The sequence below is a fragment of the Algoriphagus chordae genome (assembly GCF_003254055.1).
In the GTDB taxonomy this organism is placed as follows: domain Bacteria; phylum Bacteroidota; class Bacteroidia; order Cytophagales; family Cyclobacteriaceae; genus Algoriphagus; species Algoriphagus chordae.
In genome coordinates, this window is sequence record NZ_QKZT01000015.1 from 57,672 (window position 1) to 115,342 (window position 57,671).

Sequence of the window (57,671 nt, forward strand, 5' to 3'; positions counted from 1 at the left end):
GGGGAACTTCTCCAGTAATCGACGATGAGGGAAAAGTGCATCTTTTTGTAGCCCGATGGCCAGGTGATAAAGTGGATCCGGGTTGGCGATCCCATAGTGAAATCGCCCATTACGTGGGAGATACACCGGAGGGTCCATTTACATTTTCTGATGTGGCACTAGCTGGCACAGGGCTAGACACTTGGGACCGCTATGGGGCGCACAATCCTGCCATCTCCAGGATTAATGGAAAATATGTGTTGCTCTATATCGCAAATGACAACCCTGAACGTCCAGTGCATCCATCCAATCAAAAAATAGGTATGGCGACGGCAGATTCTCCTTATGGTCCTTGGGAAAAAGTAAATGGGAACGGATTGCTTTTGGAGACACCAAAGAATCCAGATTATTGGAATTACAAAGCTAGTAACGGGGTAAATAACCCAGCGTTATTACCCCATCCTGACGGAGGTTATTTCTTGTATTTCAAATCAGAAAAAGCCCGAATGGGATTGGCAATCGCCGAAAATCTAGAAGGCCCCTATGTGCAAATGCCATTCCCAGTCACTTCCAATGACCAAAATATAGAAGATGGATATGCATTTATGTACAAGGGGAAATTTGCCTTACTCACCACAGATAATCATGGGATCATTGAACCGGGAGGCGGACTATTATGGAAATCTGATGATGGAATCACCTTCGATGACTATGAAAAAGGATTCCATAGGATCAATGAGTATGTAGATTTTGATCAAGAGAAAGTAGCGATTCACTATGGCTCACAGAATGCAACCTATTCCAAATTTGAACGACCTCAGCTGCTAATTATAGATGGGGAAATCAAATATCTCTATGTGCCTTCTGGTCATCATGTATTTGGTGGAGACTATACCGCTAGCTATATCTTGAAGTTTAAAAACCCATAATTCAATAATCTTCCCCAGTCGAGCTACTCTCTACTGACTCATTCCAATTCTTCCAATAGCTCACCATCTCTTGAAGCTTACCCTGCTCCTCCTTGGCCAAATTCCGGGTCTCCCCTGGATCTACAGAAATATTATAAAGCTCAAATTCTGAGCTAGGGTTTTCTCTATAGATCTTATAATCTTCAGAAATCAATGCAGATTGTAACTGATAATCAAACGCTAAAGGTTGCTCTCTCTGAGTTTTCTCCCCTGATATAAAAGGAAATAAATCCACTCCATCATACGGACGATTTTTTGTTTTCAAATCAATCCCCAATAGCTTAGCTATCGTCGGGAAATAATCCGAAGTAAAGCTAGGTGCAGTTATTTTTGTGCCTGGAGTTATTTTCCCCTTCCACTCGACGATTCCTGGCACGCGAACTCCGCCTTCGTATAGACTTCTCTTTCTCCCTCTAAGTCCTTTCGTTAGACCTTGAGTACGACCTGTTACAGATTTGCCCTCTGGACCATTGTCGCTCGTGTAGAACAAAACTGTATTTTCTGCTACCCCTAGATCTTCCAACTTATCTCTCAACCTACCTACTTGCAGATCCAAAGCGGTCATTACTCCATAATAGTTTTGCTGATCCTCAGACAACTCTGCATAAGGCTTCTTGTATTCTTCGCCAGTTAAGACAGGTAAATGCGGCGTATGAAACCAGATGATCGTTAAAAATGGCTTTTTCTGATTGACTGAATTTTCAATAAAAGGAATCGCCCAATCCATAATGACACGAGAATCATCTCCCTCCAAATTATCAGTAACTATTTCACCTGGACCGGTCCAATAAAAAGTCTGAAACGACTCTCCCTCTACTAATTTATCACTCACGTCTTCCGCTGATTTGGGGGGAGTGATCATCGGGTTCCAAGTAGGCACTTTCGACTCAGTCACAAAACTTACATCAAAACCGTTGTCCCATGGTGGCGCATAATCACCGTCAAATTTTGCTTGGCCTCCTCTGTTCGCATCTAAAGTATCTCGTGTCAAAGTACCTATATGCCACTTTCCAAAATGTCCTGTGGCGTATCCTCTTTCCTTCACCAACTCTGCGAGCGTGATTTCTTCTTGTTTAATATGCCCACAGTTGGCATGGCATATTCCATAACGAAGAGGATGCCTTCCAGTCATGACAGTTCCTCGAGTAGGAGAACAAACCGGTGCGGCAGCATAGAAACGCTCGAAGACAGCTCCATTAGCGGCCATTTTATCCAAATTGGGCGTTAGCAAATCTGGATGACCATTATATCCAGTATCTCCCCACCCTTGATCATCAGCCATCAACAGGATAATATTCGGTGGCATTTCCTCTTCTTCCTGTAGTCCTAGAGTTTCTGACTTGGTGGCATTCTCACAACTTCCCAACAACACAGCAGCTACTAAAACTAGTAATCCTGTGGTAGTTTTTATCCCTATAAATTTTCTAAGCACGTTCATTTTCATTTGAAAAATCTAAAGACCCAAATTTGCACAGCAATTCATAATTCTTGGAGGAAAATGATCTCAAATAACATCCAGAAATCAAATTTCTACCATTTGGATCAAAGAATTATAACACCCAAAGACAAACCCCTGAATAAATTAACTCATCCTAGATAGGCTATTATGCTTCTATTTTGAGGAATAAGGCTTTTTTTCAAACACCAAATCTCTAATGCATTTACAGCGCCCCAAGTGAACCAATTAAATTATTTTCAAAAAAAGCAACAAATCATTGATGAAATTTAAGCAATAGTGCTTGACTATTATAGAAGCGTTATATAAGTTTGTGGCTTATATGGCAAAATATTTAGTTAGATTCTTATTATCGCTGAGTATTCTCATATCAAGTGGGTATAGTGCAATCTATGCCAATGTCGATAATGACAATACCTTTGATAGTTATGGTAGCTCTTTTGAGAACACCGTTGGAGTCAACAATACTAAGCAACATCCCCTATCTTATTCTGAATCCAAGCTTCATGACAGTGGCATTTTCACAGTCAACAATTCAAAAATTGAAGAAGAGGATGATGATTATGTTAATAGCCCTAACTTTTTAGACAGCAATTACTTTAATGCGCTGTATTTCACACGGATTTTCGGTTTTCTTTTTCAGGACTTACCGCAGGACTTGCATTTCAGCAAGTTTATTCCAGATACTCGATCACTTCGATTACATGTAGTCATTCAAGTATTTAGAATATAATACCTTTTTTTCAAGGCAGAATCTCTTTTGCCTAGCCCCTCTTTTATTCATTTTAATGCCCTAAAACCATAAGCATCAAGCTTTAAGGGCTTTCGTGTATTTTCTTTACACAAAGGTAAAATCATCCGAAAATTAGTATCGTTTTAACAAACCAACCTATGAAAAATCGAATTTTCATGCTCTTGAGCCTGTGCGGATCACTTTGGATCACAAGCTGTACTTCACATAGCGAAGAGCATACAGAAAGGGAAACCACTTTTCTGGTCACGAGTCCACTCACAATGGATACATTAATCACCAAGGAGTATGTATCCCAAGTACATTCTATACAACATATCGAGCTTCGTGCTCAAGAACGAGGTTACCTACAGAAGATTTATGTAGACGAAGGTCAATTGGTGAAAAAAGGCCAACTAATGTTCAAAATCATGCCTAAACTATATGAAGCTGAACAGCAAAGCGCTCAAGCAGAGGTAGATTTTGCTGAGATCGAATATCAAAACACCAAGACACTTGCAGACAGAAATATCGTAGCTCCAAACGAATTGGCGATGGCTAAAGCAAAACTAGCTAAGGCAAAAGCGGAGCTATCCTTAGCAGAAGTTCACTTGCAATTCACCGAGATCAGAGCGCCATTTGATGGAATCATTGGCCGATTCAGAGTACGAGAAGGTAGTTTATTGGATGAAGGAGAATTACTTTCTGAGTTTTCAGACAATAGCAAAATGTGGGTTTACTACAACGTCCCAGAAGCAGAATACCTAGAATATAAGCAAGAAGTAAAGACTGATGAGGACGTCATCGTCAAGCTTTTGATGGCAAATAATAAGTATTTCAGCTATTCAGGTGTGGTAGAAACTATTGAAGCCGATTTCAATAACGAGACAGGTAACATTGCTTTCAGAGCTACCTTCCCAAACCCTGACGGTCTACTAAGACATGGGGAAACAGGTAATATAGAAATGAGTATTCCTCTACAAGAGGCCTTATTGATTCCACAAAAAACAACCTTTGAAGTACTTGATAAAAAGTATGTTTTTGTAGTAGATGAAGAAAACAAGATTCGCTCTAGAGAAGTGACTATAGCAGCTGAAATACCTCATATCTATGTGATAGCAGCTGGTTTGGAAAAGACAGACAAGATCTTATTAGACGGTCTGCGCCTGGTAAGAGAGAATGACGAGATCCATTATGATTTCGTACAGCCGCACACAGCATTGTCTCAGTTAGACTTATATGCAGAGTAGTCCATTCTCTCTCAAAAACCAGAAGCAATAATGTTTACTACATTTATAAAAAGACCAGTCCTTGCGATTGTGATTTCGATCATTATCGTATTTATAGGCTCGCTCGCGATTAAGCAACTACCTATTTCTCAGTTCCCTCCGATTGCTCCTACCACGGTAAGTATTTTCATAGCTTACCCAGGATCAAGTGCAGATGTGCTAGTAAAGTCCACTTTGATCACCTTGGAGAACTCCATCAATGGTGTGCAAGGCATGAGATACATGGCTACAGATGCTACTTCAGCAGGTGAAGCCACGATTAACATCATCTTCGAACCGGGTACAGACCCCAACCAGGCAGTAATACGAGTCAAAACAAGGGTGGATCAAGTAATGCCTCTTCTACCAGAACTTGTACAAAGAGAAGGGGTGATCATTACCCCTATCCAGCCGAGTATGTTGATGTATGTCAACTTGTATTCTAAGAGCGAAAACATGGATGAAAAATTCCTGTACAACTACGCTAACGTGAATATGATCCCTGAAATAAACCGGGTCAAAGGTATTGCTAGATCTCAAATTTTAGGTAGCCGTACTTATGCCATGCGTGTGTGGTTAAATCCAGACCGTATGCGTGCTTACAATATCTCTGTGGATGAGGTAATGGAAGCTATGCAAGAGCAAAGCATAGTAGGACGACCTGGTAGAATAGGTCAAAGTTCGGGTATTGCAGCACAATCCCTAGAATATGTACTGACTTATAAGGGGCGATTTAATAAGCCCGAAGAATATGACAATATCATCATCCGGGCAAATTCTGAAGGTGAAAGTATTCACTTAAAGGACATAGCCAAAACTGAATTAGGAAGTGAATTCTTTGATATTTACTCCAACCTAGATGGACATCCCTCTGCTGCGATTGTACTGAAGCAAAACTATGGTAGTAATGCCAGTGATGTAATCGCAGAAGTAAAGGCCAAACTGGAGATCATGAAACAATCTTTTCCTCCGGGGATGGATTACAGCATCAGTTATGATGTTTCGCGATTCTTGGATGCTTCTACCGAACAGGTCATCCATACCCTACGAGATGCCTTTATTCTGGTAGCCTTGGTTGTATTTATCTTTCTGGGTGATTGGCGATCGACCTTGATCCCGATCATTGCAGTACCTGTATCATTGATTGGAGCATTTTTCGTCCTCCAGATGTTCGGCCTCTCGATCAATATTATTACGCTATTTGCCTTGGTACTCGCTATTGGTATTGTGGTCGATGATGCGATCGTGGTAGTGGAAGCCGTCCACGCCAAGATGGAGGAAATGCCTCACTTATCTCCTTATCAAGCTGTAAAAAGGGTACTTGGTGAAATCTCCGGTGCGATCATCGCGATCACAGCCGTCATGGTATCAGTATTCTTGCCTATCTCATTTATGAGTGGGCCAGTGGGTACATTCTATCGTCAGTTCTCCATTACTATGGCTAGCTCCATTGTGATTTCAGCAGTCATTGCCTTGACACTGACTCCTGTGTTATGTGCCATGTTATTGAAAAACAATCACGGTAAGCAGAAAAAAGGAAACATCCTGACCAAGGCATTAGATGGCTTCAACAGCGGTTTTGAAAAGTTGACAGGTAAGTATATAGCCTTACTCAAATCAATGGTAAGTCGCAAGTGGCTCACCTTTGGAATTCTATTGCTCTTCGGTGCGGGTATTGTCTTTGAAAACGAAATACTACCTGCAGGATTTATCCCTAGTGAAGATCAGGGAACAATCTACGCGATTATCCAAACACCTCCAGGCTCCACGCTTGAGAGAACTAACCAAGTTTCCCAAAAACTGCAGAAAATATGCGAAGAGATCGATGGTGTAGAATCTGTTTCTTCCCTAGCAGGATATGAGATAATGACTGAAGGACGTGGGTCTAACGCCGGTACTTGCTTGATCAACCTGAAAGCGTGGGGAGATCGTAAACACACGGTGAAAGAAATCATGGAAGAGCTAGAAGAAGAGTCGAAAGATCTAGGTGCTGTGGTAGAATTCTTCGAACCACCAGCTATCCCAGGTTTCGGATCTTCAGGAGGTTTCTCATTGCGATTGTTAGATCAAACCACTACAACTGATTACCAAGAGTTTGACGTGATCAACAAGCAGTTCATGGATGACCTAAGTGCTCGCAAAGAGATTACTGGTTTGTTCACCTTCTTTGCTGCGAACTATCCTCAATTCGAATTGGAGATCGACAATGCTAAGGCTATGCAGAAAGGTGTATCTATCGGCAAAGCCATGGAAAACCTCGACATACTTATAGGTAGTACATACGAGCAGGGTTTCATTCGATTTGGAAGATTCTTCAAAGTATATGTGCAATCAGATCCTGAGTTCAGAAAATTCCCATCTGATGTCATGAATCTATTTGTGAAAAATGATGTAGGAGAAATGGTGCCTTACTCAGCATTCATGACGATGAAGAAAACGCAAGGGCCTAATGAAGTTACTCGTTTCAACATGTATAATTCAGCATCTATTCGCGGCCTTCCCGCTCCAGGCTATACTACAGCTGATGCGATTCAGGCGATCAGAGAAGTATCCGCCCAAACCTTACCTAGAGGCTATGACATTGCCTGGGAAGGCCTTTCCTACGACGAGTCTAATAGAGGAAATGAAGCACTTTATGTATTTATGATCGTATTGATCTTTGTTTACTTCGTGCTAGCAGCTCAATATGAAAGCTTTACTATCCCACTTGCTGTAGTGTTCTCACTTCCGGCTGGGGTATTCGGTTCGTTCTTCCTGCTGAAAATGATGGGACTTGACAATGATATTTACGCACAGATTGGTCTGATTATGCTGGTCGGTCTATTGGGAAAAAATGCTGTACTGATCGTAGAATTTGCGGTACAGAAACGTCAGGAAGGATTATCTATTCTAGATGCTGCCATAGAAGGAGCTAGAGTACGTTTTCGTCCAATCCTTATGACATCCTTTGCCTTTATCGCGGGATTGATTCCGTTGATTATCGCCTCAGGTGCAGGCGCAATAGGCAACCACACTATTGGTGCATCAGCGCTTGGAGGTATGCTATTCGGAACCGTCTTCGGGGTGATTATTGTCCCTGGTTTATACTACATATTCGGTAGTATGGCCGATGGCCGTCACTTGATTAAGAACGAAGATGAAACTCCACTATCCGAACAAAAACAACACTCACATGCTTAAGAGAATCATATATATATGCTTAGGAGCGACGGCTATCTCACTAGCAGTGAGTGGTTGCAAAACTCCTGAGCTGATACAGAAAGACGTAAATGACGCAGTACCTGAGAGCTATGCAAATGGTTCCCAGGACACCACCAATACTGCAGCAGAAGTAGTATGGCAGGAATATTTCACCGATCCATACTTACAGGCTTTGGTTGACACTGCCTTGAACAACAACCAGGAGCTGAATATCACCTTGCAGGAAATTCAGGTAGCACAGAATGAAGTAAGAGTTCGCAAAGGCGAGATTCTGCCTTCGGTTGGTCTCGGTGCCGCCGCTGGAGTAGACAAAGTAGGTAGATATACTAGCCAAGGAGCAAATGATGCCAATACTGACATCAAGCCTGGCAAAGAAATGCCTGATCCATTACAGGATTACATGCTAGGAGCCTATGCCACCTGGGAAATAGATATTTGGCACAAACTGAGAAATGCCAAAAAATCTGCAATGACCAGATATTTAGGGAGCATTGAAGGCAAAAACTTCATGGTGACCAACTTGATTTCTGAGATCGCAAACTCCTATTACGAATTGCTAGCCTTGGACAACCAGCTTGCCATCGTAAAGCAAAACATAGAGATTCAGACCAATGCATTTGAAATTGTAAAATATCAAAAACAAGCTGCACGAGTAACTGAATTGGCTGTACGAAGATTTGAAGCACAGGTACTCAATACACAAAGTCTGCAGTTTGGTATTCAGCAGGATATCATAGAAATCGAGAACAGAATCAACTTCCTTGTAGGTAGATTTCCTCAGAAAGTAGAGCGAGATTCTAATGCATTTGGAGATTTGATCCCAAAGACTATCCATGCGGGTATTCCATCTCAACTATTGGCCAATCGACCTGATATCAGACAAGCAGAACTAGAATTAGCAGCTTCGAAGATTGATATCAAAGTAGCCAAAGCCGACTTCTATCCTTCCTTGGAAATCACAGCGGGCATAGGCTTCAACGCCTTCAATCCTAGCTATCTATTTAATACTCCTCAGTCATTAATTTATTCATTGGCTGGCGAACTTGTCGCTCCACTTATAAATAGAAATGCGATCAAGGCGAGGTATTTAACGGCTAACTCTAAGCAGATCCAAGCTATCTACAACTACGAGCAAACCATCTTGAATGCTTACATAGAGGTAGCTAATCAGCTTTCCAATATAGATAATCTGGAAAAGACTTATGACTTGAAGGATAAAGAGGTACAAGCACTGACTCAGTCTGTTGATATTTCCAACGAACTTTTCAAATCAGCAAGAGCAGATTATATGGAAGTGTTATTGACACAAAGAGATGCCCTTGAATCAAAATTTGACTTGATCGAAACTAAGATGAAACAAATGAATGCCAAGGTCAATATTTACCAAGCCCTTGGTGGCGGATGGAAATAATTTGGTTGATTAAAGGTTGAACGTCTATCCATTTATGGTGTGGATAGCAATTTCGAAAGTCCTTCCAAACGTTTGGAGGGACTTTTTTTTATCTCTCAAAGACATGTTCACCAAATGGACATATTAATTAACTACTCAGCCTGTAAAATAAGCATCCAGCTCAGCGAGCATCGCCGATCTATCTCTTAGATCATTGATGATCTTGCCTTTCTCGAGTAGCACGATACGATCACAGATATCCGTCACATGATTCAAATCATGGCTGGATATCAAAAAAGTTACCTGAGAAGTTTCCTTTTCCTGAAGGATCAATTTCTTCAATCGTATCTGAGAACTAGGATCCAAATTCTCAAAAGGCTCATCGAGAAACACCACTTCAGGAGAGCCCATCAAAGCAGCTGCAATACCCACCTTCTTCAGGTTACCCTTTGATAGATCACGGATGTATTTCTTTTTCCCAACAATCTCCTCATTAAAAAACTCTGTAAACTTGGCCAGATGAAGCTGCAAGTCAGCTTCTGAAAGCCCATAAATTTTGCGAAGCGTCTGAAAATACTCATCGGCCGTCAGGTAAGAAAGCAGCATATTCTCATCCAAATAGGCTCCTGTTGTTCGCTTCCATTCATCAGATTTGCTGACGTCTTTTGCGTCTATCTCTACCTTGCCTTCGGTAGCCCGAACGAGATCCAGCATAATTCTAAACAAGGTGGTTTTACCTGCCCCATTATTTCCCACCAAGCCAAAACACTCTGATTTTGGGATATCCAACTGATCCACATTAAGGACAACTGCTTCTTTATATTGCTTCTTTAGATTAGTAACTTGAATCATAACTCTTGACGGAATGAAGATGAAATTTCGTAACGGTTTTTCAAAACCCGATTAACATTAATAGTTGATAGCTTATTGAAGGATAAAATCCCAATTACGCCGACTGTACCTAGTGCAGCTAGGCCTGCATACATATTGAAAAACAGTGCAAATGGCAAATAGATAAGGTAGGGCGCAATTAACATAGGGATGATCATCAGAAACTGAGCAGCCCCTACCCCTTCGTAATTAAACATTGCTCCTTTATTCAGATCCATAGGTTTTGGCTTCCAAAGAGCTAAGTAGGTGATCAAATGGATCATTATTCCAGCATTGAATAAGAAGGTCGCGAAGTGAATAAGAAGGAATTTCCATCCAAAATATACGTAAGGAATGGACAACAGAAAGCATAGAAAGGAGATGGAAAGTAACAACAAGTACTTACCCTTGATTAGATTCTCAACTCCACCTTTGAGATTCAGAAAGAAGTCAAAATAACCTGAGTTCCAGCTTAGGAATAACTGCCCATAATTAATCATAAAAATCCCTGTAATAAAAGATCCTACGAAAATAAACATGTGCTGCATCGGGCCAGATTGATAGGCGGAGTTGTCATAGAAAATCGTCCCATATAACAAGAAAAATGCACTCAGCATCAAGAAGGTTCTACTCTTTTTGTGTCGGATAATCAGCTTCCATTCCAAATTTGCCAACTCCCCAGCCATCCCAAATCGAGAGAAAAAACCTACATTCTGGTTTACAAAACGAACCTCTTCCTCTGCGGACAAATCCTCCAAATAAGCATTATTCAGATAATAGTTAAAAGCTAGGTAATAGCTTATTATGCAAAGAACCAGCATTCCAATCATTGGAAGAAAACTACTCATCGCGATAGTGAAAAATGGAGCTACGAGTTCTCCCAAATTAAACCATCCCATATAAGTAGAACCCCCACCCAAAAGGAGGATAATAAACACAATCACCACTCCTATTAGGCTATCCTCAAACCTTTGCTTAAACCACAACATAAACCAATGAAGTGTCCAGCTGATTAGCACAACGGCAGATAACCAGGAAAAAGCTCCTGAAGCCCCATATTGACTGGCAATCTCAGTGAAGGCAAAAGGTGTGAAAAGGATTAAAGCAATAATACTCAGAGGAGAGAAAAAGGATCTTCCTAGGAGCATATGCATAATTTTCTTTTTAGGAATTGGCAGGTGCAAAAGGCTTTCCAGCTCGATGACAGGGAGCTTTTGAAGAAAATATCGATACATGAATTCCACTAAAAAGAAGAAAATCAATCCTGAATTCAAGACAACAATACTATCCTGCCCTTCGGCCAGAGCTTGTAAAATTCTATTTAGAAATATACCCGCCATTAGCAGGTAACCCAAAAGCATAATAGCTAGAAAACCAAGGAAAATGGCTACCATCAAGCTCTTGGCAAATGACGTGGATCGGAAACTTTTTAAGAATTCCAACCGAATCAGTTCAAATAACATATAATTTCAAAAGTAAGTGGGTTCTGATTTCAGCTCAAAATATAGGGAAAAGATACTTCAATCATACCCAATTGTGTGATTAATGGGTAAAAAGGGCACTTTAATGAGGTTTTTAAAGAAAAGGCAATTTTGAAAATTGACTGATTATAAATGAACTTTCTGAAAAAAGTATATATTTATAGTATATACTCTAGAATATGAAAACGCTCTCTTTAAAACTAGACAAAGAAATCTTCGAAGAAACAGAGGCAATTATTAAGGATAAAAAGGTTGCAAGAAATAGGTATATCAATCAGGCACTTGAATTCTACAACAGATATCAAATGCGAAAAAAATTGAGTGCTGAATTTGGCGAAGCTTCTGACTTAAGCAAGGAAAGTTCGTCTGTAATTATGGCGGAATTTGATGCTTTAATCGAAGATGATGAAGCAATTTGAACTCTGGCTAGCAAATCTAAATCCTTCTAAAGGAACTGAGCCTGGCAAGATTCGCCCAGTCGTAGTCATTCAAACAAATCTCCTCAATCAAGTTGATCACCCTTCTACGCTTGTTTGTCCACTCACTACACAGGTTACCGCTAAGAAAAATATACTTCGAGTCCGTATATCTGAAGGGAATTTTGGTTTAGAAAAAGACTCTGAAATTCTTATCGATCAAATAAGATCTTTGGACAATAGAAGGTTTTTGGAAAAGCTAGGCGATTTAGGTCAGAAGGAAATTGTTGAGCTTAGAAGTAAAGTGAAGGCGATTTTGGATCTGTAATTTTAAAATGGAAAGGAATTTCTGCGCTAACCTTTGAGGTCTCCCGAAAGCTTTCTGGATTGACCTCGAAGGTTTTATTAAAAGTTTAATAAACTAAGACCTTCGAGGTTTTCTAAACCTCAAAGGTCACAAAGCCAAGATAAACTCCTCCAAACTCAAGAATTCCTTTCCTGCGTAATTAACCAAAAATGGATCTTTGCTAACTTCAATCGGTTCTGGCAATTCTTTAATCCCAGCTTTTTCAAGAGCTTTTGAGACCCATGCAGTATATTCACCTGGCCCTGAAACATCAAATTTCAAACTTCCAATCTTAGATTCTATCCTTCCCTTCTCCACACTAAATCTAAAATTCTCTCCCGGCAATAATTGATTGATTTGACCAGTAATTACCAGATCCTCTGGCAAACCTGATATCAATGGCATTCCACAATTCAGCAACCAGAATCGATCTGCTGTTTCCAAGGCAATCTCCAAATCATGAGTTACCACAAGGATTGACTTTCCTTGACTTTTGGAGATTTCCCGAAGCAAATGCATGATTTCATAACGGTTCACGAGATCCAAATGTGCTGTAGGCTCATCCAGAACCATCACCTTTCCATCCTGAGCCAGTGCTCTCGCGATTAATGCTTTTTGCCGCTGTCCATCGCTTATTTCAGAGAGTCGCTCATCACGCAAGTATTCTATTTTCGTAGCAGAGAGCGCATTTTGAATTACTTCGCGATCAGTATCCTCTAACTTCCCAGTCCAACTTGTATGAGGAATTCTACCCATCGCGACCAACTGACCCACAGTCATATTTCCTGGTAAAAATGGCTCGGTCAACACAACCGAAAGTTCTTTGGCCAGCATTTCATTTGAGTAAGTATTAATGCTTTTCCCTCTAAGCAAAACTTCTCCTTTGAAGGGTTTCAATTGTCCCAAAATAGCCTTTACCAAGGTTGATTTACCAACGCCATTCGGCCCAAGTAAACAACACATTTCTCCCTCTAAAAGCTCGAAATCCAATCCAGTCAGAATCTCCTTCTGAACTTTGCCTTTAGTGTAACCTATGGTCAGGTTCGTGCCGATTATTGATGCTTTTCCCATGGCCTAGAATTCTTTGCTGAAGTTTTTGCGCAGCACCAAACTGATCACTATCGGAGCGCCTACAAGCGAAGTCACCGCATTAATCGGTAAGGTTTGAGCTGAACCTGGCAACTGCCCAACGGCATCACACAAGAGCAGCAAACTAGCTCCAATCAGAGCTGTTGCTGGAAAGAGAATACGATGATCTGAAGTCTTCCAAACCATCCGAGCAAGATGCGGGACCGCTATCCCGATAAAGGCAATTGGCCCACAAAAAGCAGTAATACTTCCAGCCAACAAACCAGTACTTAGAATCATCAGCCAACGCAAACGATCAGGATTGATCCCCATACTTTTCGCATAACTTTCACCCAGAAGCATTCCATTATAAGATTTGACGGAAGCAATTACAGGAATTATCCCAATAGTGATCACGAGTCCCAGCACCCAAACTTGATCCCAAACCAAGCCACCCAAACTCCCCATGGACCAAATGGTGAAAAGCTTCAAAGCTTCAGCACCAGAGAAATAGGAAAGAACAGAAATAATAGCAGACACCGCCGAGCCAAACATCAAGCCTACGATCAAAAGCGTCATGCTATCCTTGACTTTCCAAGCTGCCAAGCTCACCGTAAGCAGAACCAAACTTGCACCTAAAGTTCCGGCTATGGCAATTGCCCAAGGGTTGATAGCTCCACCAAAAGTGGCCAAGCCAAAGGCTGAACCAGCCAACATCAAAATCGCCACACCCAATCCTGCACCCGAACTAATTCCTAGCACAAAGGGTCCTGCGAGTGGATTTCTGAAAAAAGTTTGCATCTGAAGCCCACTGATGCTTAGTCCTATCCCTGCTAATATCGCAACAAGTGCTTTTGGAAATCTATAGTTCAAAATAATCTGCTCCCTAGACGCTTTTGTCCAATCTCCAGTAAATATCCCAGACAGAATATCACCTGGAGAAATAGTCACAGATCCCAAACTGACATTCAGCAGAAAACTAAATAGCAGAAGAATCAGCGCGGCTGAAAGAAGAAGTATTGGACTACTTTTTTTCATGGAGTTGTTGATAAAAATACAACTCATATGCTGGAAGTAAGTCAGGATGAATGATTTTGATCAAATCTTTTAAAATCAAATCCGGACGCATATAGCCTAACTCAAAGTACTCCAATCCTCCTGCTCTTCCACGCCTTTGTGTATATGAGAATACATTTCCAGCCTTGAAAGCTTTGAAAGCCTTGTATCTAGGCTCTGCATTCCCCATAGTTTGCAAGTCAGGAAAATCTGCAGAACCAATCCAAAAATCTGCTTCCAATGCATTTTCAAGTACAAATTCATAATTCAACTGGGCACTTCCTGTTCCTTTCTGATCTGAGAAAATATAATTCCCTCCAGCATTTTGAAGAATTTTCGCACCCCAGCTTTCGCTGCCGGGCGCATACCAAATATCCTGATAGAGCACGCCACTTAGCACCGTTGGGCGAAGGGAATCAACGATTGAATTACTCAATTTCTCCGCTTCCAAATAATCATTTTCTACCTGCTCAAAAGCAAGCTTGGCTTCCTCATATTTTCCTAAAAGGACCCCTGTAAACTTGATCCATTCAGCTCTTCCGAGCGGATGCTGCTCCACATACTCCCCATTGATAACTGCAGGAATTTCAGCTTGTGCCAGCAAATCCAAGTATTTCAAATCATCTCCTAGGGTAGAAATCATGATCCAATCAGGCGCCAAATCAATCACCATTTCTGTATTTGCCGAAGGCCCAGCTCCCAAATCCTCCACCTTTCCAGCATCAATTTGCTTCCAGGTTTTGTCAGAAGAAATCAGATTTAGATTGGGAAAACCTATCAATTTTTCGTTGGCATTTAGCATGTCCAAATGCGGAATATGCGTGGTCGAAGTGAGGATGATTTTATCTACAGGCAGCTGAATAATTGCGTCGAAGTCTCCTGCTGGTTTTTTAGCATTTTCTTCCAACACCAAGTAGGTAAAAATTCTATCCGCTCCTGTCCAAGCCTGGATAACTTCCAGCTGCCAATAATCATTTCCCCGAGATATCGTAAATCCAGAAGCATAGCTCAAAGCTATTTTATCAAGATCTTTTGAGTCCTCTTTTTTCTTTCCTTTACAGCCTGAAAAAGAAAAGCTTACAATCAAAAAGACTGAAGAAATAATAAGACTGAATCGAAGGTTTTTCACGAGATTTCTTGGAGATATTGAAAGCCAAAATAAGCTCGGGATTTCGCCACTTCCAAAATTTCTCGCTAAACAGATTTTTTTTCTAAGCTTTCCCGATCTACTTTTGCAGCCGAAATAGGTTCCCGATCTCACATCTGAGCTCTTGGGATTAAAAGGGAATTTGGTGTAAAACCAAAGCTGTCCCCGCAACTGTAAGCCGAGCGGATTATTCCGCAAACGATTTGTCAAAAATGCCATTGCCCCAAAACGAATTTGGGTTGAGAAGGCGACAAATTCAGGTGAGCCAGGAGACCTACCTATTTCAGTGATTCTGTGCTTTCGGAGGAAAGGCTACGAAGAATGTACCTGAACCAGTAGCAACACGGTTTCGATCCCTTCTTCTCATTTCTCTTCAAGCCCGAATCGAATATATAATAATTCGATCAGGGATGTTTTTGCTTTTGTGGGCATTTTCTTTTGGGGCTAGCAGCCTTATCCAAGACACGGTCAAATTGGCCGAGGTGGAAGTTTACGCACCAGCTTTGGACCGATTTGCACAAGGACAAAAGGTAATCAGCTGGAAAAAAGCAGAATTGGAAGCTTACCAAGGCCGTTCGCTAGGAGACATTCTTCAGGAACAATCGCCCGTTTTCGTCAGACAATACGGAGCTGGAATGATTGCTTCCCCATCTTTCCGAGGTACTTCCGCTGGACATACAGCAGTTTTTTGGAATGGTCTCCCGATCAATAGCCCATCGCTTGGACAAAGTGATTTATCCATTTTGCCTATTTCAGCCATCGATCAGGTGAGTTTACAATTTGGGAATGCTGGCGCACTTTTCGGAAATGAGGCCATTGGCGGATCTATCCATTTGGGCACCAATTCTGAGTTTGGCAAAGGGTTTCAAGCTGGCCTTTCTCAGCAGATCGGAAGCTTTGGCTTATTCAACACCAACTTATTCGCAGGTCTCTCTTCGAAAAATTTCAGTACCAAAACCAAAGTCTACAGAGAATTCTCCAAGAATAATTTCCCCTACAAAGACCTTGGGCAAATCGGCACGCCGGAAGTACGAGAAGACCATGCGCAGTTTGAACAGATTGGAATTGTTCAGGATTTGGCCTGGAACCTGAACTCCAACAATCAGTTGAAAACCGCTTTTTGGTGGAATAAAACCAATCGGGAAGTTCAACCCGTGATGGGTTCTAATACAAATGATGAGCAGGAAGACCAGGCTTTTAGAGCTGTGATTGACATCTTCCATTTTGAGAAAAAGTCAGTCTGGAACCTAAGAACAGGCTTTGTAAGAAACGAGCAACTTTTCAATGCTAGCCAAAACAACAGCACACAATATTTCCTAGCTGGAGATTGGGATCAGGAGATTTCTGACAAATGGACTTCAAAACTAGGGGCTAGATACACGCTGACGAAAGGAGACTTAAGTACTTATCAAGCCGATGATGAACGAATTGAATTGTATCAAAGCACTAGATTTTCAGTAACAGAGAAACTTTCATTTACGCTAAACCTACGTCAGTTGGTTTACTCAGGCACTTTCGCCCCATTCACTCCTAGTCTGGGGATGGACTGGAGTTTTTGGAATACAAACTCTCAGTCCTTACAACTCAAAACTTCTCTCGGTAAAGGATTCAAAGTTCCAACGCTGAATGATCGTTTTTGGAATCCAGGAGGAAATCCAGATTTACTTCCAGAGGAAAGTCTTAGCGGAGAACTTGGCTTGACATGGAATAAAGAAGGAAAAGTCAATTGGACACAAGGCTTGACTTATTACAAAATGTCCGTGGACAATTGGATTATCTGGCTGCCAAAAGGGAGCTTCTGGACTCCTGAAAACATCAAAGAAGTCAGTAATCAAGGCATAGAATATCAAGGAAGTTTGGATGGAACTATAGCAACTTGGAAATGGGAATTGACAACATCATACACTTTCTCCAAAGCCATAACAACCGTGGGCACGGACGAGAATGACCAATCCGTGGGCAAGCAACTTCCCTACACTCCAAAGCATCAAGCCAACGCAACAGTGCAGCTTAGAAAATCAGGATTCAGCAGCTCGATCGGGACATTCTTCGTAGGAGAAAGATCCGTCACGGCTGACAATCCACGAATGATGCCCTCATTTCAGCTATTCAATTTCGGATTGGGCTACGACAAACTCAGCCTTGGAAAACATCAGTTCCCTCTTAGTTTTCAAATCAACAATATTCTCAACACAGACTATCAAGTGCTCTACCTGAGAGCAATGCCTGGAAGATCTTATCAATTAAACTTATCCATACTATTATGAAGCTAAAACAACTACTCTGGGCATCAGCCCTATTATCAGTCTCATTTGCATGTTCTGACAGCAATGACGAAAAACCATTAGGCAAATACAATAATGGCATTCTGATCATGAATGAAGGGAATTTTGGAACAAATGATGGAGAAGTCTATCATCTAAACCCAAACACGGAGGAGCTTCTTCCAAATATTTTTGAAGCAGAAAACCTTAGACCTTTCGCGGGTTTATTGGAAGATATGGTGCTTGAGGCAGACAGATTGTATCTAGTTGCCAACACTGGAAAAGTAGAAATCGTAAACCCTGCTGATTTCAAAAGTTCTGGTGCTGTATCAGGGGAATTGGATCAACCAAGATCTCTAGCAGTGAACGGAAGCAAGCTTTTCATCAGTGACTATGGTCCTTATGACGCAAGCTATGCTACCCCAGATTCTTATGTAGCCGTGGTAAATGGCCTTGATGGAGGTACCGTTTCAAAGAAAATCGAGGTTTCAAACAAACCCGAAGATCTTTTCTCTTATGGAAATTACATCATTGTCGCTGGCTCTGAAGAAAACAAAATCGAAATCATCGACGCAACTCAGGAAGCTGTGATCACTACCCTTGATTTGGAAGCATCCCCTAAGCAATTCTATGCGGAAGACGGAATCCTATGGGTATATGCTGTGACAGCAGACGAGGTTCTATTCTATACTGTGAATTTGAGCAGCCTTACCCTGGGTACTACTTATTCAGTTCCAGTTGCAAATGCTACAAGTAGAATAGCCTTCGACGGAGACGACGACATGTACATTTTGACTAGCTCAGGATGGCCAGATTACAATGATGCGGTAGTCAGTATTGACATAGAAGGAACCACTGCTACAGCTACTGAGTTGATGACTGGTTCAGGCTTCTACGGCATTGGTTTTGACGATGATTTAGACCAAATATATGTTGCCAATTCTAATGGTTTCCAAGGTAACGGAACGGTATCTGTACTCACTGAAACTGGTTCAGTAATCAGAAGCTTTGAAGTAGGCAGAGGCCCTTCTGGATTTTTGGTTTACTAAGAAGATTGGAAAATTTTAAAATTGAAAAATTGGAAGATTAGCCATTGAGGAATTAAGATCAGTTTGGCCTCGGCTTAACTCATTTAGGATTGGGAGGGATGAAGGGGAATGCGCTTATTTGGCATTTCCTTTCATCCCTCCCTCACTTTAAAATATAGCCGGTCCACGATCAAGGTCGAGGGGACAATTTTCTGTCTTTATCAAAGCCGTTGGGATTGATTTCTCAGCAGCTTTGTTGCTTCATCATTTTTGTGATCAACGATCAAACTCCCTCAACATCGTCTTTTTGTGGAATACGATCCATAAAAAGACGGCTTTTTAAGGATTACATTCCATAAAAGTCTATATTTGGATATGAAATTTAATAGAATTCATTTTCATAACCTTTCTGAACAGTTAGAAAACAGGAAAGTAATATTGCTTATTGGCCCACGCCAAGTCGGGAAAACTACGCTTATCAATGATTTGCTAACAGGAAAAGAATATCTATTTCTAGATGGAGACGACCCAACGACCAGACGGCTGCTAGACACACCAAATACTATGCAGCTCAAATCAATCCTCGGCGACTATAAATATGTATTCATCGACGAAGCTCAACGTATCCAGAATATCGGCATCACAGCAAAAATAATTCACGATCAAATTCCAGATGTGCGACTAATACTGAGCGGTTCATCCTCATTCGAGCTCTCAGGCTTAACCCAAGAACCACTTACCGGTAGAAAAATAACATTTCACCTCTACCCCATCAGCTGGAAGGAATTCGAACAAACCATAGGATATGTTGCTGCAGAACAGGATTTACCTAATCGGCTTGTATATGGGTTTTATCCAGAGATCATCACGAACGTAAGTGAGCAAGAAACACTTTTATACGAACTCACCGAAAGCTATCTATATAAAGATGTGCTTGCATTGGGTGTCATCAAAAAGCAAGATGTAATCTTTCGCCTCTTGCAGCTTTTGGCCTTTCAGATGGGAAATGAAGTTTCTTACAATGAAATTTCCAGATCTCTTCAAGTTGATGTCAAAACTGTCATTAGTTATATTGATTTGCTCGAACAAGCCTATGTAATCTATCGACTAGGAACGTTCAGCAGGAATCTAAGGAAGGAAATAAAGATGAATAAAAAGATCTATTTCTACGACAATGGTGTGCGCAATGCACTGATCAAAAACTTACAGCCTCTTGCCTTAAGAAACGATATTGGAGCGCTTTGGGAAAACTTCCTGATGGCCGAAAGACTGAAATTTCTAGAATATTCAGGCACAAGAGTCAACAGCTATTTTTGGAGAACAAAAAATCAGCAGGAACTGGATTACCTAGAAGAAAAAGACGGGAAATTGAATGCTTATGAATTCAAATGGAATCCAGATTCGAAGTTTTCAATTCCTTCCTCATTCAAAGAAACGTACACTGCTGATTACAAATTAGTCCACAGAGATAATTTCAGAGAATTTATCTTATAATCTGAATCACCTTTGCCTAACTACCCCCTCCAAATCCTTAAGCTCGAACTCCAGTTCTGTATATCCCATTACATAAGGTCCAATTTCATAGGGAATGTAAATCATCACAAACTTATCCCCCTCATAGCCCATGGCATTTGGGAGGAAAAAGCCAGTTTCTGGCAAAAAGAATCCAGCATCTCCCAAAGACTTTCCTTCTTCGACTTCATGATGTTTTCGGAATGCTTTTTCAGCTATACCCAACAGCTTTTTCTCATCCAACAGTAGTCGATCAACACTCAGATACTCGCCAGATTGCTTATCAAAGTTCATGTAATAAACACTTGAATTGGGATGTGCCCCGCCTGAGTAATTGAACTCAGAGAACTTAAAGCTCAGCGTACTATCAGACTCATAGCTCAGCTCAACTTCGAGTTCTATTGACCATTCCCCTGGAGCTTCCGGGAAGTCATTTTTAAATTCTTCGTAAGAGTCCAGAAAGTTGCTGGCAGCTGAATCCAAATTATCCAGACCCTTCTCATTATTAAAATAGAGTAACATTTGCTCCATGAGGTCCTCATTGATTGGGTCAGCGGCCGGAGAGTTTTCTGCCACGGGGTAACTCACCTCTACTTTCGCACAATTATCATCTATACATCTTTTGGAAGAAAAGGTCTTTGTACTAAAGCTCAACTTTGCTTCAGTTTCGGCAATTTGTTGGCCACAGGAAAAGAGAAGCAAGGTTACGATGAAAAAGAGGTATTTCATGTTAGATTTTCTTTGGATTAAAAAAGGTATTAATCAAATCCCTCGCCAAAGACAAAGGACTAAGTTCACCAGTTTCAACTTTCGTACGATTTTGACTGAGCATTTCCTGTACCTGTTTATGCTCCAAAAATAATTTTCCCAGCAAAAACTGTAAATTTTCCTCCAGCCAAGCCAAACGCTGTGAAGCACGATTGGAAGACCAAAATCCTGATTCATGCATCTGCCCACTGTATTTCAGAATCATTTCCCAGATTTCAGTCAAGCCTTCCTTAGTCAAGGAAGAAGCAGTCATGACGGGTGAAGACCAGTTATTTTCACCTAACGGAAAAAGATGTAATGCATTTTTATAGGCTGTCTTTGCCTTCTTGGCACTTGCTATGTTTTCACCCTCAGCCTTATGAATTACCAGACCATCAGCCATTTCCATAATTCCTTTTTTGATCCCCTGCAGTTCGTCTCCTGCACCTGCCAGCATCAGCAAAAGAAAGAAATCTACCATACTTTTCACTGCAGTTTCAGATTGCCCTACTCCTACCGTCTCGATCAAAATCACATCAAAACCAGCCGCTTCGCAAAGTAGCATGGCCTCTCTTGTCTTAGAAGTCACGCCTCCTAAGGTAGTGCCAGTTGGGCTAGGGCGGATAAATGCCCGTGGGTTACCAGCCAACTTCTCCATCCGGGTTTTGTCCCCGAGTATGCTTCCTTTGCTTTTCTGACTGGACGGGTCCACCGCCAAGACAGCCACTGATTTGCCTTGCTCCACAAGCATTTGCCCAAAAGCTTCAATGAAAGTGCTTTTCCCAACTCCAGGAACTCCAGTGATTCCAATTCTAATGGACTTCCCCGTAAAAGGCAAAACCTCCTGCACCAAATCTGAAGCCAAGGCAAAGTCACTTTCTAGAGCACTTTCTGCCAATGTAATCGCCTGACTGAGCTTCGTCCTATCTCCAGAAAGAACTCCTTCTCTGTATTCTTTTAAGGTGAATCTTTTTCTCATTTTGGATAGTCATCTGTAAAACTTACTTCACCCATGGGGCTCTTTTGATAAGTAGCGATCACATAAGGTTGCAGACCTTGTGTGAAGTAGGGATCAGTCGGTGAAAGTTTGATTTCCTGATCGATCTCATTTTTGAAAAAGAAAACCACGGTTCTTCCGTATTTGGTATGGGGCATGGCTTCTCCATATTCACGCATCCAATCCTTAGAACTATCCAAGGCCTTTATCGCATAAATTCGCACGACTGGCCCAGTATTATTTTCATTCCTAAAACTTGACAACTCCTTGTATTTACCTTCAAACCGCTCAATCCCAGGCTGTGAAAGCGAATCCATTGAAATATAAACTACAAGTCCAGCCACAATAATGGCGATAATCCAGAAAATGATTTTAGAGCTTTTCAAAAACTAGTGGGGGTTATAAAGATAAGGCCTTAATTTAGCCGAAAATTCCGAGAATGACTTTCGAGTACCTCAAAGCACTTCACATCATTTTTGTAGTCACCTGGTTTGCAGGACTATTTTATATCGTTCGATTATTCATCTATCAGACTGAAGCAATGGAACGTCCTGAGGCGGAGCGAAAAATCCTCAAGCCACAATTAGACATGATGGCCTCACGTCTTTGGTATATCATCACCTGGCCATCGGCAGTCCTCACCTTGATATTTGGAACGTTAGTTCTAAGTCAACGTATGGGTTATTTAGACTTGCCGTTTATGCATGCCAAACTCGGCTTTGTTGTCCTACTATACTGCTATCATCTATGGTGTCACAAGCTTTTCAAAGAACTTCAGGCTGGGCGAACTCGATGGACTTCGACACAGTTGAGAATATGGAATGAAGCCTCCACTCTTTTACTCTTTGCCATTGTTTTTCTAATTGTATTGAAAAGCACTTTGAGTATGGTTTGGGGTTTGGCAGGACTGATTACACTTGGAGTGACGCTGATGCTTGCTATCAGACTTTACAAAAAATTTAGAAATAAAGATTAATTACCATGCATACGAGGATTTCAACCCTTTCTCTTCTTCTGATTTTACTTTTATTTTCTCAATGCAATCCTGCGGCAGAAAAAAGCACAGCACTTCCAAAACTTGGAAATTGGCATGTGGATGAAAAAACTGTAGATGGAAAAGTCGTTCAGGACACAGTTTATCATAAAATCGCAGCCTTTTCCTTCACCAATCAGGATGGAGAAACTATCACAAATGAATCTGTGAAAGGGAAGGTTTATGTAGCGGATTTCTTTTTCACGACTTGCCCTACGATTTGCCCAATAATGAAAAAGGAAATGCTTCGTGTCTATGACAAATTTGGAGACAACCCCAACTTCAAAATCCTGAGCCACACCATTGACCCTACACATGATACACAGGAAGAATTGAAGGATTACTCTCAAAAACTGGGTATTGAAGATGCCAAGACTTGGGATTTCCTTACTGGCGATGCTGAGAAGATTTATGAAATAGGGCAAACCAGCTATATGACTACGGCACAAGAAGATCAGGCTTCAGCTGGAGGATTTCTACATAGTGGCGCTTTTGTATTAATAGATCAAAATGGTCATATCCGTGGAGTTTATGACGGTACCAAAAGTGACCAGGTAGATCAATTGATGAAGGATATTCCTAAGATTTTGGGCAAATGAGAAGATACCTAATCCTCATACTACTTGCGGTAGCTTGCAGTCCAAAAAACTCTAGCGAAGAAAATACGCTATCTCAAATAGAAGACCCTGAGGTGATGAAATATGCCGTAGATGGCAAAACTATCTACGAAAATCACTGTGGGAATTGCCATCAGAATGATGGTTTGGGACTGGGTAACTTAATCCCACCGCTGAGAGACGCAGATTATTTCAAAGAAAGCATTCATCGTACTGTGTGGATTATGAGGCACGGACAGGAAGGGGAAGTCATGGTAAACGGACAGATATATAATCAGCCTATGCCTCCTAGCCCACAACTGACTCCTTTGGAAATCTCCCAAATCAGCACCTATTTATACAATATCTGGGGAATGAATGAGGGGAAAATCACTTCAAAACAGGTGGAAAAATTTTTGCTGGAAAAACCTGAGTTTTGATTATTTCAGAAGTTCATCAGCCTTAGCTAAGGCTTCTTTCATCTCCACGTTGACCTCAGTGACCAGTACCATTTGATCGTCTAGATAAGCTTTGACTTCCTCCTTAGTCATTTCACCGTCCTTTTGCTCGTATTGACGCATCCAGGCAAACATAGACATGTGGGCCTGGTTGAGGTCATAGGCTAAGGCTTTGTATTGCTCCACTTTCAAAGAATCAACCGACTCTTCATTTTCTAATTCTTCTACCTTATCTAGTGCTTTTCGCTCTAATGATTTCAGCTGCCCCATTTTTGGCATCACCTCATCATGCACCGCAATCACATCAGCTCTAAGCTTTTCATTACCACTTGGAGTACTTGGCCCACAAGCATTTACAAGAATTAATGAGGTAAAAATTAAAAATAGAATTGATCTTTTCATGGTTAGACTGTTTATCTACTGTAAAGTTAATGTATAATCTAAAAATAGTATCATAAACTTAGGTGAAAATGGAATGTGATATATTCAGCTAGAGCTAGTATTTTAGATGTTCAAAACACTTTTACTATGAAACCATTTTGCTTTGCCGACGGGCAATTAATCTCTACCGAAAAAGCTAGCCTTCACCCTATGGATTTAGGATTGATACGTGGATATGGGATTTTCGATTTTTTCCGCACAGTCAATTTCAAAGCTCTTTTCTTGGACAGTTACTTAGATCGCTTTTTCGCATCCGCAGAAAAAACATTTCTTCCACTAGAATATTCTCGTGCAGAACTGAAGGCTGTGATTCAAGACCTTATCGAAAAAAACCATCTCAAAGAAGGGGGAATTCGGATGATATTGAGTGGAGGTGTTTCATCGAATCACTTTTCTCCAGCGAAAGGAAAGCTATTCATTTTTGCTGAGTCACTAATTTTCCCTGCTCAAGAGAAATACGACAAGGGCATCAAGTTACTTTCACTCGAGTATGTGAGACCAATAGCGGAAATCAAAACAACCAATTACGCATTTCCTGTTTGGGATAGCATGCGCTGGAAAGATGCTGGAGCAGAAGATGTGCTTTACCATATGAATGGAAACATAAGCGAAAGCTCTCGAAGCAATTTTTTCATCGTAAAGGATGGAGTTATTAGTACGCCAGATGCTCATGTGCTCATGGGAATCACCCGAAAGCATGTAATAGAACTAGCGGGAGATGTACAAATCAATCCTGTAGGTATGCAAGAAGCACTGAATGCTGACGAGGCCTTCATCACGAGTACTACTAAGGTTTTGCTTCCAGTCACCCAGATCGATGAGCGGGAAATTGGAACTGGAAAACCAGGGCCTGTCTCCCTAGATCTTTTGGCGAAATTCAGGGAGTTGGAGAAGGAGATTTGTTACTAGTTGGAGGTGGGAAGACCGATGACCGAAGTGGCCGCAATAGCAGTGATAACCATTTCCTATATCGCTTTTCCCACTAAAGAAGCCGATCTATATTAAACATGCGAATCTCTGCGAATCCCGCTGTATTCACCGCGGTTAAAAACCTCTTAATTCACCAGCGTAGCATTCTTCATGATGTACATCAACTTCTCGGGATCTTTGCTATTCAGAGTAAGTGTACCGCGCACACGAACTCTATTTGACGTGTATTTGATAGGAGAAGCCATATCCACTTCCATCACTGTTTCTGGTCCACCAGAACCACAGAAGAAGCATTCTGCCAAAGGCAAACTTGAAAGAATAATATGCTCAGGCTTGAACATTCCTTCGAAAGGAATAATGTAGCCATCTGCCTCCACTACTTTGCCTTCCATCTTGGTGATGTTTTCTGAAAACACCGGAACATAAAGCTCCCCGTATTCATCTTCAGAGATTTTATAAGTTACCTCAGTAAGGTTTTTCCAGACATTTTCACTTTGTGCCAAAAGGGAAACTTGTCCTATAACCGTCACTAGAATTGCCAAAACGGCTATTTTTAACTTTTTCATATTCGGGTTTTTAAATCTGCCGCTAGTTAAGCCTTTGTCAATTGCTTTGCAATACTTGTTTGATAAGCTGCAACAGCCGGGATAATAGAAGCCAGAACTCCTACCGCTAACGCATAAACTACTATCCAAAGTTCTTGTTTGAGGAAAATCCAAGGCTGAAGTGAGCCTACAACCCCCTGCTCATTCTGCGAAATAATTACTGAAAGGAAGGTATGTCCAAGTAAAATCCCGAGAACGGCTCCCATAAATGTCAGCATAATTCCTTCCAGGAATATCAACAATAAAAGCTGTCCTCTTGAAGCTCCGATAGCACGTAGGATTGCCAGATCGTACTTTCTCTCCTTGAGTGAATTGTATAATGCGATAAAAATCCCTAGTCCTGAGATTCCGATAATCACCACTGCAAGGCCTTGTAATAAAGTAATTCCGACACCTAGTAATTCAAATAATCTGGACATCTCAAAAGAAGGGGAAGCCGCTTGCATAGAAGTACCGGAATTGATCAATCGAGGCAACTGTATCGCAGCCATTGGATTCCTGTATTGAATCAAAAGTGTAGTCAATTCTCTGGATTCAGCGGTTTTCGGAAATCCCTTGACAGCAACAGAATCTTGAAGATTGACCATATGATGTTCCTCATGATTTGAGGTGGAATCAGTAGGCTCTGCCTCTCCTTCGTCATGCGTGTACCAAATGGACTCCACACTCGTCAAAATCAATCGATCCAGCACATTCCCTTTACGCTCCAATACACCCACAACTTTGAATTTATTTGCGTCATGCTCATGGCTACCTACACTAATCCCATGACTTCCCAAGAACTCATCTCCTACCTGATAGCCTGATTTATCAGCAACCTCAGCTCCCAAAACAACCTCAAACGGCTTTACCCAAAGCGCTCCGCTGTTGAGTTTTGCTTCGTAAAGCCCTGGATAATCATGATTCGCACCTACAATCCTGAAACCTTGGTAATTATCTCCCAAGGCCATCGGAATGATATTCTTCACCAAACGATTTCTAGAGAGCTTCTGCGCTTCATCCATCGGGATATTTCCAGTTGGGAAATCAATATGATAAACTCCGGCAAGAATCAATTGAAGTGGACTTCCCTTAGCTCCCACCACTAGGTCAATGCCAGCAGCATCCTGATTCATTTTCTTCTCAAACTGATCCTGAATCAACAGAAGCACCGTAATGATCGCCAATCCCAGAGCCAACAAAAACACATTCAAGCCTGTGGAAAGAGGCCTGAAGGTTAAATATTTCCAACTTAGTTTAAATAAATTCATACCGCTTTTACTTCTACAAAATTGGGAATATGCATTTTCACCCGCTGATCGTGCGTGACGATGATCAAGGCTGCTCCGATCTTGGCAGCTTGAGTTTTCAGCAACTGGATGACTTTCTCTGTATTCTCATCATCTAAGCTTGAAGTGGGCTCATCAGCTAGAATTAATTTGGGACTGTTAGCCAAAGCTCTTGCTATGGACACGCGCTGGGCCTCCCCTTCACTGAGGGTCAAAACAGAGGATTTAGCTTTCTCTCCCAATCCCAATTCCGTTAACAACTTATCTATGTCCTGGCCTTCTTTCTTACTGAAAAAGTGAGCCATTTGAAGGTTTTCGGTGACATTCAATGCTGCTAACAAATGTGGCTTTTGAAATACTATTCCGATCTCTTTTCCGCGGAACAAATCCAATTGCTGCCCATTCATAGCTGCCATGTTCTTCCCTGAGAGGATTACCTCACCAGATTTTGGTTGGAGCAATCCAGCAAGTAAATTCAAAAGGGTGGTTTTTCCCGAACCTGATTTACCCAGCACGAGCATACTTTCTCCTTGCTGTAAGGAGATGTCGGGAAAAGACAATGGTAACTGACCTGGGTGACTGTATGTCAGATTTTTTGATTCAAAAAGCATCATTATTTCACTGGAATTTCTACTCTAAAGGTAGTGCCATTATTAGCGCTACTTTCATAAGTGATTTCTCCTTTTAGTACATCCATACATTTTTTTACGATAGACAAACCAAGTCCAGAACCTTCAACTATCCCCACGTTTTTTGCCCTGAAAAATCTATCAAAAAGATGACTCTGTTCTGACTGAGGAATACCGATACCTTGGTCACTGATCGTCCCAATCAATTTACTGTTCTCATATTCCAATTTAAAAATCACTTCTTGTCCATCTTTGGAATACTTCACTCCATTCGACAACAAGTTTTCGAAAACCTGGTACATGAGTTCAGAATCTGAGGTAATTACTTTGGGAAGATTTACTAATTCGGAGATAATTTTTACGTCATTTTCTTTACCTGCATTGACCGTATCCAGCACTTCTTTGACAAAGGCACCTACAAACATCTTTTTGGGCTTGAACTCAATCTTATCAGCATCTGCTTTCCCAAAGAATAACACACTGGTCAATAAATTATTCAAGGCTCGAACTGAACTCTCGATCTTAAATGCATGCTTGGTAATCTTGGCCTTAAATGGATGATCTTTTTCCGCATATATCTGCATCAATTGCGCAGAACTCAAAATAGAAGTCAGCGGGGTTTTGAATCCATGGGACACGTTCAACACAATCCGGGATTTCAATTCATTGATTTCTCGCTCCTTTTCTAGGGCTTTGGTAAGTTCTTTATTGGAATTATACAGCTCTACAGTACGTTGCTTCACTTTTTCTTCCAATTCATTATTGAGCTTCTGAAGTTCTTTTTCCTTTCGGTCCTTGTAGATCGCCAATTCAATCACCATGTTTAACTCACGGATATTAAATGGCTTGATCACGTAGGCACTAGGATTGGTGCCCACCACCTTGTTAAGCGTCTCAGCATCAGAGCTTGCACTCAGATACACCACCGGGATCCCATAGATTTCATTGATGATTTCGGTGGTTTTTATCCCATCCAATTCACCAGACAAATTAATATCCATCATCACCATATCGGCATGATTCTCAGCCAAAATTTCGAGTGCTTTTTCCCCTGAATCAGCAATACTTAGGATTTCGTGTCTATTTTTCTCTAGTGCTCGCTGAAGCAAAAGTGCTGAAACCGAATCATCTTCAACGATGAGGATTTTGAGACTAAACATAGAAGAGTATGAATATGACAAATTTAATTTGTGTCGAAAATATAAAAAATATGAGTCAGGTACGTGAAAATAGAACAATTGCTTTGTAAACGGTCACTGATACAGTGATTGTGATTTCTAGCATAACTTTGCTCTGCAAGCATAAGCTAAACAGGTAAATCCCCAGACCATCCATCCCCATAGATGCTAGCTTTCTCAAAGAATCGTCTAATTACATGCATATTGTTATCCTTTTCTTTTGTGGGCGGTGGGTTTATTATATTTTTGTGCCAAACTATAGAAATCGCATCATGAGTGTACTAGTAAATAAAAATTCCAAGGTGATCGTACAAGGTTTCACCGGGTCTGAGGGTTCTTTTCACGCGCAGCAAATGATCGAATACGGTACCAACGTAGTCGGCGGTGTAACTCCTGGCAAAGGAGGCTCGACGCATTTGGAAAAGCCTGTATTCAATTCTGTAGAAGAAGCCGTTCAAAAAACTGGTGCAGACACTTCTATCATTTTCGTACCTCCAGCTTTTGCTGCTGATGCGATCATGGAAGCTGCTGATGCAGGGATAAAAGTAATCATTGCGATTACAGAAGGTATTCCTGTAGCAGATATGATGAAAGCGAAGCCATATATTCTCGAAAGAGGAGCTACTCTTATCGGTCCTAACTGCCCAGGTGTAATCACTCCAGGGGAAGCTAAGGTGGGCATTATGCCAGGTTTCGTTTTCAAATCAGGTAGAATAGGTATCGTGTCAAAGTCAGGAACTTTGACTTACGAAGCGGCAGATCAGGTTGCAAAAGCTGGTTTGGGCGTATCTACTGCCATCGGTATTGGTGGAGATCCTATTATCGGAACATCTACGAAGCAAGCAGTACAATTGCTAATGGAAGATCCTGAGACTGACGCAATCGTAATGATCGGCGAAATCGGAGGAAACTACGAAGCTGAAGCTGCGAAGTGGATCAAAGAAAATGGTAACAAAAAGCCTGTGGTAGGTTTCATCGCTGGACAAACTGCTCCTGCTGGACGTAGAATGGGCCATGCTGGTGCCATCATCGGAGGAGCTGACGACACTGCGGCTGCCAAGATGAGAATCATGAGAGAAAATGGAATTCACGTAGTAGATTCTCCGGCTGAGATCGGAGCAACTATGGCTAAGGCCATGGGCGTGAATGCTTAAATATTTGTTGGGTGTTTGGTGACGGATGCCCGATGTTTGGAAACCGCTTCGATTGATTTCGGGGCGGTTTTTTTTTATACAATTCTCGCATGGGCGAAGATGAAATAATAGAATTACTCAATTAAAAACTCCAACCCAGACTTAGCCCAATTCCAAATGGGTTAAAATTAACTTTATCTTCATCACCTTCGAGATTTTTGAAACGAATCCAAGGGGTATAAGCTGCCCTAAAAAATAAACCACCATCAGGCTTCTGATACCGATAGCCAATCCTAGGAACAATTGTTTTACCCCAATATTGCCGTACTCTAATATTTCTAGGAAAGTCCTCATCAAAAATAAATTGTTTATCGCGATAGGCTAAAAAACCTGTTCCGAATTCTAAATGGCCTTTAGATTTTCCCCAAAGCGCCGTGATCTCGGTCGAGAAGGAAGGTATCCAAAAACCTGAAAATGAGCGAACAACCTCATTTTGATAACGCATGGAAAATCCTGCACTTGCTGAATACTTAAATTTTTGTTTTTGATGAAAAATAAAGCCCTAATTGATTGCGTATCCATAAGCAGTTCCTCCCAATTCGCCATAAATGGCATGTTTTGCCTTGAAAATTTCGGCCGAGTTCTCATTCTTAGTCTCTTTTTCAACTTGAGCAAATACCTTGTATTGAGAGAACACAAAAACAGACATTAAGGTAAGAAGTATAGATTTATAAGATAGTACCATAATGAGCTTAGTTTTAGTTAAGAATCGAATTTTTCTTTTACAAACCAGATTATTTAACTATCTAGTTACTACTTCTTTTCAGAAAAAAAAATGTTGCTTTTTATTTTGATTAAAAATGTAGGGCTATAACAATTCCACTACAATACTAAGCTTGCCGCCCAATCCTTCTTCGATCACTTTTTTTAGACTTGAGACTCTGATATCACTCACTGCTCTTTTAATCTTCGAAATATATGCTCTGTCCACATTTAGTTTTTGAGCCAATTCGGCCTGAGTCTTATCCGCCTTGACTCTTGCATCTTTTACTAACTCAGCAATCATAAATACCTGTGATTTTTTTTTCAAAAGCATCTCTAATTTCAGTGCCTAGCTCTCCATACTTCCGATCAAAATGCTCATTAATGGTTTTTGAGGTTCCTTTTTTCCGACCTTTTTAATATCTCCAATCTAATTCCAAAAAACTAAACTTCACATTTGATTAACTGAACAACTGAGGTTATACAATATTTCAATTTTCAAATCTTCCAATTTTTCAATCCTCAATTCCTTACCTTTGCCGCTTCAATTCCAAGACTTATGATCTCAGTAGATAATGTTGCCGTCATTCACAGCGGTTCCACACTCTTTAGTAATATTTCCTTTGCCATCAACGAAACCGACAAGATTGCTCTCATGGGTAAAAACGGTGCTGGTAAATCCACGCTTTTAAAGATTATTGCAGGTCAGACCAAACCTAGTTCAGGTTCCGTGTCTGCGCCAAAGGATTTTGTGGTGGCTTATCTTCCTCAGCATTTGCTTACAGCAGATGATTGCTCAGTGATGGACGAGACTTCCAAAGCTTTCGCCAGCTATCTGAATATGAAGACGGAGATCGAGCGAATCAATGAGGAATTGACCGTGCGAACCGACTACGAATCGGATGAGTATTACAAGCTGATCGAGCAAGTTTCGGAATTGAGCGAGAAGTTCTACGCAATCGAAGAAGTGAACTATGAAGCAGAAGTTGAGAAGGTTTTGCTTGGGCTTGGTTTTGAAAGAGCGGATTTGACACGTTCTACTTCAGAGTTTTCCGGAGGATGGAGAATGAGAATTGAGCTGGCAAAGATCCTTTTGCAAAAGCCTGATCTGATCCTTCTGGATGAGCCTACCAATCACCTGGATATTGAATCCATCCAGTGGCTTGAAGATTTTTTACTTAATAAAGCCAAAGCAGTAGTCGTGATTTCCCACGATAGAGCCTTTGTGGACAATATTACCACGCGCACTATCGAATTAACTATGGGTCGTATGTATGACTACAAAGCCAAGTATAGCCACTACTTAGAGCTCCGTAGAGAGCGTCGCGAGCAGCAGCAAAAGCAATATGAAGAGCAGCAGGCTGTTATTGCGGATATCCAAGGATTTATAGACCGCTTCAAGGGCACCTATTCCAAAACCCTCCAAGTGCAATCCCGCGTGAAAATGCTGGAGAAAATGGAGATTATCGAAGTGGATGAGGTAGATAGTTCAGCTTTGAAACTTCGCTTCCCCCCTTCTCCGAGATCTGGTAATTATCCAGTGATCGTCGAAGATATGAGTAAGAAATACGATGAGCATGTAGTCTTCAAAAATGCTTCTATGACCATAGAGCGTGGTCAGAAAGTTTCTTTTGTCGGTAAAAACGGAGAAGGTAAATCCACCATGATCAAAGCTATCATGGGTGAGATTGATTTTGAAGGGAAGTGCGAATTGGGACACAATTCTCTGATTGGGTATTTCGCTCAAAATCAGGCCTCGCTTTTGGATGAGAGTCTGACGATTTTTGAGACCATCGATTACATCGCTGTGGGTGAAATTCGCACCAAAGTGAAAGATATTTTGGGAGCATTTATGTTCAAAGGTGATGATATCAACAAGAAAGTAAAAGTACTTTCAGGTGGAGAGAAAACTCGCCTAGCGATGATCAAGCTACTTTTGGAACCAGTGAACTTGCTGATTCTCGATGAGCCTACCAATCACCTTGACATGAAAACCAAGGATATAATCAAGGATGCGCTGAAAGCTTTTGATGGAACACTAATCATCGTGTCTCACGATAGAGATTTCTTGGATGGTTTGGTGACCAAAGTTTTTGAGTTTGGAAATAAGCGAGTGAAAGAGCATTTCGAAGACATCAATGGATTCCTAAGAAACAAGAAGATTGAGAATCTGAAGGAAGTCGAAAGGTAATCGGATGTCGGATGTCGGATGTCGGATGTCGGATGTCGGATGTCGGATGTCGGATGTCGGATGTCGGATGTCGGATGTCGGATGTCGGATAAGGCGAACTCAATGTGTTGAAGAAGGTTTCAAAAATCAGGGATTAGTTTGTTTACTAATTCCATGGCCATTTTGCAGGGTCTAAAAAGTTAATTCCTTTATTTAAGGAAATATTTTGTAGATATCTTTTCTATGTGCAACCCTTGCAAACACAAGCTCATTTTTTTCAAGGAAAACACCAATTCTATAGTTTCGAACCCTTATTCTATAAGCATCATGAAATCCTGAGAGTTTCTTAACATTTTTTAGCTCGGAGAGAGAGATTATTTTTTCGCAGGAAAATAAAACCTGAAGTATTACATCTTTATCATTTTGGTCTGAAATCTTATCCAGGTCCTTAGAAAAAGATTTTAAAAACCGAGACTTCATTTCTGAAGTTTCCTATAAATCTCTTCTCTAGGAACTTCTTCAACCCTATCTGCTTCAGACATCAAAATTGAAAGTCCTAAATCTTCTTTTTCCGAAACAGATAAAATCTTATTATTTACCCCCAGCTTTTCTAAAAGCTCTGAAATAAATTTGAGTTCCTTCTCATTTTTAGGATTTACAATAATAGAGTCCATTGTTTTGTTTTTTAGAGACAAAGATTCTTAGCTCAATTTACGGAAATCTTGATCTAAAGATCAAAACAGGCTAAAACAAAAAACGACAGTAGTGAAACTGCCGTTTTTGAGTTCTTTTCATTGGTCAGCCAACATCGGGCACCCGACATCAATCACCTGACTATATTACACCCCAAACACTCTTGGAAGCCAAAGGGTAATTTCAGGGAAAAGCATAATGAGAATCAAGGCCAGGACCATTGCCGCGTAGAATGGCAGCATGGGTTTTATGATTTTCTGAATGGTCGTGTTGGCCACACCCACTCCAATGAAGAGAATAGAGCCTACTGGCGGAGTACAAAGCCCAATACAAAGATTGAGCACCATCATAATACCAAAGTGCACTGGATCCACTCCTAAAGCCGTAACAACAGGCAGGAAAATCGGAGTAAAAATCAATACAGCTGGAGTCATATCCATAAAGATCCCCACAAAAAGCAAAAGCAAGTTGATCATGATCAAGATGACGAAAATATTATCACTCAAACCCAAAAGCGCGTTGGATATGTTTTGAGGGATTTCCTCGCTCGACATCACCCAAGACATCGCCATGGATGTTGCGATCAAAAGCATTACTACTGCGGTCGTCTCCGCAGCCTTCAACAATACGGAAGGAAGATCCTTTACTTTCAACTCCCGATAGATCATCGACAAAACCAAGGAATATACCACTGCTATGGCAGAAGCTTCTGTAGCAGTAAAAACACCTCCAATTATTCCTCCGATTACTACAATCAGTAGAAATAAGCTCGGTACAGCAGCCCAGAATGTTTTCAAAATCACGCCAAAAGATGAGCCTTCACCAGCTGGCAGTTTATGGATTCTCACCATAATCGCCGCTGTGATCATCAATAGTACTCCTACCAAAAGGCCTGGTAAATATCCTGCAACAAACAATGCTGCAACAGAAACCCCTCCTGAAGCCAAGGAATAGACAATCAATACATTGGATGGTGGAATGATCAATCCAGTAGTAGAAGATGTGATATTTACTGCGGCTCCCAGTTCCTTAGGATAACCTTCTTTCTCCATTCTTTTTCCTAAAATACCGCCCATAGAAGATGCTGCAGCTACAGCAGACCCTGCTATCGCTCCCATCAGCATAGCTGCGATGATATTCACGTGTAGCAAGCCACCGCGCATTCTACCTGTCAGCGCTTTTGCAAACTCTATCAGACGATTGGCTATACCTCCCCGATTCATCAATTCACCGGCAAGAATAAAAAACGGAATTGCCAACAAGGAAAAACTATCTAATCCTGTACCCATACGCTGAGCGATTGTAGTAATCGCTGGCATGGTCTGCACAGTTACCATCAAAGTCAACATACTCGAAAGCCCAAGACTCCAAGCTACTGGCACTCCTATTCCCAAAAAGAACAAAAAGGAAAGAACTAATATTAATACACTTAAAATCTCCATCACACGGTCGCTTTAATAGTTGTCAAAAATTTAATCGCAACTAACTGGTAATAAATCACCAGAAGCCCGCTAAAAGGAATGATTCCGTAGATATAAGCTAGCGGAATCTGAAGTACAGCTGATTTTTGCTCCAGAATAAAAGTGAGGTAAACAAGATTTGAACCCCCTATCACCATTACAACTAGTGCAAAGACCAAAACACAGGAGTTAATCAAAATCATTAATTTATCCTGGGCCTTTTCCTCCAATTTGGTAAGGAGTATATCAATAGCCAAGTGCTCATTTTTTCCGGCAACATAAGCAGCTCCAAGCATTCCTACCCAGATGAGCATGTATCGGGACAATTCATCCGTGAATGAACTAGGACTTTGAAAAACATAGCGAGAAACCACCTGCCAGGTCACATTGAGCACCATGAGTGCCATCAAGACGACCAAGAAATGGGCAATCCATTTATCCAGCTTTAGCTTGGTATGGGGTGAAAACATAGGTTTAAAACGTTGGGTTGAAAGTTATTTTACAGCGCGGATTTCCTCCACGATTTTATAGATTTCTGGCTGTTGAACCTTGAGGTCTGAATACATGGATTCTACGGCTTCTCTAAATGGCTCCTTGTCAGGATAGGTGATGGTGACACCAGCTTTTCTCAGCTCATTCAAAGACTCCTCAGTAGCTTCAGCCCAGATCTTATATTCATAAGTAGCAGATTCATCAGCGGACTCTTGCAGCCATTGCTGCTCCTGCTCATTGAGGCTTTCCCATACTTTGGTGCTTACGATCATCACATCTGGTAAGGCAGTATGCTCATCTATGCTATAGAATTTACACACTTCGTAATGCTTGGATGTATAAAGGCTAGGTGCATTGTTCTCCGCCCCATCTACGATGCCTTGCTGCAATGCAGTATAAAGCTCTCCATAGGATACTGGTGTAGGAGAACCTCCAAGGCTTTTTACCATATTAGAAGCTGTGTTACTTTCCATTACGCGGATTTTCAGACCAGCTAGATCTGCGGGAGTTTCTACAGGCTTGTCTTTCGTATAGAAACTTCTTTTGCCAGAATCATAATAGCAAAGACCTCGAAGCAAATACTTCTGTGGATCAAGCAAGAGCTTCTTGCCTATTTCTCCTTGCAACACGCTCAGTTGATGAGCATCATCTCTAAATAAATAAGGCATTCCAAAAACCTGCATGGTAGGAGCAAATCCCTCCAATGCAGCTGAAGAAACCTTGGTCATGCCTAAGCTTCCGATTTGGAGCAGTTCTACTAGCTCCCGTTCGGATCCCAGCTGCTGATTAGGGTAGATTTTCACTACCATTTTGCCGCCTGATTTCTCTTCTACTTTTTTGGCCAAAAAGAGCATGGCCTCATGTACTGGATGAGTGACACCAAGGCCATGACCGAGCTTGATGACTCGTGTATCTCCCACGCCTTGACATGAAAAAAAGAGTGTAAGAATGACACAAAAGGAAAGGATTTGAAGTTTTTTGATTCTCATGGGTTTATTGAACATAAAACATACTACACAATAATAGGTCTTTCTAAGCTGAAAACTCAGGTTGATTTACGGAATCGATTTAGTCAGCATGATAAATGGTAACTCTAGCATGAGAATAGAAATCGAAACTTTCACCAAATCGCCCAAGACATTTCATTAGCCTATTTTGATGAATGAATATTTTGATTTTAGTACATCTGCACAAATATTTTAATTTTTACTAATGATTTTCGTTATTGCATTACAAATATATACTTTGCGCAATCGATTGCTCTATTATAATGAATAATTCTAATGAATCATAAAACATTACAAATTCATCCCAAGGACAATGTTCTGGTGGCTTTACAGGATTTACCAGCAGGCGAAATCGTAGAGCATAACAACTTAAAAATCACCCTCAAAGACAGCATTCCTGCAAAACACAAATTTGCAATTAATGAATTGAAAGTTGGTGATCAGGTTTTTATGTATGGAGGGATCGTCGGCAAAGCCCTTTTCAAAATACCCTCTGGCGGAGTGCTGAGCACTCAAAATGTAACGCATGAAGCGGAAGATTTTGGCAAAAAAACAGGCGATTATCTCTGGGATGCTCCGGATATCAGCAAATTCAAAGACAAAACTTTTATGGGCTTTCACCGGCCAGATGGTCAGGTGGGAACAGGAAATTATTGGTTGGTGATTCCTATGGTTTTCTGTGAAAACAGAAATGTGGACATCATCAAGGATGCTTTTGTCGAGGAGCTTGGTTTTGGTAAACCAAATCCATTTAAGAAAATGGTGAAAGAGTTGGCCAGTCTTTATAAGTCTGGGCAAAGCAGATCTTTCGACACAGTTTCTGTAGAAACTCTCGTAGAGAAGACTGAAGAAAGACTTTTTGAAAATATAGATGGAATCAAATTCCTAAATCATCAGGTGGGTTGCGGCGGCACGAGAACAGATTCTCAGGCACTTTGCGCACTTATCGCTGGCTATATCAACAACCCGAATGTAGCTGGTGCTACGATCTTGAGCTTGGGCTGCCAGAATGCCCAATCTTCTTTTATGGAAGAAAAGCTTCGCCTAATCAATCCTGACTTCAAGAAAACACTGATCATCCTTGAGCAGCAAGTAGAAGGCACCGAGCAGCAATTGCTAACTAGAGCGATCAAAGAGACCTTTGTGGGTATGGCAGAAGCCAATACACAGTCCCGTGAGTCTGCTCCTTTGAGCAAATTGGTCGTCGGTCTTGAATGTGGTGGTTCGGATGGATTCTCAGGAATCTCAGCCAACCCATCAGTGGGTTATGCTGCAGATTTGATAGTGGCCTTGGGCGGAACAGCGATTTTATCTGAATTCCCTGAGCTTTGCGGTGTAGAACAAGAACTGATCAATAGATGTGTTTCTGATGAAAAAGCCGAGCGCTTTTCTTCACTAATGCGACTTTATGCTGCTGCCGCGGAAGCTACAGGATCTGGTTTTGATATGAATCCAAGCCCTGGAAATATTAAAGATGGACTCATCACTGATGCGATGAAGTCATCTGGAGCTGCCAAAAAAGGTGGTACTTCACCAGTTACTGATGTGCTTGACTATGGCGAATACGTCAATACTCCAGGTCTGAATTTACTTTGCACTCCTGGAAATGACGTAGAAAGCACAACAGCTATGGCTGGTGCTGGCGCAAATATGATCCTTTTCACAACTGGACTTGGCACTCCTACCGGTAACCCTGTCACTCCTGTAATCAAAGTTTCCTCCAATCACAAACTATCCGAGCGCATGCCTGATATCATCGATATCAACACAGGTTTTGTGATCTCTGGAGAGAAAAACATCCAACAAATGGGTGAAGAGATCCTTGAGAAAGTAATCAGAGTAGCTAGTGGAGAAGAAAAATCCAAAGCGATGATTCTTGGCCAAGATGACTTTATTCCATGGAAAAGAGGCGTTTCGCTTTAAGCATGATCTATGAATGGAAGTTCAACTTCCTTTTCAAGTTCTGAAGATTTATAAATGGCTCGGATCAGCTCGACTGATTTCCGGGCCATTTTACCTTCCACCATTACTGGTTCATTTTTCGCAACAGCATTCAAATAATGCTCCCACTGGGCTTTGTGTAGTGCATGGCCTATTGCCATGGGATCGGCGGCGCCAGATCCAGCATTGGTATCCGCGATAATCGGCTCTGGCTCTTCTCCCTGAATACTCCATTGAATCAACTTACCAGCTTCCAACACAGCAGATCCATTTTTTCCAAAAATCTCCAGACGCTCTGGTAAACCTGGATATAAAGCTGTAGAAGCTGTGATATTTCCCAAGGCTTTGTTTTCAAAAGTTACAAGGGCAGCACCCAAATCTTCACCTTCAATTGGATGTAAAGAGGTTTTTACTTTAGCAAAAACTGACTTCACATCGCCCATAATATCCAGTAAAAGATCAAAGGTATGAATACCCTGATTCATAAATGCTCCGCCGCCATCTCCTTCCAGTGTGCCTTTCCAGGGACTATTGCTGTAATATTCAGGAGCTCTGTACCAGTTGACATGTGCATTTCCCATAAGCAACTTTCCGAATTTACCTTCACGTACAGCCGCTCTAAGCTTGAGATAATCAGCCGAGAATCTGTTCTGAAAAATAACTCCTAGCTTCACTCCATTCTCCTCACAGGCATCAATTAACTGATCTGCTCTTGCAAGATTAATTTCAATTGGCTTCTCGATCAGCAGATGTTTCCCAGCTTTTGCCGCCAACAAGCCCGCCTCCATATGATGACCACTTGCAGTACAAATACATACAATATCGAGTTCGGGATGAGTCAAAAAAGCAGCGAGATCGGAATAGGCATCAATACCAAATTTCTCCTGAGCAGCTTTTGCTCTCTCGGAGGAACTGCTACAAAGTGCAACCAGTTCAGCATTTTCGATTTCACTGATTGCATCTGCATGCTTTCCTGTGATCGCACCAGTTCCAATAATTCCAATTTTTAATTTCCTCATGAGTTCAATTCATTTTGAAGTTCAGCCCAGAGTTTCTCTGAGATCGGCACTCCATTATTAAGGTTTCTATTTCGGGTTTCTAAGGTGTTTTCTCCTGGATATCGAACCGATTTTTCACCGAAAGTACGTGAGCTTTTCAGATCGTCTATCAAGGCATCCGACTTAGTTTCTATCCAATCTCTGAGTTCAAGTTTGCGGGGATCAAAGCAAAGAAAAACCTGAGAGACAGCACTTTCATGCCCGGATTTCCCCACTTCATGAGAAGCATTTCCCCCGGAAAGCACAGCTGCAAGTAGATCTAAAACCATACTCAGGCCTGATCCTTTCCAAAGTCCAATCGGTAGTCCTAGAAGGTTATCGATTACAGTTCCAGGATCTTTGGTGAGGTTCCCCTTTTCATCAAATCCCGCTTCATAATCCATTAGCTCTCCTTTTGCTTTAGCTATGCTAAGCTTTCCGTAGGCAAACTGGGTAAAAGCCATATCCAAAACTACTGGCCCCTTTTCACGGGGAATCGCAATCACTAGGGGATTATTGCCGATTTTAGGCTCGCTCCCACCCCAAGCTGGCATATTGGGAATTGTGTTGGTAAAGCAAATCCCAATGCACCCCGCCTCCACAGCCTGCCAACCGAAATTCCCGCCACGCATCCAGTGATTGGTGTTTTGTAAGGTCACACAGCTGATCCCAAATTCTTTGGAAAGCTGAATAGCTCGATTCATTGCAAAATCTGCATTGAGATTCCCCACTCCCTCTTGACCGTCCCATCGCTCAAACATGGCCAATTGGCTCAATGCAACAGGTTCCTTATCAGGATTGACCAAGCCCTTTTTTATAAAGTCCAGAAACAGAAAAAAGCGATTCGCTCCGTGAGAACGTACGCCATCTAGATCTGCTTTTGCAAAAAGCACCGCACATCGATGTGCCCGTTCCTCTGTGAAACCGTACTTAAGTAATATTTCTTTCAGCGTACTGCTGAGTTTCTCAAAAGGAATTTGAAGATCAATCATTGAAAAATAGGGGTCTAAGTCTGATATCCTCTAAGATAAATTCTACGATTCAATTTTGCTTGCTTTCAAAAAACTATTTAGACAAACAGCCAGAACAACAATTGAAATAATTCTGGGACCTAATCCCAAAATCAAATCATTGGAACGGCACGTTTGCACAATTGCACAGCTAATCCCCAAGGGTCTTTTACCATCACCAAATGAGAACCATCAGGCAAAATATCATCAGAAATCAGAGTTGAACCAGCTTCCACCAATCGATCTCTATCTGCATTTGGATCTTCTGAAACCAGGGCTAGGTGAACAGCCAGTGGGTGCAAAGCCGCAAAATCCAGCGTTTCCCCTTTTGGGTTTGAGTAAATCTCTATCATCACCGTTCCACTATCATCTGCCAGAAAAGTCATAAAGGGGGATTCTGTCATTTTCTTGACAACTTTCAAACCGAGATGCTTTTCATACCAAATGGCCGCCGCTGGCGCATCGCTCACATTGAGCGCAAAATGTTCAAATTTCATATTTTACTAGATTATAAATTCAATAAGTAAGAACGAGAATCAATTTCAAAATACTTTCTCTAAAAACCCAAGACTTGTATTTACTGCAGTTTCAAGCCAGGTATCATACAACCAAAAAGGGTGTGGTGAATCCGGAAAAGTATGAACTTCAGTATATACTCCATGTTTATTTAATTTGACGATCAACTCATCTCGCCCCGCGTGGAATCTTGGATACTGTGAATTGATAAAAAGTGTAGGCTTGAATACTGGTGATGGCAGATACAAAGGAGAGGCAGCATCCCAAATTTCCGGCTTTTGTTCGTAAGTTCCTCCAAGCCACTCGGAAGCTACTTGTCCTTCGGCAGATTCGGGATGATGAAAAGCCAAAACTCCATCCATATCTATAATCGCCTGAATTTCAGCCGTCGATTCCAAACTGGTCACACCTTCATATTCCCGAGTATTTGTCATTCCCACCAAAGCTGCGATTTGGCCTCCCGCAGGACTACCGGAGATTGCCATGCGGCTGGTATCAATTCCGAACTCATTCGCATGAACCTTCAGCCATCGAATCGCTTCTTTCACATCATGGATTGCTGCGGGGTATTGCGCCTCCGGCGAAAGTCTATACTCTACGACAGCAGTGACAAAGCCACGTTCTGCTAATGCAATAGCCATGGGAATCTGAAGCTCTTTGTCCCCTGATTTCCAACCTCCACCATGAACCATGACGATTCCGGGTCTAGGCGATTCTGCACTATTTGGAAAAAAAACGTCCAACTGCAGCTTTCTATATCCCAGCTCTTTGTAGACATGTCCCCTACTTTCAGTGACAGCCTCGCTTTCCCAAGTTTCAATAGGTTTGATCTGAGGAAAATTCTTGACATCCTTTTTCCATGCATCCTCCAGATTGAAGGAACTGTCTTTTTGATAGCCAAACCAGCGATTCCCATAGTAGTCCGCATCGATGGTTTTCCCAGAGAAGATCAGGTCCTTGCTATAGTATTTCAGCTCATCTTCGCTTAATTGATGCGACCATTCCACCCGTGAAGCCGGATTAGCACCAACTCCAACACTTCCATATTCTGCATAGAAAACAGTATGCTCAGCATCCTGCCGACTCCAATTATGCCAGCCTTCAGGCAAAATATGTTCTGCCATTTCTGTGTTGATGAAAACCGTTTTGGCAAAATCCCGCCAAGGTCTCCCAAGATATACTTTGGTCACTCCTTCAGCAGCTGTGAGTTTGCAGTTTTTAAACACATAGCCATACGCTACCCATTCAGGAGTAGAAGCGGCAGTGATGTAGGAATCTGATTTGGAGTGAATCTCACAATTTTCAAAAAGTGCTGTGGCTGAGCCAAAGATAAAATCAGTAGTGCCTTCGATATAGCAATTCTTATAGAGTTGGCGGGAGTTTTCGCCCGAGGCAAACATCGTATCCTGATCGCCCAGAAAGCGACAATTCTCGAAAACCAAACGATCTCCCTCAGCATGCAGCGCAACCGCCTGCCCAACAGGCCCAGCTGTATTTTGAATCGTAAGATTTTTGAAAGTCAGTGAACTCCCAAGAACTTTCAGGGTATAGGTCTCAAAAGTCCCCATATTATTTTTGGCAGCAAAATCATCGTAAGTAATGATAGTAGTCTCAGGACTTTCGCCTACAAAAGTCACATTCGTCACAGGCCCGAGAATCGTCAGCTTTTCTTTATAAACACCTGCTTTGATATAAACTATCAGTGGTTTGGGGAGGTAAACCCGAATAGCATCCAGCGCTTCACCTATGGTTTTGAAATGACCAGAACCATCCTGCGCCACAACAATATCATGTTCAACTTTGCCCTTCAGCGTTTCAGAATCTAAAGGCTCAATTTTGATCTCAGAAACTTGCGAAAAAGTAGGATTCTGCAATGTGATGATAAAAAGTAGCCAGAGACAAATTGATTTCATGAGGCAATTTAAGATTTGAAATTTTCTACCAATAAAGAGGGAAAAGCAATCTAGAATATGTTAAAATTTATAATTGAGGCCACTTCAGCCTGTCCCGCCTGTGCGGGAGTCATCGGTCTTCCGACCAGATAAGCAAAGAATCTAAGGCAACTGGCATCATTGCGGATAAACACATTTAAAATCAATCCTTCAGAAACTTCACTAACTCGGGTAACTCGCGCCTTAACTCTTCCACCGCCAAGTCACTTACTTTGAAAGCTCCTGTTGGCGAGAGATGCGTATTATCTTCGCGCCCTTCTGGAAAATGGGAATAATCTCCAGGACGATAATGGAGAAACAATTCCTTTGATTTCTCCAGGCCAAATTGCTCAATCATTTCAATAGTCTTCATATGTAAATCGAAAAGTGGAACTTCCATTTCCGCCGCCACTTCCCGTACCACCACGGAATATCTTCCATGGGTATCCACTAGATTTCCATTTTCATCGAAACTCCTTCTGGAAATCGGCGTTGCCAAGACTGGTTTTCCTTCTTTTTCTCTTACCTCCTCGACATACCGGATGAGATTATCACGGTAAGTAGAATCCGCAAATGCATAGCGATCTTCAGAATTGATTTTCTGATCATTGTGACCAAACTCAACAATGACATAATCACCTGGCTTGATTCGATCCATCACCACATCCCAACGTCCCTCATCACGGAAACTCTTCGTACTTCTGCCGTTCATTGCATGGTTTTCGAAGCGAATTCCTTCCTTGAAATACAAGGGAAAAACCTGCCCCCATCCTTTCTCAGGATTACTTCCAGCGTAAGGCTTGTCCGCCATCGTCGAATCTCCGACTAGGAAAAAAGTAATTTCCTCCTCGGCATGCTGAAATGCTGCGAGGGTAAAAACTATGACAGCGAAAATGATCAATTTGATATGTTTCATTTATTTTCTCCGGATAAATGCGTGATTTCAATTCTTTCAAGCAATTAGGTTTGAATGTAAGAAATTCCCCCTTGAACCTTTTAGAAAGGGGGAATTGCCTAAACTGAACCTCAAAACTTGTCGACAATCTCTACTGCTTAATACAAATAGCTGACCTGTTGCCGCTTATGGACTGTCACTTATTTGAGTTTTACAGCCGTTTCCAAAGCCCCATTCCCTATAGAAATCTCAGAAGCAGATTTGAAATCCTTCTTATCAAATGTGATGTTGGAGGACTTGCTGCCCAGAACCCTAACTGGAGCTTTTCCATTTTCCTCAAATGAAAAATCAGTCACCGTCACTCCATCACTATTGTAAATTGTTAGTGGAGTATCTTTTGTCCCTAGCACTTTCACGTTTTTCAAAATCAACCCTGATGCATCAATCGCTGTAATTCCTTTTTCTGCTTCCAACACTGAGTTTTCCAAACTCACATTCTCCAGCTTCATCTCAGGGAGTCCCATGAAAAATCCAGCCACACCAGAACCAGAAGCATAAATATTCTTCATGCTGATATTTCTAAAAGAGGGGGTTTCTTCATTCACTGGAACCAAAACCTCATCTCTAGCTTCATCATCCGCACTTTGATCATCCTCTAAAATCGGGGAATTACCGCTGTAAAACATATTGAAGCGGATAGCTTCTGCAGGAATGTCAATCATGTGGATATTTGAAATCCAGATATTCTCCACTATCCCCCCTCTTCCGCGGGTACTTTTGAATCGTAAACCAACGTCAGTTCCAATGAAGGTACAATCCGATACATGTACATTTCTCACGCCTCCAGACATCTCGCTTCCTACCACAAATCCTCCGTGAGCATGGTACACGATGTTATTTTTTACGATCACATTTTCCGTAGGAACACCCCTATCACGACCGTCCTTATCCTTACCAGATTTGAAGCACATCGCATCATCTCCCACATCGAAGGTGTTATTGTAAATCAGCACATTTTTGCAGGACTCCAGATCCAACCCATCGCCATTTTGCGAATACCAAGGATTACGAACATTCAGATTCCGTATGATCACATCCTCGCTCATCAGCGGGTGAATATTCCATGCTGGGGAATTCTGGAAAGTCGGGCCATCCAATAATACCCGCTTGCTTTCTCTGATGCTCACCATCACAGGACGAAGAAAATCCTTCATCTTTTCCAGTTCAGCGCGGTCTTTTGTATCTGGTACATTGAAACTGCTACTTGCATTGTATCCGTCCAAAGAAGCCTGAGTTGGAAACCACATCTGCCCCTTGTCATCTAAAACTCCACCTGATTTCACCAATGACTTCCACTGTGCTTCTGTCATTTTACCTTTCTTTACAAATCTCCAGGCATCGCCATTTCCGTCGATGGTTCCTTTACCTGTAATCGCAATATTTTCTACCTGAAAAGCATTTATTGGAGAAATACAACGAACGGTATTCAAGCCTTCAAAACTTGTCTCTATCAATGGATAATCGTCAAAATCTCTGCTAAATAGAATCAACGCCCCATCTTCCAGATGAAGATTGACATTACTCAACAAGGTAATCGGACCTGTCAACCAAACTCCTCTTGGTACGACAACTTTGCCGCCACCTTTAGCATTTACAGCTTCGACGGCAGCTTTAAAGGCCTCCGAATTCTTGAATACACCGTCCCCTTTCGCACCATATTCTGTGATGTTTTTCTCAAAATCAGGAAAGCTTGTTTCCTTCACTCTCGGCATGTCGAATTCTATTCCATCGTACATACTTTCCAGACTTTGCTGCGCAAAAGCTGAAGAAAAGCAAAAAGTCAGCAGTAGCAAAAGGGCGGACTTAAGTAATTTCAGGTTCATATTTTGGGTAGTTAATTAGTTCTGTGTTTGATTATCTATCGTATTCTCTCAGTTGGATCCCAGCCGTCTGCGCCAGCCAAAACCGCTATGACGCTATATTTAGTGGCTTCCTCTTTTGTCAGTTGATTAGCCCATGAGGCCCGCTCGGAAGCATTTGCTCCAGGGCCCGCAGATCCATATTCTGCATAAAAAGAAGTCTTCGCAGCATTTGGTTTGTTCCAATTATGCCAACCTTCTGGTTTGATATGAGCTCCCATTTCCGTATTGATATAGACTGTCTGAGCATAATCTCGCCAAGGTCTGCCGAGATAAACAGAAGCTGCTTCGCCATCACTCGTCAGCTTGCAATCAATAAAGACAAAGCCATATTCAGTAGCTTCCTCAGTTGATGCTGCCGTCACGTATCCTCCGCCTTTTTTGGAAAAAATCTCACAGTTTTCAAAGACAGCTGTGGACCAACCGAAGATAAAATCGACTGTTCCTTCAATATAGCAATCCTTGTAATATTGTCGACTGCGATCTCCATGTGGGTAAAGTGTATCCTGAAAACCGAGAAACCTGCACTTCTCAAACACTACTTTGTCGCCATCCACGCGTACTGCTACAGCTTGACCAACTGGGCCAGAAGAATTCTCGAAAGTGATATTCTTAGCATAAAATCCATCTCCAAAGACATAGAAACTTGTCGATCCGGTTGTGCCCATTTCTTCGCCAAACTTGTTTTTCTTTTGGGCAAAATCATCATATGTCAACACGGTGCTTTCAGCATTTTCACCGATAAGAGACACATTTGTTTTGGAGGCAGCCAGTACCAATTTCTCTTTATAACTACCGGGCTTCAGCAGGATTCGAGTTTCATTTTTCCTGAAATCCGGGACAGCATCAAATGCTTCCTGAACGGTATAAAAATCTCCAGAGCCATCCTTTGCCACCACAAAATCAAATTCCTGAGCGGAAACAAAACCGCTCAGGAAAATCATAAACAAATAGACAATAGGTTTTATCATGATTATTGTGAGAGCTTCTCATATTCTAGGGAAGCCAAAATAAATGGACCGACGCCTTTCGGATCATTGACGCGGATTTCTTCCCCTACATAATATTCGTAAGTACCATCGCGGTATGGAGTTCCACCCAAGCCAGCAACACCGCATACATTGGTCAAGCTGACACCTCCATCGGCATCTTCGCGAACAAATTCTTTTAACATTCCTTCATAGGCTCTCTTCCCGGCAGCGAGATCATCCTGATCCAAGTATCCTTTTTCAGCTCCTTTGATCAAGAAATAAGTAAACATCCCTGAGGCTGAAGACTCCAGGTAATTCCCTTCACGAGTGCCTTGATCCACCACCTGATACCAGACACCTTCTGGAGTTTGGTAGCGCTGAATTCCTTTAGCAAGCTTCTTTGCAATAGCGATGATATCGGTTCTTTTTGGATGATCAGCAGGCAGAAAATCCAGCACATCAACCAGTGCCATCGCATACCAACCAATGCTTCTTCCCCAGTAATTGGTAGAAAGTCCAGTTTCAGGATCTGCCCATTTTTGCTCATGACTCTCATCCCAAGCATGGTGAAATAAGCCTGTTTCCTCGCTGTAGGCATATTTATCCATCAGTATAATCTGAGCCGCCACATCATCAAAAAGAGCAGGCTCACCGAAGGTCGCTCCATATTGCGCCAAAAATGGTGACCCCATATAAAGTCCATCAAGCCACATTTGATGTGGGTAGATTTTCTTGTGCCAAAAGCCATTTTCCTTATTTCTGGGATGATTACGCATCTGGTCACGCAGTTCTTCCACAGCTAATCTATATTTCTCCTCACCTGATTCTTCATAAAGATTGATCAGGAACTTACCTCCGTTTACTCGGTCGATATTGAAATCTGACTTTTTGTAGGTAAGTATATTTCCTGCGCTGTCCACCATAAAGTCCGCAAACTTCTTGGTGTAATCGTAGAAACGCTGCTCTCCAGTTTGCTTCCATACTGCCTGCATAGAGGACATAATTAAGCCATGCGTATACTCCCATTTTGGCTTTTTATTAAAGTCAATTGTCCAGCCCTCTGGATTTCGGGCGATTTCTGAATCAGCCATCCAAACGGAATAGGCCTTTTCTGGGCTGGTCGTTGCCTCCGAACTTTCGGCTACTTCAGATTTTTCTCCTGAGCAAGCTAATAGAACAACTCCAGTGAAGAGTGCTAAAGAACTGTATTTGATGAATTTAAGCATGGCTTAGTTTGGGTTTACTTGTTACTAATTAAAGGCAAATTTTACTTTACCGATATTTTCAGAGGATTAGAAAGTTTTAAGATTTCCTGATCCAGATACTTTGTAAAATCTTCCTGAGAACTGATTCCTCCCGGCTCTTGCTCCCAAGCTGCCAGAAAATAATAGCTCAGTTTTTTGCTACTGGAATCAAAAACCAAAATATGTGACAATGCATCTTCAGTATCCTGAGTCAATTTAGCAGTCGGATAAATAATAGCGATCCCAAGATTATCCTCTGCCAAACTTTGTGGACCGTAGGTAGCGAGATAGCTATAAGTTAATTTCCCATCGCTCTTTATCACATTGGCTTTAGCATCCTTGATGAGGCCAGTAGCGAAATTATCAATGGCATTGGAAGAGTGGAGATCCATTCTAGATAATCTTGTACCAGAATGAATAGAAATATTTGAGAAGATATCTGTTTTTCCACTTGGCAAGTCCCAGCCTGAATACCTTGTGAATACTGAGGAATAAACAGGGCCATTCCTAGTTATTTCAGCATAAAGACTATCTGTCACATCGACTCTTCTAGCCTTTCCATTTTCAAAAGTCGCAATACTTCCAAGCCCCAATGTTTCGCCGACTTTCAGTACATCCATCCCCCAATCTGATGGCTCATGGTAAGAATCAAAACCATCCTGACCCACATCTTGCAATACAGGAGTCCTTACTTTTTTCCCGAATACATCTATACCATTTCTCCAATCTAAGTAGAATCTATACCCAACAAGGTCTGATTCCCACCCTGGACCTTCATAACGAATATACCAGGAATGATCTGTGTGCTCGGCTGGAACATGAAGTGAGTCCACGTTTTCGAAATGTCCTTCTAGGTATTCTCTGTCTTTAAATTCCCCTCCGAATTTATGCGAAAGTTCTGCCTGCGTAAGTTTGGGATAAACCGCAGCTGATTCATCAGAAGATGCCCTTAGCTCAATATTCAACTCTTGATTGGCACCAATCTCAGGCAAAACAAAGACTAAACCTTTATCAGGACCTTTGGTATTCAACTGAGAAGGAATCTCCTGCTCAGCTATAAAAACACGATAAGTGAGTTGCTGTGAATCAGTGAAATTATTTTGCAGATTCTCCTCAGAGATCAGGATCATTTCGCTAGTTCTAGCTATTGACAAGGTGTTTTGAACAGTAAATTGTATAGCCTCCGTTGCTTCATCCTCGGCACTATCATTTTTCTGCTGTGTACAACTTAGAGCAACAAGCAAGAGAAACCCAGCTATGAGGGCCGAAAATTGAGGGCTTGCCTTTTTGATTATTTTGGGATTTTTCATCATTATTACACTTAAATTCAAATAGTTAAATGCTAAATAAACTTTTTATTTCGAATGCAAAATAAAGAACTTTTTTCCATTGTTGAGCAATCGATTGCATATTAAAAATAAAATAATTAGGAAAAAATTTTTAGGAAGTAATATTCTTGATATAAGGACTATTTGAGCCAAAAACATCCATTTTTCAAAATACTAATTTGAGAAATCTCAAAAAATGAATCTCACAATCGAAGTTTGATATTCAAAATTAATACTATATTGCGCAAACGATTACATAGACCCTTATGAGTATTTCTATCCAAACCCGGTATTCATCACATCCGGAAGACTTCAGTAATTATCCAACTCAAGAGATTCGTGAGAAATTTTTACTAGAAGATATTTTTGTCCCAAATCAGATCACTGGAGTTTATTCCATGGAAGACCGTTTGATTGTAGGCGGCATCCACCCAGTAGACCAACCTGTAGCTCTGGAAACCATCGATCAACTGAAGGCTCCCTACTTCCTAGAACGTCGGGAGATCGGAATCATCAACGTTGGCGCCAAATGCACTATAGACGTAGACGGGGAATCTATTAGCCTTGAACGCAAAGAAGCTCTTTATATAGGCAAAGGCGTACAGCAGGTAACATTCCATCCTGCAGCTGAAGGTGACACCTTGCTCTATTTTAATTCCGCGCCAGCACATTGCGCCTATCCTACGCGTAAAATCAGCCAGGAAGACGCCGAGGTGGTTACGCTAGGTTCATTGGAAAACTCAAATCACCGAACCATCCGTAAGCTGCTAGTGAACTCAGTGGTGAAAACCTGCCAATTGCAAATGGGGATGACTGAACTGAAACCCGGCTCAGTCTGGAACACTATGCCTGCACATGTGCATGACCGTAGAATGGAAGCTTATTTCTACTTCGATCTCAAAGATGAAAATGTAGTTTCACATTTCATGGGACAGCCAGATAACACCAGGCATATTTGGATGAAAAATCATCAGGCCGTCATCTCTCCTGCTTGGTCCATCCACTCTGGGGCTGGCACTTCCAACTATACCTTTATCTGGGGAATGGCTGGTGAAAACATGGACTATGGCGACATGGACATGGTAAAACCTTCCGAATTACGATAAAGAATAAATCGAGCTTTGCACAACATACCCTCAAAGGGATGAACATCCAAAATGCGAGATTCGACGGACCCTTTGGAAAACAAGATAAAATCACATGAAACCGAATTTTGAATTAAAAGGCAAAATTGCGCTAGTCACCGGAGCTACTCACGGCTTAGGTATGGCTATGGCAAAAGCCTTGGCGCACCAAGGAGCGATATTAGTTATCAACGGGCACACGCCTGGCAAAATGGAAACAGCAATTACCGAATATGCTGCTGAAGATATACTAGCACATCCCTACCTATTCGATGTAACTGATGCCAAGGCTGTAAATGAAGCCATTACTAAAATAGAAGAAGAGGTAGGCGAAATAGATATTTTAGTAAATAATGCCGGAATGATCCAACGCGTACCTGCATTAGAAATGGATCCTGAAGACTTCAGAAAGGTTGTTGACGTAGATCTTGTTTCGCCATTTATAGTTTCGCAGCGAGTAGCCAAAACTATGGTGAAAAATGGACAAGGAAAAATCATCAACATCTGCTCGATGATGAGTGAGCTAGGAAGAAATACTGTCAGTGCCTATGCAGCTGCCAAAGGTGGACTAAAAATGCTCACAAGAAATCTTGCAACCGAATGGGCGAAATACAACATTCAAGTGAATGGAATTGGCCCGGGGTATTTCGCTACTGAGCAAACAGCCCCCATCAGAGTAGATGGACATCCTTTCAATGACTTTATAGTAAACAGAACTCCTGCAGGAAGATGGGGAGATCCTGACGATCTAGGAGGCACTGTAGTTTTCTTAGCTAGTGAAGCCAGTAACTTCATAAATGGCCAAATTATCTATGTAGATGGAGGAATTCTCGCTACAATAGGTAAACCAGCTGGCGAATAATTATCTTCGATTTTGAAAAAATATTTTTCTTCAACACAAAACTAGGTAATGAGAAACGGGAAAGCCACAATTCATGACATCGCTGAAAAGCTAAAGGTAACTGCATCCACAGTATCGAGAGCATTGAACAATAACCCTAGGATCTCTGATGCCACGAAGAAAAAAGTATTAAAAGCAGCTAAAGACCTTAACTATCAACCCAATAACATTGCTTCAGCTCTGAGAAGTGGAAGGAGCCGACTGATCGGGGTGGTAGTCCCTACAGCCAATAGAAATTTCTTCTCTTCGGTTATTCGGGGCATAGAAGAGATCGCCAATTCACTGAATTATAAAGTGGTGATTTCGCAATCCTATGATGACTTCGATAAGGAGGTACAGACAATTGAAGCTTTGCTAAACGTACAAGTAGATGGGGTAATAGCCTCTGTGGGCAAGACCACCGAAAATGTTGAGCATTTTAAGAAAATCCTTGAAAAAGGAATTCCTTTGGTTCTTTTTGACAGGGTAACCAATGAGCTCGATGTAAGCCAAGTGGTAATAGATGATTATTACGGGGCATTTCAAGCAACTGAGCATTTAATAAATGAAGGTTGCAAGCGCATTGTACATTTCTCCAGCTCCCAAAACATCAATATTTACAAAGAGCGTAAAAGAGGATATGAAGATGCCTTGCTAAAACATGGAATCATTATAGATCCCGAATTGATCCGATTTAGCAAGCTGCAACTCGAAGATGGAAGAGCGTCGATGCAAGAAGTTATTGATGCTAAAATCTCTTTCGATGCTGTATTTTCAGCCTCAGATTATTCCATCATGGGAGCTATGCAAATCTTGAAGGAAAACGGATTCAAACTTCCTCAAGATGTGAAATTGGTGGGTTTTGGAGATGAACCATTCACTTCTTTTACAGAACCCAGTCTCACTACGGTGGATCAGAAAAGTATTCCTATGGGAAAAATCACTGCAGAAACCTTTTTTGAAATCCTAAACCAGAAGGATCAAACGAATAACATCCCTAAGAAAACCATTCTTAAACCAGAGCTGATAATCCGTAATTCATCGATCAATCAGCAGAATAAGTAACACTCTATAGCCCCAGATTTTTAATGCAACTTCTTTCAAAAGCTACGCAACCAATAAGTCAACGTCCTGTAAAAATCCTTCAATTTGGAAATGGCAATTTCCTACGAGGATTTACGGATTGGATGATTGAAAAGTCAAACCAAGCACAGGTATTTGACGGTGATATTCACATCGTTCAAGTTCATAGTAAGTCAGGGAACAATCCAATGAAAGATCAGGATTGCCTCTTTCATGTGATTGAGCAAGGTTTGAAAAAAGGTGAATTAGTTCAGGAATCTACTCTGGTCAGCTGCGTCGCAGGTATAACGAATGTTTTTGAGGAGTATGAGGAATATTTGAAATTGGGGGAAAATCCAGATTTACGTTTTGTAGTTTCCAATACTACGGAAGCTGGAATTGTCTTTGACGCCAGCGATTCTTCAGTAGAAAGCATATCCAACACCTTCCCAGGTAAGCTTACCGCCCTACTCTATCATCGTTTCAAAACCTTTCATGGAGACGCCTCAAAAGGCCTTATTTTCCTTCCTTGTGAACTGATCGAAGGAAATGGAGAAGCGCTTAAAGAATGTATTCAGAAGTACATTTCATTTTGGAAGTTGCCAACAGAGTTTTCAGAGTGGATCGATTGGAAGAATATTTTCTGCAATACACTAGTGGATAGAATTGTACCAGGCTTCCCAAAAGACGCTATAGCTGAGATTCAAGAGAAAATTGGCTACAAAGATGAGCTGGTCGTAATGGTGGAGCCTTATCACTTTTGGGCAATCGAAGGGGATGAGCTCGTGCAGCAAGAATTCCCACTGGATCAAGCTGGTCTCAACGTGAAATTCGTGGATAACCTAGCTCCTTTTCGTACCCAAAAAGTTCGAATCCTAAATGGAGGACACACTTCTATGGTGCCTTATGGGTATCTCAAAGGACTACGTACAGTACGAGAGGCAGTGGAAAACCCTGAAATTGGTGCTTTCCTAAAAGCTGCGATTTACGAGGAAATAATCCCTACGTTGAATATGCCTCAGGAGGAATTGGAGCAATTTGCCGCTGATGTCTTGGAGCGATTTGCCAATCCATTTATCGTGCATGAATTGAAGTCGATTGCATTGAATAGCATTTCCAAATTCAAAGTACGCGTGCTGCCATCTCTCCTTGCTTATTACGGATTGAAAAAGGCATGGCCAGAGAAATTGATTTTATCATTTGCTGCGCTCTTAGTATTCTACAAGGGAAATTATAAGGGTGTAGAAATACCAGTCAATGACAACCCCGTGCTTATGGCTGAATTCACTTCGGCATGGGCACTCGATACTACTGCAGAGACTGTAGAGAAGCTATTAAGCGAAAGAACCTACTGGGGAGAGGATTTGAGAGGCTATGAGGGTCTAGTGGAAGCTGTCACTAAAGAAGTGGATAACTTGCTCAACTCCTGATCCAAACTCTAGGATCTTGGCGCATCAACTGGACTAAAGTGCCATACAGCTCAGGGTTATATCCAAAAAATTCATGAGGCTTCTCAAAGAAAGTCTCCAATGCTACCGCAAAGAATTCATCTTCATCTATACTGGCACTTGACCTAAACACGGTCAGGGTCCCGGCTTTTAGGTGCAGCATCTCCTTATTAGCCAAGTTCTGAAAAGTCCGATAAACTTCAGGGTTGAAGAACTCGCTTTCATCATTGTAGTAAATCTGGTTTTCCAGCTTCAAAGCATGGGCTACTTCGTGAATACCGAGATTAACTCCATCACTTTGATCTTCCATCCCAGCCAAAAAACAGCTCCAAGACATTACAATAATCCCAAGTCTAGGATTGACTTCTCCTCGATGATACTGCTTCGAAATAGTGCTATAATAAGTATCGGGGTAGATTAAGATCTTAGAGAAATGAGGAAGCCGAAGATCATTCCATCCAAAAGTAACCATTACTATTGTAGCTCCGATAAGCAACTTCATCTCTGGTGTAACGATCCTAAGTCCTGATCTACCAATAAAGGATTTGGATGTAAGAATAACTTCAAGCTTTTTCCTGAACTCACTTTTATGCTGTTCCGAGAGTCTAGCATAATAAGGAAACTTGTGCTCAAGAATCTCCACCTCCTGCTTAGTCAAACGAACACGATTAAACAACAACCGGAGTTCATCCAGCAAGCTTAAAAAGCTATTCATCCTATACAGTGGCAACATAGTTATTATATAAAAAAGGGCAGCTACTAAATTAGTAACTGCCCTCAAATTAAGAATTAATTCCTAAGTTATCTAGCGTAGTTAACGGATCTCATTTCACGAATTACCGTGATTTTGATTTGACCAGGATACTGCATTTCCTTCTCTATTTTCTGAGAAATATCAAAAGAAAGTTTACCTGCTGTAGTATCATCTACATTATCTGCATCTACCAATACTCTAAGCTCACGACCTGCCTGCATTGCAAAGCATTTGTTTACCCCATCAAAGCTTAATGCAAGCTCCTCAAGGTCTTTCAGACGCTTGATGTAACTATCCATCACTTCACGTCTTGCGCCTGGCCTTGCGCCTGAAATGGCATCAGAGGCCTGAACGATTGGAGAAATCATGGAAGTCATTTCAATCTCATCGTGGTGAGCTCCGATTGCATTACAGATTTCTGGATGTTCTTTGTATCGCTTAGCCAGCTCCATGCCCAAGATAGCGTGTGGAAGCTCCTGCTCCTCATGCCATACTTTCCCGATATCATGAAGTAAACCAGCACGCTTAGCCATTTTTGCATTGAATCCCATCTCAGCAGCCATGGTAGCACAAAGCTTGGCTACTTCTCTAGAGTGCTGTAGCAAGTTCTGACCATAAGAAGATCTGTATCTCATACGTCCCACCATTCTGATCAACTCAGGATGAAGGCCATGAATACCCAGATCTATACAGGTTCTCTCACCGATTTCGACGATCTCTTCTTCGATGTTCTTTTCTGTTTTGGCGACTACCTCTTCGATTCTTGCTGGGTGGATACGTCCATCCTGCACCAATCTGTGCAATGAAAGTCTTGCTATCTCTCTTCTCACTGGATCAAAGCCTGAAATAATAATTGCCTCAGGCGTGTCATCTACTACGATCTCCACACCAGTAGCAGCTTCCAGCGCGCGGATGTTTCTACCTTCTCTACCGATGATCTTGCCTTTGATATCGTCACTTTCGATATTGAAAACAGACACACAGTTTTCCACTGCATGCTCAGTCGCAGTTCGCTGAATAGTATCTAAAACAATCTTTTTCGCCTGTTTGGTAGCGGTAAGTTTGGCTTCGTCGAGAATATCTTTGATTTGAGAAGATGCTCTGGAATTAGCTTCCTCAGTAAGCATGGTCACCAACTGATCACGGGCTTCCTCACGGCTCAGGTTAGCGACTTTTTCTAAGTCCGCAATTCGCTGATTGGTCACTCGATCGAGCTCATCTTTCTTCACTTTCACGGAATGCAACTGAGCCGTTAAGTTCTCAGACTTGCTATCCAGTTCAGCTTCTTTTCTTTTCACCTGCTCCAATTCCTTGGAAACCTGCTGCTCTCGCTGCTTAACTTTATTTTCATTGCTGAGGATAATATTCTTCTTATTCCCCATTTCCTCATCAAACTCTGACTTCAACTTGAGGTACTTTTCCTTCGCTTCTAGAATCCTGTCCTTTTTGATAGACTCTGCATTGATTTCAGCTTCGCGGAGCATGGATTTCACTCGCTCACGCGTTTCTTCCTCTAGTTTAGAATTTTTATTTTTTATTAATGCGCCAGCAATAGCGGCTCCTGCACCAGTCCCGATTAGGGCTGCGAGGACAATATATAGTATGTCTCCCATAGGTATTTTGGATATAAATTAAACCTGGGGGAATCTGAAAAGTCTCCTGATTTTTGTGTTTTAAATAATTACAAAGCCTTGGCTAGCAAGGCATTGATATGAGAAATACTAGATTTAATATGCTCGGAATCATCCGTATTTACTTGGCTGGTCTCTAAAGATTCCACCATGCAATCAAAGGCTACCATCGCCAGCAAATCCTGGTTATCGTCCAGTCCGTACTCCTCTTTATACTTCCTTAATTTTTCATTAATCAACTTGCCAGCATGACGGATTTTGGACTCGTCCTCGATCTTCACGCGCATAGGATACTCTCTATCCCCTATTTTTAACCTGATGGCAAGTGTTGTCTCCATATCACTCAGATAAGTAGGTAATTAAATGATCGATTTCTTGTATATAATTATTGATTAGGTCACTCATTTCAGTTGACTGTTCCGGATTCACCGGTTGGTTGTCCACAATGTTACTAATTTTAATCTTATTTTTAAAATGTTCGATTTCCTGCTCTTTTTTGTCCAAAGCAGTACTTACTTCAGATAATTTTTGTTTCAATTGCTGGTTTTCCTCGCCTACCTCAAGCAATTTACTACTAGCCTGTAGTGCTAGTTTCTCTAATTTTTGCAGTTCCTCTTGAATCATTTCTATGTTCTTATCAAAGCACCTACCTCTTTTTCAAAGGCTTGAATCAATTTACTCATAGTTTTGTCAATTACCTTATCGGTCAGCGTATTTTCCTGATCTTGTAAGTGAAAACTTAATGCGTAAGCCTTTTTCCCCGCATCAATTTTGTCACCTTGGTACACATCAAAAACTCCAATTCTTTTTAATAATTTTCCTCCAAACTTCTTTGCAACTAATTTTACCTGCACATAGCTCACCGTTTTGTCTATCACCAAGGAAAGATCTCTTCGTACTTCAGGGAATTTTGAGATACCCTCAAACTTTTTCAAACCTACTGCTTTTTTGCATAGCAAATCCCAGTTCAAGTCAGCATACCATACTTCTTGACGAACTTCCGCTTGCTTCAGCATCTTTTCGTCAAGCAAACCAATAGTCGCCAATTCTTTCTGACCCAACATGATTTTCAGGCCATAGGCATAAGGAGCGGTCTCCACCATCGAAAGATCTCCCGGCTGTACATTCAGCTTTTCCAGTATGCCTTCCACTGTGGAATACAAATCTGCAAAGGCGAAATCTTTGGTGGGTTCTAGCCAGC

57 protein-coding genes and 1 riboswitch (2 of these 58 cut by a window edge) are annotated in these 57,671 nt (G+C 41.5%); of the genes, 21 read left to right on the top strand and 36 right to left on the bottom strand.

The window, feature by feature from the left end; genetic code table 11:
- Nucleotides 1–908, top strand: the 3' portion of a protein-coding gene (locus tag LV85_RS15695) for a glycoside hydrolase family protein (protein WP_111321134.1). Its footprint begins 142 nt before the window's first position; only the last 908 of its 1,050 coding nucleotides appear in the window; its start codon lies beyond the left edge, outside the window; the stop codon is at nt 906–908.
- A 1-nt stretch (nt 909) separates the two neighbouring features.
- Here LV85_RS15695 and LV85_RS15700 read toward each other — a convergent pair whose 3' ends face one another.
- Nucleotides 910–2,391 carry a sulfatase family protein gene (locus tag LV85_RS15700; RefSeq protein WP_245942336.1) on the bottom strand — a complete coding sequence of 494 codons (1,482 nt, stop codon included), beginning with the start codon at nt 2,389–2,391 and terminating at the stop codon, nt 910–912.
- A 334-nt stretch (nt 2,392–2,725) separates the two neighbouring features.
- Between LV85_RS15700 and LV85_RS15705 the strand changes: the two genes are divergently transcribed.
- From LV85_RS15705 to LV85_RS15720, 4 genes are all read left to right on the top strand, one after another.
- Nucleotides 2,726–3,136: a hypothetical protein gene (locus LV85_RS15705; protein WP_111321136.1), complete on the top strand. Its 411-nt coding sequence runs from the start codon at nt 2,726–2,728 to the stop codon at nt 3,134–3,136.
- 158 nt (nt 3,137–3,294) lie between these two features.
- On the top strand, nt 3,295–4,383 hold the full coding sequence (locus tag LV85_RS15710) for an efflux RND transporter periplasmic adaptor subunit (protein WP_111321139.1): 1,089 nt from the start codon (nt 3,295–3,297) through the stop codon (nt 4,381–4,383).
- A gap of 30 nt (nt 4,384–4,413) precedes the next feature.
- On the top strand, nt 4,414–7,581 hold the full coding sequence (locus LV85_RS15715; protein ID WP_111321141.1) for an efflux RND transporter permease subunit: 3,168 nt from the start codon (nt 4,414–4,416) through the stop codon (nt 7,579–7,581).
- Nucleotides 7,574–9,013 (top strand): TolC family protein, encoded by a 1,440-nt coding sequence (locus tag LV85_RS15720; RefSeq protein ID WP_111321143.1) that lies wholly within the window; start codon nt 7,574–7,576, stop codon nt 9,011–9,013. Before LV85_RS15715 ends, LV85_RS15720 begins: the two co-directional genes overlap by 8 nt.
- 135 nt (nt 9,014–9,148) lie before the next feature.
- Here LV85_RS15720 and LV85_RS15725 read toward each other — a convergent pair whose 3' ends face one another.
- Both LV85_RS15725 and LV85_RS15730 read right to left on the bottom strand, forming a co-directional pair.
- Nucleotides 9,149–9,844 carry an ABC transporter ATP-binding protein gene (locus LV85_RS15725; protein WP_111321145.1) on the bottom strand — a complete coding sequence of 232 codons (696 nt, stop codon included), beginning with the start codon at nt 9,842–9,844 and terminating at the stop codon, nt 9,149–9,151.
- Nucleotides 9,841–11,304, bottom strand: a complete 1,464-nt coding sequence (locus tag LV85_RS15730) for a DUF5687 family protein (protein WP_317046453.1) — start codon at nt 11,302–11,304, stop codon at nt 9,841–9,843. Before LV85_RS15730 ends, LV85_RS15725 begins: the two co-directional genes overlap by 4 nt.
- 218 nt (nt 11,305–11,522) lie before the next feature.
- Here LV85_RS15730 and LV85_RS15735 point away from each other — a divergent pair, with 218 nt between their 5' ends.
- Together LV85_RS15735 and LV85_RS15740 are read left to right on the top strand one after the other, a co-directional pair.
- Nucleotides 11,523–11,762 carry a hypothetical protein gene (locus tag LV85_RS15735; RefSeq protein WP_111321149.1) on the top strand — a complete coding sequence of 80 codons (240 nt, stop codon included), beginning with the start codon at nt 11,523–11,525 and terminating at the stop codon, nt 11,760–11,762.
- Nucleotides 11,746–12,087 carry a type II toxin-antitoxin system PemK/MazF family toxin gene (locus LV85_RS15740; protein ID WP_111321151.1) on the top strand — a complete coding sequence of 114 codons (342 nt, stop codon included), beginning with the start codon at nt 11,746–11,748 and terminating at the stop codon, nt 12,085–12,087. Before LV85_RS15735 ends, LV85_RS15740 begins: the two co-directional genes overlap by 17 nt.
- A gap of 126 nt (nt 12,088–12,213) precedes the next feature.
- On the opposite strand, the gene LV85_RS15745 is transcribed toward LV85_RS15740, so the two are convergent.
- From LV85_RS15745 to LV85_RS15755, 3 genes are read right to left on the bottom strand one after another with little or no spacing between them, the layout of a single operon-like run.
- Nucleotides 12,214–13,176: an ABC transporter ATP-binding protein gene (locus LV85_RS15745; RefSeq protein ID WP_111321153.1), complete on the bottom strand. Its 963-nt coding sequence runs from the start codon at nt 13,174–13,176 to the stop codon at nt 12,214–12,216.
- Nucleotides 13,177–13,179: 3 nt separating this feature from the next.
- Complete coding sequence (locus LV85_RS15750; RefSeq protein WP_111321155.1) at nt 13,180–14,211, bottom strand: iron ABC transporter permease; 1,032 nt, start codon at nt 14,209–14,211, stop codon at nt 13,180–13,182.
- On the bottom strand, nt 14,198–15,358 hold the full coding sequence (locus LV85_RS15755) for an ABC transporter substrate-binding protein (RefSeq protein ID WP_245942338.1): 1,161 nt from the start codon (nt 15,356–15,358) through the stop codon (nt 14,198–14,200). Before LV85_RS15755 ends, LV85_RS15750 begins: the two co-directional genes overlap by 14 nt.
- Nucleotides 15,359–15,457: 99 nt before the next feature.
- Nucleotides 15,458–15,672: riboswitch (cobalamin riboswitch) on the top strand.
- Nucleotides 15,673–15,786: 114 nt separating this feature from the next.
- On the opposite strand from LV85_RS15755, the gene LV85_RS15760 reads away from it, so the two are divergent.
- From LV85_RS15760 to LV85_RS15770, 3 genes are all read left to right on the top strand, one after another.
- A complete protein-coding gene (locus LV85_RS15760; RefSeq protein ID WP_111321157.1) occupies nt 15,787–17,643 on the top strand; it encodes a TonB-dependent receptor in 1,857 nt (618 codons plus the stop codon).
- Complete coding sequence (locus LV85_RS15765; protein WP_111321159.1) at nt 17,640–18,689, top strand: YncE family protein; 1,050 nt, start codon at nt 17,640–17,642, stop codon at nt 18,687–18,689. The genes LV85_RS15760 and LV85_RS15765 overlap by 4 nt, the downstream gene beginning before the upstream one ends.
- Nucleotides 18,690–19,043: 354 nt before the next feature.
- Nucleotides 19,044–20,162, top strand: a complete 1,119-nt coding sequence (locus LV85_RS15770) for an ATP-binding protein (protein ID WP_111321162.1) — start codon at nt 19,044–19,046, stop codon at nt 20,160–20,162.
- A gap of 6 nt (nt 20,163–20,168) precedes the next feature.
- On the opposite strand, the gene LV85_RS15775 is transcribed toward LV85_RS15770, so the two are convergent.
- From LV85_RS15775 to LV85_RS15785, 3 genes are read right to left on the bottom strand one after another with little or no spacing between them, the layout of a single operon-like run.
- A complete protein-coding gene (locus tag LV85_RS15775; protein WP_111321164.1) occupies nt 20,169–20,909 on the bottom strand; it encodes a DUF3298 and DUF4163 domain-containing protein in 741 nt (246 codons plus the stop codon).
- 1 nt (nt 20,910) lies between these two features.
- Complete coding sequence (gene meaB, locus LV85_RS15780; RefSeq protein ID WP_111321166.1) at nt 20,911–21,906, bottom strand: methylmalonyl Co-A mutase-associated GTPase MeaB; 996 nt, start codon at nt 21,904–21,906, stop codon at nt 20,911–20,913.
- Nucleotides 21,903–22,310, bottom strand: a complete 408-nt coding sequence (locus LV85_RS15785) for a hypothetical protein (RefSeq protein ID WP_111321168.1) — start codon at nt 22,308–22,310, stop codon at nt 21,903–21,905. Before LV85_RS15785 ends, meaB begins: the two co-directional genes overlap by 4 nt.
- Nucleotides 22,311–22,363: 53 nt before the next feature.
- On the opposite strand from LV85_RS15785, the gene LV85_RS15790 reads away from it, so the two are divergent.
- The 3 genes from LV85_RS15790 to LV85_RS15800 are packed head-to-tail and all read left to right on the top strand — an operon-like array spanning nt 22,364 to nt 23,993.
- Nucleotides 22,364–22,900, top strand: a complete 537-nt coding sequence (locus LV85_RS15790) for a CopD family protein (protein ID WP_111321170.1) — start codon at nt 22,364–22,366, stop codon at nt 22,898–22,900.
- A 5-nt stretch (nt 22,901–22,905) separates the two neighbouring features.
- Nucleotides 22,906–23,556 (top strand): SCO family protein, encoded by a 651-nt coding sequence (locus LV85_RS15795; RefSeq protein ID WP_111321172.1) that lies wholly within the window; start codon nt 22,906–22,908, stop codon nt 23,554–23,556.
- Nucleotides 23,553–23,993 (top strand): c-type cytochrome, encoded by a 441-nt coding sequence (locus LV85_RS15800; RefSeq protein WP_111321174.1) that lies wholly within the window; start codon nt 23,553–23,555, stop codon nt 23,991–23,993. Before LV85_RS15795 ends, LV85_RS15800 begins: the two co-directional genes overlap by 4 nt.
- Here LV85_RS15800 and LV85_RS15805 read toward each other — a convergent pair whose 3' ends face one another.
- Nucleotides 23,994–24,413, bottom strand: a complete 420-nt coding sequence (locus tag LV85_RS15805) for a hypothetical protein (RefSeq protein ID WP_111321176.1) — start codon at nt 24,411–24,413, stop codon at nt 23,994–23,996.
- Nucleotides 24,414–24,539: 126 nt separating this feature from the next.
- Between LV85_RS15805 and LV85_RS15810 the strand changes: the two genes are divergently transcribed.
- On the top strand, nt 24,540–25,361 hold the full coding sequence (locus LV85_RS15810; RefSeq protein ID WP_111321178.1) for an aminotransferase class IV: 822 nt from the start codon (nt 24,540–24,542) through the stop codon (nt 25,359–25,361).
- Nucleotides 25,362–25,507: 146 nt separating this feature from the next.
- Here LV85_RS15810 and LV85_RS15815 read toward each other — a convergent pair whose 3' ends face one another.
- The 4 genes from LV85_RS15815 to LV85_RS15830 are packed head-to-tail and all read right to left on the bottom strand — an operon-like array spanning nt 25,508 to nt 29,044.
- Nucleotides 25,508–25,948 carry a hypothetical protein gene (locus tag LV85_RS15815; RefSeq protein ID WP_111321180.1) on the bottom strand — a complete coding sequence of 147 codons (441 nt, stop codon included), beginning with the start codon at nt 25,946–25,948 and terminating at the stop codon, nt 25,508–25,510.
- Nucleotides 25,949–25,974: 26 nt separating this feature from the next.
- On the bottom strand, nt 25,975–27,237 hold the full coding sequence (locus tag LV85_RS15820) for an ABC transporter permease (protein WP_111321182.1): 1,263 nt from the start codon (nt 27,235–27,237) through the stop codon (nt 25,975–25,977).
- Entirely contained in the window at nt 27,234–27,869 is a 636-nt protein-coding gene (locus LV85_RS15825; RefSeq protein WP_394336130.1) for an ABC transporter ATP-binding protein, read from the bottom strand. Before LV85_RS15825 ends, LV85_RS15820 begins: the two co-directional genes overlap by 4 nt.
- Nucleotides 27,869–29,044, bottom strand: coding sequence for a hybrid sensor histidine kinase/response regulator (locus tag LV85_RS15830; protein ID WP_111321184.1), 1,176 nt, complete (start codon nt 29,042–29,044; stop codon nt 27,869–27,871). Before LV85_RS15830 ends, LV85_RS15825 begins: the two co-directional genes overlap by 1 nt.
- A gap of 290 nt (nt 29,045–29,334) precedes the next feature.
- On the opposite strand from LV85_RS15830, the gene sucD reads away from it, so the two are divergent.
- Nucleotides 29,335–30,216, top strand: coding sequence for a succinate--CoA ligase subunit alpha (gene sucD / locus LV85_RS15835; RefSeq protein ID WP_111321186.1), 882 nt, complete (start codon nt 29,335–29,337; stop codon nt 30,214–30,216).
- 121 nt (nt 30,217–30,337) lie between these two features.
- Here the strand turns inward: sucD and LV85_RS15840 are convergent, their stop codons facing one another.
- The 3 genes from LV85_RS15840 to LV85_RS15845 form a co-directional block, all read right to left on the bottom strand.
- The gene (locus LV85_RS15840; RefSeq protein ID WP_111321188.1) at nt 30,338–30,700 is read right to left on the bottom strand and encodes a hypothetical protein; all 363 of its coding nucleotides are present in this window, start codon (nt 30,698–30,700) and stop codon (nt 30,338–30,340) included.
- A gap of 57 nt (nt 30,701–30,757) precedes the next feature.
- Complete coding sequence (locus LV85_RS21980; RefSeq protein WP_146260488.1) at nt 30,758–30,940, bottom strand: hypothetical protein; 183 nt, start codon at nt 30,938–30,940, stop codon at nt 30,758–30,760.
- A gap of 123 nt (nt 30,941–31,063) precedes the next feature.
- The gene (locus LV85_RS15845) at nt 31,064–31,261 is read right to left on the bottom strand and encodes a helix-turn-helix domain-containing protein (protein ID WP_211318423.1); all 198 of its coding nucleotides are present in this window, start codon (nt 31,259–31,261) and stop codon (nt 31,064–31,066) included.
- A 255-nt stretch (nt 31,262–31,516) separates the two neighbouring features.
- Here LV85_RS15845 and LV85_RS15850 point away from each other — a divergent pair, with 255 nt between their 5' ends.
- On the top strand, nt 31,517–33,148 hold the full coding sequence (locus LV85_RS15850; RefSeq protein ID WP_111321192.1) for an ABC-F family ATP-binding cassette domain-containing protein: 1,632 nt from the start codon (nt 31,517–31,519) through the stop codon (nt 33,146–33,148).
- A 192-nt stretch (nt 33,149–33,340) separates the two neighbouring features.
- Here LV85_RS15850 and LV85_RS15855 read toward each other — a convergent pair whose 3' ends face one another.
- The 5 genes from LV85_RS15855 to LV85_RS15875 form a co-directional block, all read right to left on the bottom strand.
- Nucleotides 33,341–33,607: a type II toxin-antitoxin system RelE family toxin gene (locus tag LV85_RS15855; RefSeq protein ID WP_111321194.1), complete on the bottom strand. Its 267-nt coding sequence runs from the start codon at nt 33,605–33,607 to the stop codon at nt 33,341–33,343.
- On the bottom strand, nt 33,604–33,801 hold the full coding sequence (locus LV85_RS15860; protein ID WP_091697289.1) for a hypothetical protein: 198 nt from the start codon (nt 33,799–33,801) through the stop codon (nt 33,604–33,606). The genes LV85_RS15855 and LV85_RS15860 overlap by 4 nt, the downstream gene beginning before the upstream one ends.
- 165 nt (nt 33,802–33,966) lie before the next feature.
- On the bottom strand, nt 33,967–35,262 hold the full coding sequence (locus LV85_RS15865) for a TRAP transporter large permease (RefSeq protein ID WP_111321196.1): 1,296 nt from the start codon (nt 35,260–35,262) through the stop codon (nt 33,967–33,969).
- Nucleotides 35,262–35,750, bottom strand: a complete 489-nt coding sequence (locus LV85_RS15870; RefSeq protein WP_111321198.1) for a TRAP transporter small permease — start codon at nt 35,748–35,750, stop codon at nt 35,262–35,264. Before LV85_RS15870 ends, LV85_RS15865 begins: the two co-directional genes overlap by 1 nt.
- Before the next feature lie 24 nt (nt 35,751–35,774).
- On the bottom strand, nt 35,775–36,761 hold the full coding sequence (locus LV85_RS15875) for a TRAP transporter substrate-binding protein (protein WP_111321271.1): 987 nt from the start codon (nt 36,759–36,761) through the stop codon (nt 35,775–35,777).
- A gap of 294 nt (nt 36,762–37,055) precedes the next feature.
- Here LV85_RS15875 and LV85_RS15880 point away from each other — a divergent pair, with 294 nt between their 5' ends.
- Nucleotides 37,056–38,702 carry a UxaA family hydrolase gene (locus LV85_RS15880; protein ID WP_111321200.1) on the top strand — a complete coding sequence of 549 codons (1,647 nt, stop codon included), beginning with the start codon at nt 37,056–37,058 and terminating at the stop codon, nt 38,700–38,702.
- On the opposite strand, the gene LV85_RS15885 is transcribed toward LV85_RS15880, so the two are convergent.
- From LV85_RS15885 to LV85_RS15925, 9 genes are all read right to left on the bottom strand, one after another.
- Nucleotides 38,699–39,739 (bottom strand): Gfo/Idh/MocA family protein, encoded by a 1,041-nt coding sequence (locus tag LV85_RS15885; RefSeq protein ID WP_111321202.1) that lies wholly within the window; start codon nt 39,737–39,739, stop codon nt 38,699–38,701. The two genes, LV85_RS15880 and LV85_RS15885, sit on opposite strands and share 4 nt — an antisense overlap.
- Complete coding sequence (gene yiaK, locus LV85_RS15890) at nt 39,736–40,749, bottom strand: 3-dehydro-L-gulonate 2-dehydrogenase (RefSeq protein ID WP_111321204.1); 1,014 nt, start codon at nt 40,747–40,749, stop codon at nt 39,736–39,738. The genes LV85_RS15885 and yiaK overlap by 4 nt, the downstream gene beginning before the upstream one ends.
- Nucleotides 40,750–40,880: 131 nt before the next feature.
- Complete coding sequence (locus tag LV85_RS15895; protein ID WP_111321206.1) at nt 40,881–41,264, bottom strand: VOC family protein; 384 nt, start codon at nt 41,262–41,264, stop codon at nt 40,881–40,883.
- Nucleotides 41,265–41,309: 45 nt separating this feature from the next.
- Nucleotides 41,310–43,196 (bottom strand): pectinesterase family protein, encoded by a 1,887-nt coding sequence (locus tag LV85_RS15900; RefSeq protein ID WP_111321208.1) that lies wholly within the window; start codon nt 43,194–43,196, stop codon nt 41,310–41,312.
- Nucleotides 43,197–43,377: 181 nt separating this feature from the next.
- Nucleotides 43,378–44,130: a rhamnogalacturonan acetylesterase gene (locus LV85_RS15905; protein ID WP_111321210.1), complete on the bottom strand. Its 753-nt coding sequence runs from the start codon at nt 44,128–44,130 to the stop codon at nt 43,378–43,380.
- A gap of 179 nt (nt 44,131–44,309) precedes the next feature.
- Complete coding sequence (locus tag LV85_RS15910) at nt 44,310–45,992, bottom strand: glycoside hydrolase family 28 protein (RefSeq protein ID WP_111321211.1); 1,683 nt, start codon at nt 45,990–45,992, stop codon at nt 44,310–44,312.
- A 35-nt stretch (nt 45,993–46,027) separates the two neighbouring features.
- The gene (locus LV85_RS15915) at nt 46,028–46,999 is read right to left on the bottom strand and encodes a pectinesterase family protein (RefSeq protein WP_111321213.1); all 972 of its coding nucleotides are present in this window, start codon (nt 46,997–46,999) and stop codon (nt 46,028–46,030) included.
- A gap of 2 nt (nt 47,000–47,001) precedes the next feature.
- A complete protein-coding gene (locus LV85_RS15920) occupies nt 47,002–48,225 on the bottom strand; it encodes a glycoside hydrolase family 88/105 protein (protein ID WP_111321215.1) in 1,224 nt (407 codons plus the stop codon).
- Between the two features lie 41 nt (nt 48,226–48,266).
- Nucleotides 48,267–49,487 carry a DUF4861 domain-containing protein gene (locus tag LV85_RS15925; RefSeq protein ID WP_245942340.1) on the bottom strand — a complete coding sequence of 407 codons (1,221 nt, stop codon included), beginning with the start codon at nt 49,485–49,487 and terminating at the stop codon, nt 48,267–48,269.
- 350 nt (nt 49,488–49,837) lie between these two features.
- On the opposite strand from LV85_RS15925, the gene kduI reads away from it, so the two are divergent.
- The 4 genes from kduI (at nt 49,838) to LV85_RS15945 (ending at nt 54,067) form a co-directional block, all read left to right on the top strand.
- The gene (gene kduI / locus LV85_RS15930; RefSeq protein ID WP_111321219.1) at nt 49,838–50,677 is read left to right on the top strand and encodes a 5-dehydro-4-deoxy-D-glucuronate isomerase; all 840 of its coding nucleotides are present in this window, start codon (nt 49,838–49,840) and stop codon (nt 50,675–50,677) included.
- 94 nt (nt 50,678–50,771) lie between these two features.
- Nucleotides 50,772–51,557 carry a gluconate 5-dehydrogenase gene (locus tag LV85_RS15935; RefSeq protein WP_111321221.1) on the top strand — a complete coding sequence of 262 codons (786 nt, stop codon included), beginning with the start codon at nt 50,772–50,774 and terminating at the stop codon, nt 51,555–51,557.
- Between the two features lie 48 nt (nt 51,558–51,605).
- Nucleotides 51,606–52,640: a LacI family DNA-binding transcriptional regulator gene (locus tag LV85_RS15940; RefSeq protein ID WP_111321223.1), complete on the top strand. Its 1,035-nt coding sequence runs from the start codon at nt 51,606–51,608 to the stop codon at nt 52,638–52,640.
- Nucleotides 52,641–52,663: 23 nt separating this feature from the next.
- On the top strand, nt 52,664–54,067 hold the full coding sequence (locus tag LV85_RS15945) for a tagaturonate reductase (RefSeq protein WP_111321225.1): 1,404 nt from the start codon (nt 52,664–52,666) through the stop codon (nt 54,065–54,067).
- Here LV85_RS15945 and LV85_RS15950 read toward each other — a convergent pair.
- The 5 genes from LV85_RS15950 to pheT form a co-directional block, all read right to left on the bottom strand.
- Complete coding sequence (locus LV85_RS15950) at nt 54,057–54,743, bottom strand: zinc-dependent peptidase (RefSeq protein ID WP_245942342.1); 687 nt, start codon at nt 54,741–54,743, stop codon at nt 54,057–54,059. The two genes, LV85_RS15945 and LV85_RS15950, sit on opposite strands and share 11 nt — an antisense overlap.
- Nucleotides 54,744–54,886: 143 nt before the next feature.
- On the bottom strand, nt 54,887–56,452 hold the full coding sequence (rny, locus tag LV85_RS15955) for a ribonuclease Y (RefSeq protein ID WP_111321229.1): 1,566 nt from the start codon (nt 56,450–56,452) through the stop codon (nt 54,887–54,889).
- A gap of 68 nt (nt 56,453–56,520) precedes the next feature.
- Nucleotides 56,521–56,808 carry a cell division protein ZapA gene (locus tag LV85_RS15960; protein WP_111321231.1) on the bottom strand — a complete coding sequence of 96 codons (288 nt, stop codon included), beginning with the start codon at nt 56,806–56,808 and terminating at the stop codon, nt 56,521–56,523.
- A 1-nt stretch (nt 56,809) separates the two neighbouring features.
- Nucleotides 56,810–57,094: a hypothetical protein gene (locus tag LV85_RS15965; RefSeq protein WP_111321233.1), complete on the bottom strand. Its 285-nt coding sequence runs from the start codon at nt 57,092–57,094 to the stop codon at nt 56,810–56,812.
- 2 nt (nt 57,095–57,096) lie between these two features.
- Nucleotides 57,097–57,671, bottom strand: partial view of a phenylalanine--tRNA ligase subunit beta gene (gene pheT, locus LV85_RS15970; RefSeq protein ID WP_111321235.1) — the final stretch only. 1,837 nt of this gene lie beyond the right edge of the window; 575 of the gene's 2,412 nt are visible here — the last part of the coding sequence; its start codon lies off the right edge, out of view — the gene reads right to left on this strand; it ends in the stop codon at nt 57,097–57,099.

Bases quoted from the DNA above. Each gene is read 5' to 3' on its own strand.
- LV85_RS15860 (WP_091697289.1), bottom strand. From the start codon at position 33,801: ATGGACTCTATTATTGTAAATCCTAAAAATGAGAAGGAACTCAAATTT.
- LV85_RS15810 (WP_111321178.1), top strand. From the start codon at position 24,540: ATGAAACCATTTTGCTTTGCCGACGGGCAATTAATCTCTACCGAAAAA.
- LV85_RS21980 (WP_146260488.1), bottom strand. From the start codon at position 30,940: ATGGTACTATCTTATAAATCTATACTTCTTACCTTAATGTCTGTTTTT.
- rny (WP_111321229.1), bottom strand. From the start codon at position 56,452: ATGGGAGACATACTATATATTGTCCTCGCAGCCCTAATCGGGACTGGT.
- LV85_RS15750 (WP_111321155.1), bottom strand. From the start codon at position 14,211: ATGAAAAAAAGTAGTCCAATACTTCTTCTTTCAGCCGCGCTGATTCTT.
- LV85_RS15865 (WP_111321196.1), bottom strand. From the start codon at position 35,262: ATGGAGATTTTAAGTGTATTAATATTAGTTCTTTCCTTTTTGTTCTTT.
- LV85_RS15900 (WP_111321208.1), bottom strand. From the start codon at position 43,196: ATGAAATCAATTTGTCTCTGGCTACTTTTTATCATCACATTGCAGAAT.
- LV85_RS15795 (WP_111321172.1), top strand. From the start codon at position 22,906: ATGCATACGAGGATTTCAACCCTTTCTCTTCTTCTGATTTTACTTTTA.
- LV85_RS15960 (WP_111321231.1), bottom strand. From the start codon at position 56,808: ATGGAGACAACACTTGCCATCAGGTTAAAAATAGGGGATAGAGAGTAT.
- LV85_RS15715 (WP_111321141.1), top strand. From the start codon at position 4,414: ATGTTTACTACATTTATAAAAAGACCAGTCCTTGCGATTGTGATTTCG.
- LV85_RS15775 (WP_111321164.1), bottom strand. From the start codon at position 20,909: ATGAAATACCTCTTTTTCATCGTAACCTTGCTTCTCTTTTCCTGTGGC.
- LV85_RS15875 (WP_111321271.1), bottom strand. From the start codon at position 36,761: ATGAGAATCAAAAAACTTCAAATCCTTTCCTTTTGTGTCATTCTTACA.
- LV85_RS15745 (WP_111321153.1), bottom strand. From the start codon at position 13,176: ATGGGAAAAGCATCAATAATCGGCACGAACCTGACCATAGGTTACACT.
- LV85_RS15700 (WP_245942336.1), bottom strand. From the start codon at position 2,391: ATGAAAATGAACGTGCTTAGAAAATTTATAGGGATAAAAACTACCACA.
- LV85_RS15740 (WP_111321151.1), top strand. From the start codon at position 11,746: ATGATGAAGCAATTTGAACTCTGGCTAGCAAATCTAAATCCTTCTAAA.
- LV85_RS15965 (WP_111321233.1), bottom strand. From the start codon at position 57,094: ATGATTCAAGAGGAACTGCAAAAATTAGAGAAACTAGCACTACAGGCT.
- LV85_RS15885 (WP_111321202.1), bottom strand. From the start codon at position 39,739: ATGAGGAAATTAAAAATTGGAATTATTGGAACTGGTGCGATCACAGGA.
- LV85_RS15870 (WP_111321198.1), bottom strand. From the start codon at position 35,750: ATGTTTTCACCCCATACCAAGCTAAAGCTGGATAAATGGATTGCCCAT.
- LV85_RS15855 (WP_111321194.1), bottom strand. From the start codon at position 33,607: ATGAAGTCTCGGTTTTTAAAATCTTTTTCTAAGGACCTGGATAAGATT.
- LV85_RS15805 (WP_111321176.1), bottom strand. From the start codon at position 24,413: ATGAAAAGATCAATTCTATTTTTAATTTTTACCTCATTAATTCTTGTA.
- LV85_RS15840 (WP_111321188.1), bottom strand. From the start codon at position 30,700: ATGCGTTATCAAAATGAGGTTGTTCGCTCATTTTCAGGTTTTTGGATA.
- LV85_RS15760 (WP_111321157.1), top strand. From the start codon at position 15,787: ATGTTTTTGCTTTTGTGGGCATTTTCTTTTGGGGCTAGCAGCCTTATC.
- LV85_RS15820 (WP_111321182.1), bottom strand. From the start codon at position 27,237: ATGAATTTATTTAAACTAAGTTGGAAATATTTAACCTTCAGGCCTCTT.
- LV85_RS15705 (WP_111321136.1), top strand. From the start codon at position 2,726: ATGGCAAAATATTTAGTTAGATTCTTATTATCGCTGAGTATTCTCATA.
- LV85_RS15935 (WP_111321221.1), top strand. From the start codon at position 50,772: ATGAAACCGAATTTTGAATTAAAAGGCAAAATTGCGCTAGTCACCGGA.
- LV85_RS15915 (WP_111321213.1), bottom strand. From the start codon at position 46,999: ATGATAAAACCTATTGTCTATTTGTTTATGATTTTCCTGAGCGGTTTT.
- LV85_RS15910 (WP_111321211.1), bottom strand. From the start codon at position 45,992: ATGAACCTGAAATTACTTAAGTCCGCCCTTTTGCTACTGCTGACTTTT.
- LV85_RS15770 (WP_111321162.1), top strand. From the start codon at position 19,044: ATGAAATTTAATAGAATTCATTTTCATAACCTTTCTGAACAGTTAGAA.
- LV85_RS15710 (WP_111321139.1), top strand. From the start codon at position 3,295: ATGAAAAATCGAATTTTCATGCTCTTGAGCCTGTGCGGATCACTTTGG.
- LV85_RS15940 (WP_111321223.1), top strand. From the start codon at position 51,606: ATGAGAAACGGGAAAGCCACAATTCATGACATCGCTGAAAAGCTAAAG.
- LV85_RS15765 (WP_111321159.1), top strand. From the start codon at position 17,640: ATGAAGCTAAAACAACTACTCTGGGCATCAGCCCTATTATCAGTCTCA.
- LV85_RS15920 (WP_111321215.1), bottom strand. From the start codon at position 48,225: ATGCTTAAATTCATCAAATACAGTTCTTTAGCACTCTTCACTGGAGTT.
- LV85_RS15850 (WP_111321192.1), top strand. From the start codon at position 31,517: ATGATCTCAGTAGATAATGTTGCCGTCATTCACAGCGGTTCCACACTC.
- yiaK (WP_111321204.1), bottom strand. From the start codon at position 40,749: ATGATTGATCTTCAAATTCCTTTTGAGAAACTCAGCAGTACGCTGAAA.
- LV85_RS15830 (WP_111321184.1), bottom strand. From the start codon at position 29,044: ATGTTTAGTCTCAAAATCCTCATCGTTGAAGATGATTCGGTTTCAGCA.
- kduI (WP_111321219.1), top strand. From the start codon at position 49,838: ATGAGTATTTCTATCCAAACCCGGTATTCATCACATCCGGAAGACTTC.
- LV85_RS15720 (WP_111321143.1), top strand. From the start codon at position 7,574: ATGCTTAAGAGAATCATATATATATGCTTAGGAGCGACGGCTATCTCA.
- LV85_RS15790 (WP_111321170.1), top strand. From the start codon at position 22,364: ATGACTTTCGAGTACCTCAAAGCACTTCACATCATTTTTGTAGTCACC.
- LV85_RS15880 (WP_111321200.1), top strand. From the start codon at position 37,056: ATGAATCATAAAACATTACAAATTCATCCCAAGGACAATGTTCTGGTG.
- LV85_RS15825 (WP_394336130.1), bottom strand. From the start codon at position 27,869: ATGATGCTTTTTGAATCAAAAAATCTGACATACAGTCACCCAGGTCAG.
- sucD (WP_111321186.1), top strand. From the start codon at position 29,335: ATGAGTGTACTAGTAAATAAAAATTCCAAGGTGATCGTACAAGGTTTC.
- LV85_RS15800 (WP_111321174.1), top strand. From the start codon at position 23,553: ATGAGAAGATACCTAATCCTCATACTACTTGCGGTAGCTTGCAGTCCA.
- LV85_RS15725 (WP_111321145.1), bottom strand. From the start codon at position 9,844: ATGATTCAAGTTACTAATCTAAAGAAGCAATATAAAGAAGCAGTTGTC.
- LV85_RS15735 (WP_111321149.1), top strand. From the start codon at position 11,523: ATGAAAACGCTCTCTTTAAAACTAGACAAAGAAATCTTCGAAGAAACA.
- meaB (WP_111321166.1), bottom strand. From the start codon at position 21,906: ATGAGAAAAAGATTCACCTTAAAAGAATACAGAGAAGGAGTTCTTTCT.
- LV85_RS15945 (WP_111321225.1), top strand. From the start codon at position 52,664: ATGCAACTTCTTTCAAAAGCTACGCAACCAATAAGTCAACGTCCTGTA.
- LV85_RS15845 (WP_211318423.1), bottom strand. From the start codon at position 31,261: ATGATTGCTGAGTTAGTAAAAGATGCAAGAGTCAAGGCGGATAAGACT.
- LV85_RS15905 (WP_111321210.1), bottom strand. From the start codon at position 44,130: ATGAAACATATCAAATTGATCATTTTCGCTGTCATAGTTTTTACCCTC.
- LV85_RS15895 (WP_111321206.1), bottom strand. From the start codon at position 41,264: ATGAAATTTGAACATTTTGCGCTCAATGTGAGCGATGCGCCAGCGGCG.
- LV85_RS15815 (WP_111321180.1), bottom strand. From the start codon at position 25,948: ATGAAAAAGTTAAAAATAGCCGTTTTGGCAATTCTAGTGACGGTTATA.